Below are 57,671 nucleotides of genomic sequence, written 5' to 3'. Positions count from 1 at the left end.
CTTGTCCGGTTGTGGGGGGGCAAGTTTGACCGTTAAATACAGACTTCGATCGGAAGGAGTACCGTTGAGTATCTGCACGCAAGCGATGCGGATTACCCCTGGCGGGATGTCGGCCGGGATAGAGACAGACGCGCTCCAGCTAGAGCCTTGGGCCCGACTGGTGCCAAGCACCCTGTCATTGAGATCAAGCATGACCTTGATATCGGATCCCGCTACCCCCCCGGTCCCGCTGACATTAAATGTACGGTTCACAATTGTATTGGCGGGAGGATTGGCAATGAGCAGGGTGCCGGGTTTGACACGGACATCGACAGGCACCGGGTTGGACCACTTTCTATTCCCCAATGAGGTGATCTGCTCGGCAAGAAGAATGAATTCGCCGTGCGGCAAGGGTTTGGTCAGGGTAATGCGCCACCCAATGCCCTGAACGGTGCCCGTCCCATAGATCCCGCCAGTACCATCTTGCCTCCAGATATTAATTCTTGCGCCAGTCTGGCCTCTACCATTGATCGTTGGATTGGCCACGGTGATGACTTGATTCGGTTTCGGATCATCGATTAAAGGATCCGCGACCGGTAACGTTATTGTGAAGGAGACAGGACTCGACTCTAGGTGTCCTTGCCAGCCGGTGTATTCCTCTCGAACCGAGACTGTAAGACTCCCCTCGGACGAAATGTAAGTCGTCAATGACCAGGTTCCCACACCACTTGTGCCAGATACATAACCCACGCTGCTATGAGGCTTACCATTGCGCCACAACTGGACCTTTGCACCGGCCTGCCCGGTGCCCGTTATCGTAGGGGTGGTTGTAGGGAAAATGGTTCCGGGTGGTGTCGTGATTGTCGGCGGATTTGCGGCAAAGAAAGGAGTGGAGTTGTACCATTCCTTCCACTGATTATCGGCATGCTTCCGGTAATGGATTTCGTGTAGCCCCGCTCCCAAGTCAAATTCAGTGGTGTATCGGAATGCATCCCTTACAGTCTTCGTATGGAACTCATTGTTCGGGCCGTGAAAATCCATTTGAATCGAATTGAATACCCCCATGTTTATTCCGATTACCTGATACCCCCTTGTCCTGGAAATGAAGGCTCTGGGACCGGGAGCGGTAATCGGGGAGTCGATAAGGAAGGGCACTGCTGGATCTGAACTATCAGCTCGTGAATCTGGAGCTTCGGATGAGCTCTCGGTATTTCCAGAAAGAGGTGCTCCAAACGATTCGGCAAGTGGTTCGTCATTGACATCATCGTCTGTTGTGTCCATACCCTAGACCTCACTGTTCAATTGCTCGAAGACTGCGCTGGGTCATTAATAGCCATCCCACCTCTCAGCCACACCTGACACTTCTGACAGTCCCGACAAGCGGTAACTCTTCCCACACCCCAGTCCGGCAGCGTCCTGCAAGTCGTAACAGCGGGCTACGATCGCTTGTGCCATTGCCTACAAATCCCTCAGAATCCGCCGGCTTGTGCGCCTTGGCGTTGCCCCGTAACTTGATCCCCGTCGCTGCAATCAGCGGCCGGGTTTAGTCGCCCGGGGTCTTAGTACGTTGCGCATAAGCGTCATCCAGTCGGGTACTCCCTATCCCCGCACTTGATGGTGGCTGTTCGCAGGGCGCCCTCGGGCGCACCGGTACGTACTCCCGGTCGACTAACCTGCTTACAGCCGCCACCCTTTCTCGTTTAGTCGCGAGCCAGAAAGTGGCAACAACGATGAGTACGACTACATGAAAAAACCGACGCCAAATCCACCATTGAACGCCGACCCAACGGACCCGACCGACCAACCCGATCCGGTCTCCCCCTACGCCTCCATCGATTCAAGAAAACTCCACGATGCGGCCCACAAGGCCCTCGACTTCTATCTCAATCCCAGGCCGGAAAAACCACGCAACTCGGTGGATCGCGGTATGCAGATGTTCAAGGTCGACCCCGACATCAACCCGGAAGCGATTGCCATCCAGACCTACGAAACCTTCTCCTCGGTCAGCATCCTGCTGCTGGATCTGGCCGACAGCCTGGAGGACAAGCCGCGGCATCTGGCGATGGCGATCTATCAGTTGAGTGAATTGGGGTTGTTGCTGGCGGAAAAGACGCTGGATAACGAGCGGGCAATTGCGATAGACGCATAAACGAGAAAAGGGTCGTCACCCTGGGCAGGTGACGACCCTTTTGTGTGCCTCACGCCGAGGCAGGCAATGGCTGAAAACTGAAGTACTGTTTCAACGCCTCGACCAGTTGCCCGTATTCCGGTGGTGTCCGGTACAAGCTGAAGCCGGCGTCGTAATGCTGAGGGGTCGCGTCTTCGTGGCACCACAGACAGCACGCCGTCAGGTCGATGACCTGCTGACAGCCCTCGCCCAGGGGGATTTTCAGACGCAGCTTGAATTCGGCACCGATCATCATCGGCAACTGGCTGATAAGCATCAAACCGTCTTCGGAGACGTTGCCCAGAAACCCGATGGGTTTATCGGTGATGCTGTTGAACACTCGCAGAAAATACGGCAACTGGTGTCGTTCGATTCGACGGTCGGTAAACATGAACGTATCGCCATGCATGGCCCGATGACCGGGCCGCACTGTGCTTCGGAACGAACCTGCCCGGCAGGTCCGCTCTCCCCGCTCCCGGTGTGGCGCTCGCCACGTACTTCACATGCCGGTCGCAGGTGTTGCGCCGCTTTAGAATCCAGACTCTAAACCGGTGTCATTGGACTATAGCTCAGCTTGTACAGCCGGCCAGATTTTGTATGACAACCTCCATCAGAAGCGGGTTGGACGTACCACGGCGGCGGCGCTTCGAGTCGGGTAGTGGCCCAGGCTCTGCAGGGTTTCCAGACGCGCGCGGGCGCGGTAGGCGTATTCGCTGTTGGGGTATGAGGCAATGATGAACTGATAGGTCTGCGCCGCATCGACGAACATCTTCTGCCGTTCCAGACACTGTCCGCGCATCATCGACACTTCCGGCCACACATAAGGGCGGGCGCGGCTGGCGCGTTCGACCTTGGACAGCTCGAGCATCACCTGCTCGCAATTGCCCCGGTCATAGGCGCTGTAGGCGTTGTTCAGATGATGGTTCATCGACCAACGGGTGCAGCCCGAAGCGGCAAGGACGCTGAGGGCAAGGGCGGCAATGGGCACGAATCGCATGGGGGTTCTCCTGTCTTGTGCTCTGTATCGACCCCTGATCGGAAATCTTCAGGTGCGTTTGTCCCAAAGTTGTCGCGTTCAATAAAGAAAATAGAAAGTAGTGCAAACGAACAATGACTACACCCTTCGAGCATAGTAGCCTTCGCTGGCGCTTGAACCTGAGGAGTCTTTGCATGTCCGTCCGTCGTACCAAAATCGTCGCTACCCTTGGCCCGGCCAGTAACTCGCCGGAAGTTCTCGAACAGCTGATTCTGGCTGGCCTGGACGTCGCCCGTCTGAACTTCTCCCACGGCACCCCCGACGAGCACAAGGCTCGCGCGAAGCTGGTGCGTGACCTGGCTGCCAAGCACGGCCGTTTCGTCGCCCTGCTGGGTGACCTGCAAGGCCCGAAAATCCGTATCGCCAAATTCGCCAACAAGCGCATCGAGCTGAAGATCGGTGACAAGTTCACGTTCTCCACCAGCCATCCGCTGACCGAAGGCAACCAGCAAGTGGTCGGCATCGACTACCCGGACCTGGTGAAAGACTGCGGCGTGGGCGACGAGCTGCTGCTCGACGACGGCCGCGTGGTGATGCGCGTTGAAACCGCCACCGCCACCGAGCTGAACTGCGTCGTGACCATCGGCGGCCCGCTGTCCGACCACAAAGGCATCAACCGTCGCGGTGGCGGCCTGACCGCGCCGGCCCTGACTGAAAAAGACAAGGCCGACATCAAGCTCGCTGCGGAAATGGAAGTCGACTACCTCGCCGTGTCCTTCCCGCGCGACGCCGCCGACATGAACTACGCCCGTCAACTGCGCGACGAAGCCGGCGGCACCGCCTGGCTGGTGGCGAAGATCGAACGCGCCGAAGCCGTGGCCGACGACGAAACCCTCGACGGTCTGATCAAGGCGTCCGACGCGGTAATGGTTGCCCGTGGTGACCTGGGCGTGGAAATCGGCGACGCCGAGCTGGTGGGCATCCAGAAGAAAATCATCCTGCACGCACGCCGCCACAACAAGGCGGTGATCGTGGCGACCCAGATGATGGAGTCGATGATCCAGAACCCGATGCCGACCCGCGCTGAAGTGTCCGACGTGGCCAACGCCGTGCTCGACTACACCGACGCCGTGATGCTGTCTGCCGAATCCGCTGCCGGCGCCTATCCGCTGGAAGCCGTGCAGGCCATGGCGCGCATCTGCGTCGGCGCTGAAAAGCACCCGACCAGCAAGACGTCCAGCCACCGCATCGGCAAGGAATTCGAGCGTTGCGACGAAAGCATCGCGTTGGCGACCATGTACACCGCCAACCACTTCCCGGGCGTCAAGGCGATCATCGCGCTGACCGAAAGCGGCTACACCCCGCTGATCATGTCGCGTATCCGTTCCTCGGTGCCGATCTACTGCTTCACCCCGCACCGCGAAGCCCAGGCCCGCGCGGCGATGTTCCGTGGCGTGTACACCGTGCCGTTCGACCCGGCTTCACTGGCACCGAACGAAGTCAGCCAGAAAGCCATCGACGAGCTGGTCAAGCGCGGCGTGGTGGAGAAAGGCGACTGGGTCATCCTGACCAAGGGCGACAGCTACCACACCACCGGTGGCACCAACGGCATGAAGATCCTGCACGTGGGCGACCCGCAGGTCTGAGTGACCGGTTGCTGAAAACGAAAAGCCCCGCCATGTGAATGGCGGGGCTTTTTTGCTTCAGACTTCCTTGTAAGCCCTGGAAAGTACCGCTCGTCGAAACTGTTATTTCTAACAGTAGCGAAAGATATCTCGCGGAGTGAACGCTAAGCGCTCTTTTACAAAAGGAGCAAAAGAGATGTCGACCTCTTCAAATTCAATTCCCGTATTCAATGGTGAACTCGATTTATCCTTCGCAGACCAAGGCAAATTTACCCTGCCTGTGATTCCGAATACTGTAAGCACGACCATTCTCGGATTACGCAAAGATGAAAAACATCTTTACCTGGCTGGTTACATTTTTTACCAGCCTTTAAAAAATGACTATGTGTGTTGCCGTCTGAGCCTTGATGGAAAATTTGACACGAGCTTCGGCGACCAAGGATATGCCAGAGGAAACTTCCCTGAAGAGGACGGCCAAACCAACGGTGTGGCTGAACACGTTATTGTTCAAGACATCGATGGGGAGAAAAAAATCCTGCTGATTGGGCAACACAATAACCAGTACCAGCGACCCGCTCTGATTCGCCTGAATTCGGATGGCAGCCCGGATAAAAGTTATGGGAAAGACGGAACGGTCATTATAAAACTTCCTTCTACCCCCCTGCCCGCTCCAGATACTCCCGGTAGCACAGCCAATATTCCTCAGGCTATCGCCTTGGAGGATGGCAAGGTTATCGTTCTAAAAATAGCGACTGAAGGTACATATATTATTAGAGTTGACAAAGATGGATCGCTCGACAAAACATTCAATGGCTCAGGCTATCGATTATTCAACGCCCCGAATGGGGGGAACACTTTTTTACGTACCGTTTTAAATACCACGGACGGCAAGTATTTGTTAGGCGGATACCAATTCGAACCTGGAAAACCGGCTTCAGGGTTGATTATCCGATTACTGACGGACGGAACAGAGGATCCTGACTACGGGGTAAACGGAGTTGTAGAGATTGTAGATGATAGTGCCCAAGAGAGAGGCTTTGTATTTGATACGCTTGCGCCTCAAAACAATAACCGTACGGCCGCGATTGGTCTGGCCTCACGCAGTGTACGGTCAGGCTTGATTACCAGCCGTGAACCCGACGGCAGCCCGAACATTCAATTCAACAAGGCAAGCCCACTCGTCACACAGTTGGAGTTTTATCCAACAGCTTGGTCTGCTGGACGAGTGTTGCCCAATGGCAAGCTGCAAGTCGCCGGGCAGGCCGATGAACCACTAGGTTCCAATAAAAATCTTGTGGTTGTTCAGCTCCAACCCAACGGCGAATTCGATAACACCTTTGGCATAAACGGTGTCGTGCGTTTCGCTGGCGATGCGGGTGCAATGATGATGCTCAATGAGAACAGGGTGTTTTTCAGCACGCATGAATCTCAGCAGGTCATTCAGTGTGGTCTTGTTCCTTGACCAGGCGAAAGACTGGCTCTCTTGGGCCATCAAACATCCGGGTGAGGTTTCACACCGGACGTTGTCTGAACGTCTTGAACCTGTAGCACTCTTGCTCGGCAGGTGAAGAGGAAAGGGAGTCGAGCGGAGGCCTTTCAAAACAGGCATTCAACAATTCGGTGATGACTTGTTGAATGCCCAAGCCCCCAGGTCGGCTCACTCCCTCTCCTGCGCAGAAGCTGGAACGGGTTGGCTTTCAATGCCGCTTGATGAACCCTGTCAACGCCACCAACGCCTCCGGCGAGCGCAGCCGCTGGGTGAACAATTCGCCCTCCTCCTCGATCACCTTGCGAATCAACTCGCGATCCGGCGCCCGCATCAATTGCTTGCTGATGCGTACCGCCTCGGCCGGCAGCTCATCAAACCGCAACGCCATCTCCCGGGCCTTGGCCAGTGCCGCTTCGCCGCTGCCCAATGCCTCGGTGGCAATCCCCCATTGCGCGGCTTGCTCACCGGTAAAGCCGTCACCGAGCAACAACAACTCCGACGCCTTGGCCTGCCCGAGCAAGCGCGGCAGGATCAGGCTGGAACCGAACTCCGGGCACAAACCGAGATTGACGAACGGCATCCGCAACCGCGCATCCCGCGCCACGTAAACCAGATCGCAATGCAGCAACAACGTCGTGCCAATCCCCACCGCCGCCCCGGCCACGGCAGCGATCACCGGTTTGCGACACTCCAGCAGATTGAGCATGAACTGAAACACCGGGCTGTCGAGGTCGCTCGGCGGTTGCTGGATGAAATCGGCAATGTCGTTGCCGGCGGTGAAGCACTCGGCGCTGCCGGTGATCAGCACGGCGTTGATTTCGGGGTCGCGGTCGGCCTGATTCAGCGCCTCGGCCAACTGGCTGTACATGGCGCGGGTCAGGGCGTTTTTCTTGTCCGGGCGGTTGAGGCGCAGGGTCAGCAAACCGCGTTCGCGGTGCAGCAGAATGGCTTCGGGCATGGCGTGTCTCGCGTCTGAAAGATCAGCGCTCAACCACGGCTCAGAAAGACATCGGCCAGCAGTTGATTGCGCGGCAGTCCGGCCAGGAACAGACGCTTGGCAAAGGCGTCGACGCTAGCCGTCGAGCCGCAGACTAAGGCCAGGGTTTGCCGGGAAACAAGGCGCAGTTGCGCCAAAGCGCCCGGCAACTCGGCCGCGGTCCATAGTTCGACGCTGAGATTTTCCCGCTGCGCAGCCAGTGCTTGAAGGGGTTTGGCCAGATAATGCCCGGCGGCATCATGGGCCAGGTGAATGATGCGGATGGTGCCCCGCTGATCCTGGCGCAAGGCCTCGCGTAACACACCGAACAACGGCCCCAGCCCCGTACCCGCCGCAAGAAACAAAAGCGGTCGGTCGTGCCAGTCCGGGTCGTAATGCAGCGCGCCGCCGCGCAGTTCGCCGAGACGGATCGGGTCACCGATCTGCAAGCGGCGCGCGGCATCGCTGAATTCACCCGGCTCGCGGCAATCGAGGTGGAATTCGAGAAAGCGGTCCTCTTCGGGAAGGCTCGCCAGCGAATACGGCCGCGCAATGTGGCCGGCCCACAGCACCAGATGCTGGCCGGCGCTGTAGCGAAACGGTCGCTGGGGTGTCAGGCGCAATCGCAGCACGCTGTCGCCGAGCCAGTCCAGCGCTTCGACCACTGCCGGACGACCATCGGTGACGGGATCGAAGGTGTGCACCTGCAAGTCTTCAACCACCTGACACTGACAGGCCAGCCGCCAGCCCTGCTCACGCTGTTCGGCGCTCAGCGCATCCGGTCGACTGTCGGCAGGCAAGCCTTGGACGCATTGCACCAGACACGCATGGCAGCTGCCGGCGCGGCAGCTGTAAGGCACCGCCACGCCGTTCTGATTGAGGGCATCGAGCAGGTTGCTGCCCGCCGCCACCGCCCACTGTCGTTCACCGACCCGCAGTTCAGGCATCGACGTTCTCCCACGCCGCCGCGCAGCGATTGCGACCGTCGCGCTTGGCCCGGTACAGCGCCTGATCGGCACGTTGCAAGGCCTCGTCCAGATCGTCGCCCAGCTCCAGCAGGGTCATGCCGGCGGACAGGCTCAGGTTTTTCACATTCAGACCCACCAGTTCAACGTCGGTGAAGGCGATGCGCAGGCGTTCGCAACAGGCGGTCAGGCGCTCGGCGTTGCAATCGGGCAGCAGCACCACGAATTCTTCACCACCATAACGCGCGAGTACATCGCCGTCGCGCAGGCAGGCGCCAGCGACCCCGGCGAAGGCTTGCAACACCTGATCGCCGGCGGCGTGGCCGTGGATATCGTTGATGCGCTTGAAATGGTCGAGGTCGATCAGCGCCAGCCCATGCACCACGTCGGCTTCCATCGCATTCAACTCGCGGGTGGCCAGGCGCAGGAAATGTCGGCGATTGAACAGCCCGGTCAGTTCGTCGGTGGCCACCAGGTCTTCGAGTTGGCGCATCATCCCGCGCAGGGTGTCCTGATGCGCCTGCAGGGCGAACCGGCGCTGGCGCATGCGTTGCCGTGAGGTCTGGACGAAGCGTGCGTAAATCACCAGCCAGGCCAGCACGATCAACAGGATGCAGGCCTGCAACGCGGAAAGCGCCGGATCGTGCAGACGCAAGTGGTAACCGTCCCAGAGCGTGATGGCGCAAAAACTGAAAAACACCAGCATCGCGCAGCGCACGAACGCCCGCTGTGACAGATGGAACAGGCCGAACAGCAGGATCAGTACATAAAAGACCAGAAACTCGCCCCGAGCCTCCTGCAGATGGGCGATCAGCCACGTCTGCCAGCCAAGGCCCAGCAGCACCTGTGCCTCGGTCAGGCTCGGGTCGGAAAAGCGCAGGTTGCAGCCCGAGTAAAACACCGCGAACAGGGTTGCCTGGCTAATGACCACCAAGGCACTGCCGACGGCGACGCCAGCCAGCGAATCTTCGTAATGTCCGGTGAAATACGCCAGCCACAGCAGCAGCAAAGCCAATCCGTAGGTGGCTGCAGCGAGGGCAAAGCGTTTAAGCAAAAGACGTTGAATGGCGTTATGGGTCAATCGTTGACTCACCGTGCGATAAGAGGCTGACCGAGTGTCCTACTCTACAGACCGGCTGCCACTTTAGTGGCCCAGTCGATAAATGACCATTGATTTTCGGGCCGGGTATTTGGCGTCAAAAACCCGCAGCCATGCGACCAACGAATGACTCCCGGCAGATGTGCCCGCCAGCGAGGCGCGGTATACTGCCGCGCCTTTTTAGCGTCGCGCCAGCAGCCCCGGCGTGCCTTGAAAGGTGTCTGCGACCGACCGATGCACCCAAGCCGCAGGCACCTTATTGAATGTTCCCGTCTTTTAGAGGAGCGCGACTCATGACCGTGATCAAGCAAGACGACCTGATTCAGAGCGTTGCCGACGCCCTGCAGTTCATTTCCTACTACCACCCCGTGGACTTCATCCAGGCGATGCACGAAGCCTACCTGCGCGAAGAATCGCCAGCGGCCCGTGACTCGATGGCGCAGATCCTGATCAACTCGCGCATGTGCGCCACCGGCCACCGGCCGATCTGCCAGGACACCGGCATCGTGACCGTGTTCGTGCGGGTGGGCATGGACGTGCGCTGGGATGGCGCGACCATGAGCCTGGACGACATGATCAACGAAGGCGTGCGCCGCGCCTACAACCTGCCGGAAAACGTCCTGCGCGCCTCGATCCTCGCCGACCCGGCGGGCGCTCGTAAAAACACCAAGGACAATACCCCGGCGGTCATCCACTACTCCATCGTTCCGGGTAACACCGTGGAAGTGGACGTGGCGGCCAAGGGCGGCGGTTCCGAGAACAAGTCGAAAATGGCCATGCTCAACCCGTCCGACTCGATCGTCGACTGGGTACTCAAGACCGTTCCGACCATGGGCGCCGGCTGGTGCCCGCCGGGCATGCTGGGCATCGGCATCGGCGGCACCGCCGAAAAAGCCGCCGTCATGGCGAAAGAAGTGTTGATGGAATCCATCGACATTCACGAGCTCAAGGCCCGTGGCCCACAGAACCGCATTGAAGAAATGCGTCTGGAGCTGTTCGAGAAGGTTAACCAGCTGGGCATCGGCGCCCAGGGCCTCGGCGGCCTGACCACCGTGCTCGACGTGAAGATCATGGACTACCCGACCCACGCCGCCTCGCTGCCGGTGTGCATGATCCCGAACTGCGCCGCCACCCGTCACGCGCACTTTGTGCTCGACGGTTCCGGCCCGGCCTCGCTGGAAGCGCCACCGCTGGACGCCTACCCGGAAATCGTCTGGGAAGCCGGCCCGTCGGCCCGTCGCGTCAACCTCGACACCCTGACCCCGGAAGACGTGCAGAGCTGGAAGCCGGGCGAAACCGTCCTGCTCAACGGCAAGATGCTCACCGGTCGCGACGCCGCGCACAAGCGCATGGTCGAGATGCTGAACAAGGGCGAAACCCTGCCGGTAGACCTCAAGGGGCGCTTCATCTACTACGTCGGCCCGGTTGATCCGGTCGGTGACGAGGTGGTTGGCCCGGCGGGCCCGACGACCGCCACGCGGATGGACAAGTTCACCCGTCAGATCCTTGAGCAGACCGGTCTGCTGGGCATGATCGGCAAGTCCGAGCGCGGCCCGACCGCCATCGACGCGATCAAGGACAACAAGGCTGTGTACCTGATGGCCGTCGGCGGTGCCGCCTACCTGGTGGCGCAGGCGATCAAGAAATCCAAGGTCCTGGCGTTCGCCGAGCTGGGCATGGAAGCGATCTACGAGTTCGAGGTCAAGGACATGCCGGTCACCGTCGCGGTGGACAGCAAAGGTGAATCGGTACACATCACCGGTCCTGCGATCTGGCAACAGAAGATCAGCGAAAGCCTGGCGGTGGAAGTGCAGTAAGCGCTTCTATCGGCTTCGCAAAAAACGGGCGGTCAGCGATGACCGCCCGTTTTTTTTACCCGCCGTCAGTCGGCACCTGTCAGATCTGACAGGTGTCGCGGCGAAAACCCTCTGTTAGCGTGGAAACTCGACGTTCACAGGTTGTGTTGCCATGGCCCTTGATGCAGATGCGCTTGTCACTCCGCCTTCCCTTGCCAAGACAGCGTCCATTGCAACGAACGGGCGCAGTTTCGGGCAGGTTGGCGTGTCCGGGCAGCCGTCTTACGCCTTGCAGGTGCCATTACTGTCAACCGCCGGGCGCACACTGATTCCCGAGTTACAACTGGTCTATTCCGGCAACGCGGGCAACGGCAAGTGTGGCCTCGGCTGGGATCTGCGGTATGCAGCCATTTCGCGAAAAACCAGCAAGGGCGCGCCGACCTATACAGCCGACGATGTCATGGAGGTCGACGGCACCGACCTGCACCCCGAACGGACGACGCGCGGCAAGATCAAGTCGACCCGTCGTACCCTCGGAAAAGGCCGGCGAGCCCGAACGTTTTCGGTGGTGCGCTTCATTCCGCGGCTGGAAAGCACTTTTGCCCGCTACGAATTCTGGACCCCCGAGACAGGCAACCCCTTCTGGGTGGTGTTCAGCCCCGACGGCTCGCAGCATTGCTACGGCAACACGCTCGACGCGTGCATTCACGACAGCGAGGACGAGAGCCACATTGCGGTGTGGCTATTGGTGGAAACCGTGAATGTGGCAGGTGAGCACATCTACTACGAATACAAGCGCGACGACAACGACCCTGATCCGCGATTCGACTATCAGACCCAGCGCTACCTGCGCCAGGTCTGTTACGGCAACAAGACAGCCAGCGCCGGCCTGTTGTGCCTTGAACATGAGCGGCCGCAGGACCTTGGATGGTTTTTCCTGCTGATCGTGGACTACGGCGAACGCGACACCAGACTGGACGTCGTTCCACCTTATCTGGCCGAGGATGAAAAAAAATGGCTGCCGCGCAGTGATCCGATTCGCCTGCACAGCTTCGGCTTCGAAGTCGGCACCCGGCGCCTGTGCAAGCAGTTTCTGATGTTCAACCACACCGGCCGCGATCCGATGCTGGTCAATCGCCTGTTGCTGGAACACGAAACCACGCCTCTGCGATACAACCACCTGAAAGCGGCGCATTACATGAGTTACGACGCGGCGGGCCGCGTCAAACACTCTCCCCCGCTTGAATACTTCTACAACGCGTTTGAACTCGACACGGTCCCCCAGCCCTTCCTGACACTCGACGCCATGCCCGGACTCAACGACGGTCAGCCTTACCACTGCGTTGATCTTTACGGCGAAGGCCTGCCCGGATTTCTCTGCCAGTACGACAACGCCTGGTATTACCGGGAACCCTTGCGCGGCACGCCTGGCACAGATGAAATCGTCTACGGCCCCTGGGCCTTGCTGCCGCTGATCCCGAATGCCGACAGGCTCCAGCCGGCGGTGCAGATCCTGACCGACCTCACCGGTGACGGTCGCCTGGACTGGGTCGTCGCCCAGCCTGGCGGCAGCGGTTATTACACCCTGAACCCGGACAGCAACTGGTCGCCGTTCAAACCGTTCAAGCAGTTTCCCGTGGAGTTTTTCCATCAGTTGACACAACTGGGCGACTTGAGCGGTGACGGCCTGGATTCTGCCGCCCTGGTCGGCCCGAACTGTGTACGGGTGTATGCCAACCTGCGCGAAGAAGGATTTGCACCTGGCAAGGACGTACCGCATACCCCGGATCGCTTGCCACTCTTCAGCGCCGCCCGCAGCGAGCTTGTCATGTTTGCCAATCTGCACGCCAGCGACCGCTCCGGCCTGTGCAGGGTCCGCCACGACAAGATCGAGGCCTGGGCCAGTCGCGGCCATGGCAAGTTCGCCAAAGGTATCGAAATCAGCCCTCTGCCCTTCGAATACGGATCTTTCAATGTCGATCAGGTTCGTTTCGCCGATCTCGACGGCTCCGGTGCGCCCGCGTTGATCCGCCTCTGCTCCGATCACTTCGAGATCTACTGGAATTACGGGGGCAATGCCTTTGAGCAAGTACCGGTAAACGTCGACTGGCCCGAAGGCATCCGCTACGACAACCTCTGCCAGGTGACCTTTGCCGACCTGCAGGGCCTGGGTTGCGCCAGCCTGCTGCTGACCGTGCCGCACATGAAGCCGCAGCACTGGGTTTATCACTTTTGCAGTGAACGGCCGTACCTGCTCAGCGGATCCAATAACAACATGGGCTACAGCGCCACGCTGCAATATCGCAGCAGTGCGCAATTCTGGCTGGACGAGAAACGCCTGGAGTTGATGGCCCGCAGACGTCCGGTCTGTCGGTTGCCGTTTCCTCAGATGGTGCTCCATTGGCTACGCCAGGATGATGAAATCACCGGCAATTACCTGATGCAGTTCCATACGTATTTCGAGGCTTACTACGACGGTAACGAACGTGAATTTCGCGGTTTCGGCCGCATATGTCAGACCGACAGCGAACTGGAACCGGGCAAGGCCGAGAGCGGCCATACGGCGCCGATGCGAATGACAAGCTGGTTTCATACGGGTCAGGCCATCGATCAGGTGTTGAAAGGTACTTGCGAACTCGACGGGGAGATAAAGCCACTGCCGCCCACGGTTATTTCGCAGTTCGATGCAAAACGCCGCACAGAGCGAGTTCGCACGCGGCGCAACGCCAACGACACCGAAATCGCCTATGCCCTGGCCGGTCAGCTGCTGCGCACAGAAGTGTGTCAGGCAGACGACCCCGCCCCGGCCCCGGTGTTTTCGCTGTCCGAGGTTCGCTACCTGGTTCGGGTGGTCAACGACAGTCCGTCGAGCCTGCTGGTGCGCGAACTGGAGAGCCGCAACCACCAATACGAACGTTTCATGGACGACTCGATCTGTCAGCACGTTATCAATCTGGAGTGGAACGAGTACGGCCAGCCGACTCACAGTGTCACGGTGGCCTGCGCACGCCGCCGCACGGAAAACGACCCTCCGCCCTTCGAGCAGGAGGATCAACAGCGTGCCTGGAAAGACAGCTTCGATGAGCAACAGGAAAATTTTTATCTGACGGAAACCCTCGCCGAGTACCTTCACCTGGTTACTGACGGGCACTGGCTGCTCGGTCTGCCCTGGCGCCAGCGCAGTAATGCACTGATGCTGCCCAAAGGCGCGTTGCCGGGCGGGCTGCGCGCGGAGGACATCCGTTTTGAAAACTTCGAGCAACATAAAGACAGCGCCGAGTGGAAAGCCGCCCGTGAACTGACGTCCCTCTCGCAGCAAACATATCTGGAGGGGGCTGATGGCCAGATCCTTTACCCCCCGCTGGCGGGGCCGACGGAACAGGCCGTATTCGACAAAAAGGCATTGTCGGCATACGACACAGTTCCCATTGTCATTCGGGACGAACTGGTAAAAATCGGCTATAAGCCCATGAGCCTGTTTTTGCCACCGGATCCGGATGAAGATGATCTGAAAAACCTGTGGTCAGCCGAGAGCGGCTTTTTCACCTACACCGATGCGAACGGTTTTTACCACGTCACCGATGTGCGGCAGACCGCCAGTCATGGGGTGACACACATCACCTGGGATGCAGACCACCTGCTGATCATGGCCACCACCCTTGCGGATGGCTGCACGACGACAGTCACCCATGACCCCCACACGCTCCAGCCTTTGGGCATCACGGACGCCAACGACAACATCCAGGAAGTGCTCTATGAGCCGGGCGGCCAGCCCATGGTGCACAGTTTTCATGGCACCGAAGAAGGCAAACCGGCTGGCTTCATGCCACTGGCCGAGTACCCCGAACAGACGGACCTGAGCGTCGAGTACGCCCTCGCCCATCCAAAAGAAGTGCTGGCATCCGCCGCCAGTGTGGTGCGTACGGAACTGTTCAGCTGGATGCCATTGCTGCCGCCCGCAACGCTGCCGGGCAAAAGAAAGGCATGGATCGCCAAAGGGCTGATTCTGCCCGACGGACGCATCCGCGCCTCGGCCCGGCGCTGGCTGAACCAGCAAAAAAAACGCACGACCAGCGAACAGACACTGCTCGGAATCATCCATACCGCCAAGCGGCAACCGGTGCACATTCTCAATCTGGTTGCCGACCGCTACCACACCGACCCGCTGCAATTGATTCAGAGAAACATCGTTTACATCGACGGCTTCGGCCGCGAATTGCAAAGCAAACAACTCGTGCCGCCGGGCGATGCCTTCGTGGCCACGCACGAGGACAACCTCGAAACGGGGGCCGATGGCAAGCCGATCGAGATGCCGGCCGTTCAACGCTGGCGCGTACAAGGTCGTGTGGAATACAACCACAAAGGCGAAACCATCCGCGTCTACCGCCCCTATTTCCTCAACACCCATCGCTACATCAATGACAGCGCGATGCGTGAGCACGGCTACCACGACCGGATGTTCTACGACGCCCTGGGGCGGCCCGTCCAGACCATCAATGCCCTCGGCCATCGGGCGTTCGACATCCTGCACCCATGGTTCAAGCTCAGCTATGACTTCAACGACACCGACGACACCGACGACGCGCCAGCCACCCGGCCCGCCAGGCGCCCCGGACTGCCCGCCAGACCGGCGAAGAAGGTCAAGTCATGAACGCCAGTGTGCATTGGCACACGCCGTCGCTGGCCGTCACCGGCCCACGCGGAGAGGCCATCAGAACGGTCGAATATTTACGCAAGGTCGCAAGCGGTCCCGTACAGGCGCTTGTCACTCGCCAACAGCATGACTTGGCCGGCCGGCCAGTGGCGCAATACGACCCGCGTCTGGTCATACCCAATACCCAGACTGTGTTTGCGCTGAACGGCCAGCCGCTGAGGACGGCCAACGTCGACTCCGGCACGAACGCCACACTGCGGGGACTTGCTGGAGAATCCCTGCAAACCTGGGACGCAAACGGCAATCATCGCCGCATGTTTCATGATCCACAGCTACGCATGGTCAGTCTTGAAGAGAACGGTGCGGCGGATATCGAAACATTCACCTATGCCTCGGCGACAGCCAATGCCGGAAACAATCTGCGCGGGAATTTGATCGAGCTGAAGGATCCGTCAGGCTCCGTCGAATTCAAAAGCTACGCACTGACCGGCCAACCACTGAGTGAAACCCGCACCTTTACAGACGCCCAGACGTACACCAGCCAGCAAGCCTTCAGCCCGCTCGGAGCGATGCTCGAGAGCACCGATGCAGGCGGGCACCAGCAACGATCGTTTTACAACGTTGCCGGACAGCTCGTTCGGGCACAGCTCAAGGTTGACGCTGAGCCCGACTGGATAACGGTCTTGCAGGAGGCGCATTACAACGCGGCCGACCAGATCGTCGAACAGTTGACGGGCAATGACGTGAGCAGTCGATGGCACTACAACCCGGCCGACGAACGTCTACATCGACAGGTCACGCAAAAGGCCTCGGCGCCGGCACTTCAGGATTTCGAGTACCAATACGACCGGGTCGGCAATATCACCCGGATTATCGACCACACCTATGTCCCTACGTATTTCAAGAATCAGCAGGTCGATGGCCACCGCGAGTTCAGCTACGACTCGCTATCCCGGTTGACCCGTGCAACCGGTTACAGCGATGCGCCACCGAAGGACAACCCCGGCCGGCCACAGCCGACCGATCCCAAAGACCGGCGCAACTACGTTGAAACCTACGAACACGACTCCGGTGGGAACCTCATCAAAACCATCCACGTACGCGATGGCATCCACCACACCTTAAGGATGTGCATTGATCCCGCCAGCAACCGGGGCGTACGTTGCGAGTCCGACGAACCACCACCCGACTTTACCCAAGCATTCGATCCGGCCGGTAACCTGCTGACACTGCAGCCTGGCCGGCCGATGCGCTGGAACAATCGCAATGAGCTGGAAAAGGTGACACTGGTCGATCGCGGCGGGACCAACGATGACCAGGAGACCTTCCGCTATAGCCAGGGCGAACGGGTCTACAAGCGCCTTGAGACACACGCCTCCAAAGTCAGTCACTTTCATGAAGTGCGCTACCTGAGTCGTCTGGAGATTCGCACGAAGGACAACGGTGAACGTCTCCACGTCATCGTCATTCCCATCGGGGCCGGTGAGGTGCGATGTCTGCACTGGAAAGCCGGCAAGCCACCGCTGATCGACAAGGATCAACTGCGCTACACCCACACGGATCACCTACGGTCGGCACTGCTGGAAGTGGATCATCAAACCCGGATCATCAGTCACGAACGCTACTTTCCATTCGGTGGAACGGCGACCCTTACCGCTCGCGATGAGATAGAAGTCGATTACAAAACCGTGCGTTTTTCGGGCAAGGAAAAGGACTTCTGCGGGGTGCAATATTTTGGTGACCGTTACTATGCCGATTGGCTGCAACGCTGGATCAGTGCAGACCCGGCGGGAAATGCAGATGGACTGAATCGGTATGCCTATGTGGCAAACAATCCAGTGCGATATATCGATCTTCAAGGCAGGGAAAAGGCAGAGAACGTTATTCACAACTATTCGAGATTCATAAACGTTGTCGCCGGGCACGCCGAACAAACAATTGGACAACTCCACAACATTTTCCAAAAGAAAGTCGGGTTGGAACTTTTGAAAAATCTGGGAGGTGAATCCGTAAATGCGGTAGTCGGCTTTGTCGGCGGCTACTACGGCGGCCAATTGATTAGCCCGCTCATTCCTGATTCGCAGCACTATGCGCACCTTGCTACGCTTGCAAATACAAGCAATGCCAGTGTGCAAGGCAAGCCTCCATTCAGCGAAGGTCTGAGCGGCGGCAACGTTGGCGCAGACTTGCTCGGAGCGATGGGTGCCATTGCGACAAACAGTCTGACCAGTCCACTTATACCGCAGACCTCGAAAATGTCCGTTGCCGCGATTGATAAAGACCTGGGGCTGGTTGCCGACAAGGCGATTGACTGGAAAGAGCTTCCAGGCAAGGTGCTCAATCCCGATTTTTTAATGACTAGAGTGATCGGTTCGGTGGTGCCGGGAATCAATGCGTTTATGAATATGGGATCCCGGGTCCAGGAAGCTGAAGACATCATCAACCAGCTCGATCCTGTGAAAATCAACAAAATCGAAACAATGCTCGCTGACTGGAAAGCTGCCGTCATTGAGCGCTGGACCAATGCCGAAAAAGCCTTCGACGCGCTTGGCACAAACGTGATCTACCCAGCCGACCTGCTGCCGAATGTGAACAACATGACATCATCCGAGGCCATCGCACCTGTTCGCCGGTCGGCACTGAAACAGGCAACCGAGAACACACTGAATTACATTGATCGCGCACAAAAAGGTATGGCCTGGTACAAGAAAATGGGCACCACGGACAATCAGTTCTTGCAACGGCAAGCCCATCCAGACGTAAATTTTTCCCGAGCACGCCACTTGTGGTCCAAGGTCCGAGGGTTGGTAGCTTGATTCACAGGCACACCCCCTCGCTCATCGTAAACGACGGGCGAGGCCTGCCGATTCGCCAGGTCGCGTATCTGCGCGCTATCGCCGGCGCCCCGGTGGAAACGCTCATCACCCGCCTGCGCCACGACAACGCCGGGCGCCTGGTCGAACAGCAGGACCCGCGGTTGTCGGTACCCAACTTCGTGAATGTATTCGGCTTGAGTGAGCAGCCTCTCAAGGTCGACAGCGTCGATGCCGGCCCGAGCCTGACCCTGTCAGGGCTTGCCGGTGAAGAGTTGCAACGCTGGGATGCGCGAGGCAATCACTGGCGCACAACATACGACGATCAATTGCGGGCGGTGAGGCTCGATGCAAACGCGACGGCCGACGTAGAAAAGATGACTTACGCCGATGCCACGCAGGATCCCGGTCACAACCTGCGTGGACAGATGATCGAGCTGGAAGACGCATCCGGCTCAGTGAAGTTTCACAGCTACGCGCTGACCGGCCCGGCAGTGCGCGAAACCCGCACCTTTCAGGATGCCAAGGCTTTTACCGGCAGCCGCACCTTCAGCCCTCTCGGAACATCACTCACTCGAACCGATGCCGGAGGCCACCAGCAACAGTCGACACACGATGTGGCCGGCCAGCTCACACAGGTGCAGTTGAAAGTCAGCGGACAAACCAACTGGCAGACCGTATTGCGCGATGCACGCTACAACCCCGCCGGGCAGATCATCGAGCAACAGGCCGGCAACGGCGTCATCAGCCGCTGGCACTATCGGGCCGCCGATGGCCGCCTGCATCGCCATTACGCGCAAAAGTCGTCAGGGGAAACGCTTCAGGATTTCGAGTATGAATACGACGCGCAGGGCAACATCACCCGGATTCTCGATCACGCCTGCGTCCCGACGTTTTTCCGCAACCAGCGGGTCGATGGCCATCGTGAATTCAGGTATGACTCACTGTACCGGCTGATCCGCGCCACCGGTTACAGCGATGCACCGCCGACGGACAATCCCGGCCGGCCACAACCGACCGATCCAAAAGACCGGCGCAATTACATCGAAACCTACGAATACGACGCCGGCGACAACCTCGTCAAAACCTCCCACCAGCGCGACGGCGCCAACCACACCTTCGAAATGTTCATTGATCCCGCCAGCAACCGAGGCGTGCGCTGGAAACCCGGTGACCCGCCACCTGACTTCACAAGGCTATTCGATCCGGCCGGCAATCTGTTGACCCTCCAGCCCGGCCAGCCCATGCAGTGGAACAGTCGAGGTGAACTGGAAAAAGTCACCCTAGTCGACCGCAACGGCAGCAGCGCCAATGACGAAGAGTTTTACCGCTACAGCCAGGGCAAACGGGTCTGCAAACGCCACGACACCCACACCCCAACAGTCAGCCACTTCCATGAAGTACGCTATCTGCCGGGGCTGGAGATCCGAACCAAAGACAATGGCGAAGAATTGCACGTCATCACACTCGACTTCGGCCTCGGCGGTGCACGCTGCCTGCACTGGGAGAAAGATCCGGCGAACATCGGCGCTGATCAGCTGCGATTCACCTTGGCCGATCATTTGGGATCGGCGGTCAAGGAGCTGGATGCCCGGGCGCAACTGATCAGCGATGAAGGCTATTTACCCTTCGGAGTTACCGCCTTTTATACAAAACACTCCGCCCTGGAGGTCGCTTACAAAACCGTGCGTTACTCAGCCAAGGAGATGGATGTCACCAGCCTGTACGACTACGGGGCCCGCTACTACGCGCCATGGTTGGGACGCTGGATCAGCGCGGATCCGGCATATGATGTGGATGGTTTGAATCTGTACGCCTTCGTGCAGAACGACCCGATCGGTCACGTCGATGTCAACGGCGAAGCGAAAGTGAAATGGCCCACCGTGGCAGATATCAACGCGGGCGTAGATCGGATCATTACCTCGGAAAACGCCAGCTATGCCAAAAACAGGCAAGCCATCGCGACACGTCACATGAAAGATCAGTTGAGTAAACAGGTGACACGCCACATCGAAATCCTCGGCATCACCAAGGGACGTGTGCGCGATGCCGCCAATCAACTCGACAGAATGGGCTCAGGCGGTGATGTAGCCCTGGCAGCGACCCGCAGAGCCATGGTGCTGGTGATAGGCAAATTCATCAGTTATGGCGTCGGCATCGGCGTCGGATTGGGCGGTCAGGCTTTGGGGATTATAGCTCCCGGTGTGGGTAACGTGGTGGGAGCAGGCTTGGGTATCGGGGCGAAAGTGGCGGTCAGCGCCTTAATCGATTACATCGCCGAAAGAACAGGCATGAGTGCATCGGTCAACTTGAAGACCAGTAAATTGTCGGCAAACAAAATCATCCGGAAAGCCGAATACAAGCAGATGGAACCGCTTGAATACCTCAAAGCCAAATATCAGGACATGGCGCCGACCAGCAAGAAATCAGTGCTGAGGCTTTCCAAGGAGACCGCCACCCAGGCTTCCGGTTATGTCTTGAAGTCAACGCTGACCTCCATGCCCTCCGAAGTGGTAAGCGCCATAAGCACGGGGGGTGCGGTTTTGCTGGGGTTACCGGAAATCGTGAATGAAACATTGGGAGCGCTGTCCGACAAGTCGGGCAAAAAAATGCTCGAGTTCGAACGCCAGATACTTGGACTTGCTGGAGAGATCGAATCCAGCAACGCCACGATCCATGAGTTTGCAAATGCACTCTCCACGAACACGATCGGAGGGATCGACCTTGACGATCTAGATGAGCAAACGGGCAAAATCACGGGGCTTCTCCACGGTCTGGCCAACGCTGTTCGAAACCACCGGTGCAGCCAGAAGGCTGCCGCGTGAACACACGTTTTTTGTGCCGCGATAGCACTGGCACTACCCGGCGACATGCTATCGTGCCCGCCCGACCTGCCACCCGTTAACCCAGCATGCTGCCGACTTCCCGTACCTTGCGTCTGTCGTTGTACTCCCTGCTGATCATCGCCGGCGCCGCGCTTGCCGCGACGCTCGCGATCCGCCACGCCGAGCGCCAGGCGCTGGAAGAAGACGCGGCCCGGGCCAATCAGCAACTGGCGCTGTACGCCAACTCGCTGCACACCCTGATCGACCGCTATCGCGCCCTGCCCGCCGTGCTCGCACTGGACCCGCAATTGCGTGCGGCGCTGGCCGGTCCCGTGAGCGCCGAACAGCAAACGGCGCTCAATCTGAAGCTGGAAAAGATCAACGGCGCCGCACAGTCCTCGACCCTGGAACTGCTCGACCGCACCGGGCTCGCGGTGGCCGCCAGCAACTGGCGTCTGCCCAGCAGTTATGTCGGCCACAACTATGGATTCCGTCCCTATTTCAGCCAGACCCGAACTCAGGGCACCGGGCGTTTCTACGCGGTCGGCGTAACCAGCGGAATCCCCGGTTACTTCCTGTCCAGCGCGGTGCTCGGCGACAACGGCGAGTTCCTCGGGGCGATGGTGGTCAAGCTCGAATTTCCCGAACTTGAACGCGAATGGAGCCAGGGCAGTGACACCCTGCTGGTCAGCGATGCGCGCGGGATCATCTTCATCGCCAACCAGCCCGGCTGGCGCTATCGCCTGCTACACCCGTTGAGTCCGGCCGATTACCGCGAGATCAAGGCCACCCGCCAATACGATAAACAGTCGCTGGTGCCGTTGACGCATCTGGCGCTGCGCAGCTTCGACGACAACAGTGATCTGCGCCGCGTCGAAGGCCCGCAAGGCACGGCGGATTACCTGTGGGAATCGCTGCCGCTGACCGCCGAAGGCTGGACGCTGCATCTGCTGCGCCGCCCGCAAGTGTCCTTCGAAGACCAGCGCAATGCCGGCCTCGCCGCTGCCGGGGTATGGCTGGCGCTGGTGTTCCTGTTGCTGTTTCTCAATCAGCGCTGGCGTCTGGCGAAGATGCGCCAGCGCAGCCGCGAAGAGCTCGAGCAACTGGTCGAGGAGCGTACCCGCGATTTGCGCACGGCGCAGGACGGTCTGGTGCAGTCGGCCAAGCTTGCGGCACTCGGGCAGATGTCCGCGGCGCTGGCCCACGAAATCAATCAGCCGCTGACCGCCCAGCGCATGCAGCTTGCAACTCTGAGGCTGCTGCTCGATCACGGTCGGGTCGATGACGCCTACAAGGCGCTCAAACCGGTGGATGAAATGCTCACGCGCATGGCCGCCCTCACCGGCCACCTGAAAACCTTTGCCCGCAAGAGCCCCAGCGGCCTGCGCGAACGGCTGGATCTGGCGACGGTGGTCGATCAGGCCCTGCAATTGCTCGATGCGCGCCTGCGCGATGAACAGGTCAGCCTGGTGCTGCACCTGACCCGTCCGGCGTGGGTCCGCGGCGATGCCATTCGCCTGGAGCAGGTGTTGATCAACCTGCTGCGCAACGCCCTCGATGCGATGCAGGGCAAGCCTTGCAAGCGTCTGGAAATCCGCCTGGAAGTCGACGAGCAACTGTGGCGCCTTAGCGTTATCGACAACGGCGGCGGCATCGCCGAAGCTCATCTGGGTCAGGTGTTCGATCCGTTCTTCACCACTAAACCGGTGGGTGACGGGCTGGGTCTGGGGCTGGCGGTTTCCTTCGCCATCGTCCATGAGTCCGGCGGGCGCCTGTGCGCCGAGAATGGTGACAACGGTGCGGTGTTCAGCCTGACCTTGCCGATCGATCTGGAGGCACACATCTGATGCTCAATTCGGTGATGGTGGTCGATGACGAAAGCAGCATTCGCAGTGCCGTCGAACAATGGCTGAGCCTGTCCGGGTTCCAGGTGCAGCTGTTCAGCCGCGCCGAGGAATGTCTGGCAGCGCTGCCCAAGCACTTTGCCGGGGTGATCCTCAGCGATGTGCGCATGCCGGGCCTCAGCGGTCTTGAGCTGCTGGCCGAAGTGCAGCGCCGCGATGCCGACCTGCCGGTGATTCTGCTGACCGGCCACGGCGATGTGCCGATGGCGGTCGAAGCGATGCGCGACGGCGCCTACGACTTTCTGGAAAAACCCTTCAGCCCCGAAACCCTGCTCGGCAGCCTGCGCCGGGCGCTGGACAAGCGTCGGCTGGTGCTGGAAAACCGCGCCCTGCACGAACAGGCCGATAACCGCGCCAGACTCGATGCCACGCTGCTGGGTGTGTCCCGTGGCTTGCAGACCTTGCGCCGGCAGGTGCTGGATCTGGCGACGCTGCCGGTCAACGTGTTGATCCGTGGCGAAACCGGCAGCGGCAAGGAACTGGTCGCCCGCTGCCTGCACGACTTCGGCCCGCGCGCCGACAAGCCGTTCGTGGCGCTGAACTGCGCGGCGATCCCCGAGCAACTGTTCGAAGCCGAATTGTTCGGACATGAGAGCGGCGCATTCACCGGGGCCTCGGGCAAGCGCATCGGCAAGCTGGAATACGCCGATGGCGGCACGCTGTTTCTTGATGAAATCGAAAGCATGCCGCTGGCCCAGCAAGTGAAACTGCTGCGGGTGTTGCAGGAGCAGAAGCTGGAACGGCTGGGGTCGAACCAGAGCATTCGGGTGGACTTGCGCATCGTCGCCGCGACCAAACCCGATTTGCTGGATGAAGCGCGGGCCGGGCGTTTTCGCGAGGATTTGGCGTATCGCCTGAACGTCGCCGAATTGCGCCTGCCGCCATTGCGTGATCGTCGCGAGGACATTCCGCTGTTGTTCGAGTCCTTCGCCCAGAGTGCCGCCGAGCGACTGGGCCGGACCTTTGCGCCGCTCAGTGGCGCGCAATTGAGCCACCTGCTGAGTCATGACTGGCCGGGCAATGTTCGCGAGTTGGCGAACGTCGCCGAGCGGCAGGTGCTGGGGCTGGATGAACCGGTGCACGGCATCGATCCGGGGCAGTCGCTGGCGGCGCAGCAAGAGGCGTTTGAAGCGCAGTGCCTGCGTGCCGCTTTGACCCGGCACAAGGGGGATGTGAAAGCCGTCCTTGAGGAACTGCAACTGCCGCGTCGCACCTTCAATGAAAAGATGCAGCGCCATGGTCTGACCCGGGAAATGTTCGTACCCGAATGAATCGTTCCCACGCTCCGCGTGGGAATACCTCAATGGACGCTCTGCGTCCGCTTTGGGACGCAGAGCGTCCCGGGCTGCATTCCCACGCAGAGTGGAACGATCAGATAGGCGAAAATCCGCTTACTCATTCCGGACCATCGGCAAAAAACCGCTCAACCCATCTGCCCAGCCCCTCTAAACCGGCCTTCCCCCCGTTGGCACAGCTCCTGCTATAGCCCTCGCAGGCTGCGTTTCAACGCGCTCCACAAAAACAATTAAACGAAGGATCCTTCAATGGATAACTCCAACGCCCTGCCCCTTGGGTCGGCTGCCGTGCCGGCCAAAGAACGAACCACCGCCAGTCGCATCAAGTCGATCTTCAGCGGCTCCGTCGGCAACATGGTCGAGTGGTACGACTGGTACGTCTATGCCGCCTTCTCGCTGTACTTCGCCAAAGCCTTCTTCCCCAAAGGCGACACCACCGCCCAACTGCTCAACACCGCCGCGATCTTCGCCGTGGGCTTCCTGATGCGCCCGATCGGTGGCTGGCTGATGGGCCTGTACGCCGACAAGGTCGGACGCAAAAAAGCCCTGATGGCCTCGGTTTACCTGATGTGCTTCGGCTCGCTGATCATCGCCCTGAGCCCGGGTTATGAAACCATCGGTGTCGGCGCGCCGATCCTGCTGGTGTTCGCCCGCCTGCTGCAAGGCCTGTCGGTCGGTGGCGAATACGGCACCTCGGCGACTTATCTGTCGGAGATGGCGACCAAGGATCGTCGCGGCTTCTTCTCCAGCTTCCAGTACGTGACTTTGATTTCCGGCCAGCTCATCGCGCTGGGCGTGCTGATCGTGCTGCAACAGTTCCTGACCACCGAAGAGCTGTACGCCTGGGGCTGGCGTATTCCGTTCGCCATCGGCGCGCTGTGCGCCATCGTGGCGCTGTACCTGCGTCGCGGCATGGAAGAAACCGAGTCGTTCACCAAGAAGGAAAAGTCCAAGGAAAGCGCCATGCGCACCTTGCTCCGTCATCCGAAGGAACTGCTCACCGTGGTCGGCCTGACCATGGGCGGTACGCTGGCGTTCTACACCTACACCACCTACATGCAGAAATACCTGGTGAACACCGTCGGCATGAGCATCTCCGACTCCACCACCATTTCCGCCGCCACACTGTTCCTGTTCATGTGCCTGCAACCGATCATCGGCGGTCTGTCCGATAAGATCGGTCGTCGCCCGATCCTGATCGCTTTCGGCGTGCTCGGAACGATCTTCACCGTGCCGATCCTGATGACCCTGCACACCATCCAGACCTGGTGGGGCGCGTTCTTCCTGATCATGGCGGCGCTGATCATCGTCAGCGGCTACACCTCGATCAACGCCGTGGTGAAAGCCGAGCTGTTCCCGACCGAAATCCGCGCCCTGGGCGTCGGCCTGCCGTACGCGCTCACCGTGTCGATCTTCGGCGGCACCGCCGAATACATCGCGCTGTGGTTCAAGAGCATCGGCATGGAAACCGGCTACTACTGGTACGTGACCGCCTGCATCGCGGTGTCCCTGCTGGTGTACATCACCATGAAAGACACCCGGAAACACTCGCGCATCGTCACTGACTGATCGGGTTTATGCAGCCACTGCAACAGTGGCTGTGAAGGCCCTATCGCCGGCAAGCCAGCTCCCACAGGGTCAGGTGGAGTACACAAAGTTTGTGAACATCACCGATCATGTGGGAGCTGGCTTGCCAGCGATTGGGGCAGCCCGGTATCAGGTCAACTCGGCAGCCTGCGGCTTGCCATAGCGCTTCTGCGCATAAGACGCGCCCACGATCATCACCAGCAGAATCCCCGCCAGCACCGCCGACGAACCGATGGTGCCGAAGTCCAGACCGCCCTTCTCATGGGACTTGGTCATCAAGTCGCCCAGGGTCGCGCCAAACGGCCGGGTCAGCACGAACGCCACCCAGAACAGCGCAACCGACGAAATCTTCGTGAAGTACTTGAGCAATACGACCACAGCAATCGCCGAGCCGATCAGCAGCGCGCCACCGGCAAAGCCCAGGCCCGAGTCGTCCGCCAGGTAATCGCCGAGCGCGGTGCCGAGGGTGTTGGAGAACAGAATCGCCATCCAGTAGAACATCTCGCCGCGAAAGCTCTGCACTTTGGTGACGTTGAGCGAATCGCCGCTCAGGCGCCACGCCGCGAAGATCGCCAGCAGGATCGCGATCAGGATCATGGAACCTGTGGCGTAACCCAGCTCCAGCGTGCGGTCCATGAAGTCGGACATGGTGGTGCCGGCGGTGCTGGTCGACAGGATCACGATCCAGTACAGCAGCGGCTTGTAAGTCTTGGACATCAGCTGCGTGATCAGCGTCAGGACGAACACGCTGATCAGGATCAGCGAGCTCATGGCGTAGCCGACGTTCAGGGTCATCGACAGCAAATCCCCCGCGGTTTCCCCCAGGGTCGTCGCGCAGATTTTCATGACCCAGAAGGCCAGGGTGATTTGGGGCAGTTTGTTCATTGCAGGTAAAGCTCCAGTGTGTGACGGCCGGTTCTTGGTTTTCTGGCCGCCGGCAGACTGGCGTTACGAGGGTGAAAAACCGGTCGGGAATGTATGAAAAATCTGTCACACACCCCAAAAGCGGCGATTAATCACCGGTTAATGCCTCTGCCGCATCCTGCACCTACCTGATCGATGACCTGCGCGACGCTCGCTCCGACGACGAAAGCGATTTGAATGCGCCGCCCTTAATATCGAGTTAATCGATTGTTTTTAGCATTATTTTGCGCTTTTTAATCAATTTAGTTGGCGTAGCATAAACCCCATGCGAAACACATCGCCAACCAATTTCGAATCTGGAGAACGACCATGAAAACCAAACTGATCCTCGCCCTGACCCTGTCCGTACTGGCCGCCAACACCTTCGCCGCCGATGGCTCGGACAAGACCAAATCCGCCGATTTCATATCCGGCGCCAGCGCTGCCATCGAAACCAGCCACTCGGGTGCCTACGCTGCTGATGGTTTTGACAAAACCAACGTCGGCAAAGCGGTTGCTGCCGATGGCTTCGACAAGACTGGCACTGCCAATGCCATCGCTGCCGACGGCTTCGACAAAACTGGCACCGCCAATGCCATTGCTGCTGACGGTTTCGATAAAACCGGTACTGCTGCAGCCATTAGCTGATCGGCAGAATGCAGACACCAAAGCCCGGCCATTGCCGGGCTTGTTCATTTCTAAAGGTCGGCATTTGATCTTCGCGGACCGGACTTGCACTATTGGCCGCTTATAAAAGCCTTCAGGAACACCCCGCCATGCCCGATGACATCCATTTCTACGAACCGGCCAACGGCCACGGTCTGCCCCACGATCCGTTCAACGCCATCGTCGGCCCGCGTCCCATCGGCTGGATTTCTTCGCAGGATGCCGAGGGCCGGCTGAACCTGGCGCCCTACAGTTTCTTCAACGCGTTCAACTACATTCCGCCGATCATCGGGTTCTCCAGCGTCGGTCGCAAAGACAGCCTGAACAACATCGAGCAGACCGGTGAATTCGTCTGGAACCTCGCCACCCGCCCGCTGGCCGAGCAGATGAACCAGAGTTGCGCGATGGTCGGGCCCGAGGTCAATGAGTTTGAACTGGCGGGGCTGACGCCGGTGGCGTCGAAGGTGATTGCTGTGCCGCGCGTGGCCGAAAGCCCGGTGTCCTTCGAGTGCAAGGTCACCCAGATCATTCAGTTGCAGCGCGCCGACGGCGAGACCGTGCCGAGCTGGCTGGTGCTCGGCGAAGTGGTGGCCGTGCACATTGCCAAATGGCTGTTGAAGGACGGGATCTACGACACCGCCGCCGCCGAACCGATTCTGCGGGGCGGCGGGCCGGCGGACTATTTCCAGCTGGGGCCGGAGGCGTTGTTCAAGATGTGGCGCCCGGGCGCGACGAAGTAAGCGGTTACCAGATCAGCTCGGCGTCGTCGGTGACGCCCTTGAGCTTGTCCAGCTCATTGATCGCGGCGTCATCGGCCGCGATGGCGCCGGGAAAAACCCGATCGTTCAGCAGTTTGTGAAAGCGCGGGGCGCCGCCGTCGACCAGGGCCTTGACGGCGATTGCCGCGTGATAACCCTTGTTGCCGCCCAACTCGACGGGGACTACAGCGGAAACCGCTTCGAAGTGTTCGAACTCTTTACGTGCCATATCGCAGGTCCTGGCTCAGTCAGATAAGCCGGACATTAAACATTCAACCGGCGAGTTTGTGTATCGGCGCAGTGCATTGCCCTACGGCCTGTGCAGCCGAGACTTCCTTGAACGTGTGGAAATCCAGGCTGTTGACCACCAGGTCCTGCACCAGCTCGGCAAAGATTTCCATCGCCGGACTGCTGAAGTACGCGGTCATCGATTGCTGGTTGGTCCAGAAACCGGAGACCAGCCACAAATCCGGATCGCACTGCGAATGCTGCAAGGAGAAGCTCAGGCAACCGGGGGCGGCGCGGGACGGTTCGATCAGGGCGCTCAGGCGCATGCCGAGTTCCGCCGAGCGTCCGGCACGCGCTCGAACGAAGGCCATATGACTGACGGGAATCTGCTTGGACATGTTCAACCCTCCCAGGGAGTCGCGTGGCAGCCGGGAACGGGCTGCGACAGGATTGAAGGTTAAGGGCGGCCCCCTGTTCGCCGTTAGTCGATTCCTGCCGTCGCGTTGCACAATCCTGCGAGACTGTCTTACAGACCTGTAACAAGTCGTGAATTCCTGTCACCGTCCTGTCACACCGGTTTCGGGCAACGCTGACGACCTGCGTCCTGCTATGGCTGGACGGGCCAACAACCCAATGCAGGATCAGGCAAGCATTTCGCAGGATGTGTCTACCGCCCTGGCTTGCACAAACTTATGCTCTGCCCCATTCCACCGACTTTGCCGAGGATGCCGCACGTGACGTCATTCGATCGTTTTCAAGCGCCAGCCGATGCCGACATGGAAAAGCAGCGCGCGGAACTGGCGGCCATCATTCGCCGCAACACATCCGAAGATGGCAGTTATGCCACCGCCGTCGACTCACTGTTCATGTCGCGCCACACAAAATCCCACGATTTCGCCCCGGTGCTCGCGCAACCGGCGCTGTGCATCATGGCCCAGGGGCGCAAAGAGGTACGGCTGGCGGACGAACTCTTCAATTACGACCCGCTCAATTACCTGGTGGTGTCGGTCTCGATGCCGTTGAGCGGGCGGGTGGTGAATGTCTCGCCCGAAGAGCCGATCCTCGCCGTGCGCCTGGACATTGATCCTGCGCAAATCACCGCGCTGATCGCCGACGCCGGCCCGATGGGCGTACCGACCCGACCGACCGGGCGTGGTTTGTATGTGGAAAAAATCGACAGCGCGATGCTCGATGCGGTGCTGCGTCTGGCGCGTCTGCTCGACGCGCCGAAAGACATCGCCATGCTCGCGCCGCTGATCCGCCGGGAAATTCTCTATCGCCTGCTGCGCAGCCCGCAGGGCCATCGCCTGTACGAAATCGCCATCGCCAACAGCCAGAGTCACCGCATCAGCCAGGCGATCAAATGGCTCAACGGCAACTTCGAACAGCCGCTGCGCATTGATGATCTGGCGAAGGAAGTGAACCTCAGCGTCTCGACCCTGCATCACCGTTTCAAGGCGATGACGGCGATGAGCCCGTTGCAGTATCAGAAGCAGCTGCGCCTGCAAGAGGCGCGGCGCCTGATGCTGACCGAAGGGCTGGAGGCGTCGGCGGCCGGGTATCGCGTGGGCTATGAAAGCCCGTCGCAGTTCAGCCGCGAGTACAGCCGGTTGTTTGGCGCGCCGCCATTGCGGGATCTGGCGCGCCTGAGATTGAGTGTCTGATCAGGCGCCCAACACCCGACACGCCTCACTCGGCAACGTCACCGAAACCGGATGCCCGATCCCCAGCCCGATGCCCTGACACGGCGTGCTCAGCGCCGTGAAGGTCACGCCGGAACATTCCACCGTGGTCTCGATGGTCGCGCCGATATCCCGCACGAACGTCACCTTGCCCAGCAAGCGATTGCCCGCCGTGGCCTGCGGCGCTGAGAGTTGCAGGTCTTCGGGGCGGATCAGCATTTTCACTTTTTGCCCGACCACGATGCTGCTGCAGATCGGCACTTGCAGCGCATCGCCGCCCGGCAGCACGACCTTGCCATCGCCCAGTGCGGTGGCCGAAAAAATATTCCCCGAGCCGATAAAGTCCGCGACGAATTCGTTGGCCGGATGCCGATAGATTTCAATCGGCGTGCCCACCTGCTGCACACGATGCTCGCCCAGCACCACCACGATATCGGCCATGGTCATGGCTTCGCGCTGATCGTGGGTGACCATGATCGTGGTGATGTTCAGGCGTTGTTGCAGTTGCCGGATTTCCACCTGCATGGACTCGCGCAACTTGGCATCCAGCGCCGACAGCGGTTCGTCGAGCAACAGGATTTTCGGGTGCGAGGCAATTGCCCGGGCAATCGCCACCCGCTGGCGCTGACCGCCGGACAGTTTTGCCACCGGGCGATCGATCATCGGTTGCAGCTGGATCAGCTCCAGCAACTCCACCACCCGCGCCTGTTGATCGGCTTTGCTCACGCCGCGCAGTTTCAGCGGATAGGCGATGTTCTCGCCCACGGTCATGTGCGGGAACAGCGCCAGCGACTGGAACACCATGCCAAAGTTGCGCAGGTGCGCCGGGGTGCGGCCGATGTCCTCGCCGTCCAGGCGGATCTCGCCGCCGGTGAGGGTTTCCAGCCCGGCGATCATTCGCAGCAGCGTAGTCTTGCCGCAGCCCGACGGGCCGAGAAAGCACACCAGTTTGCCTTCGGGCAAATGCAGGTTGACCTCCTTTACCGCGCAGGCCGAGCCGTAGTGTTTCTCGACGTTTTCCAGAATCAGACCAGACATAACTCACCTCAAGAAATCAGAACGAAACGCCGCCTTCACCGACCAGCTTCTCCAGCGCCCAGATCAGGACGAAGTCGATCAGCACGATCAGCACGGCAAACGAGAACACGGTAGGGTCAAGCGATGACACGGTGCGGCTGTACATCCAGATCGGCACGGTCATGACGTCGATGGTGTAGAGGAAATAGGTCACGGTGAATTCGTTGAACGAGACGATGAACGCCAGCAGCATCCCCGCCAGAATCCCCGACTTCATCAACGGCACCACCACATCGACGATGGCGCGCAGCGGCGAGGCGCCGAGCATTTGCGCCGCCTCTTCGACTTCGCTGCCGATCGAAAGCATGGCCGCGGTGCAGTTCTTCACCACGAACGGCAGCGCCAGAATCACGTGGGCAATCACCAGCCGTGAGGTGGTCATGTGGAACGGCAGGCTGTCGAACACCAGCAGCAAAGCCAGCCCCAGCACCACCATCGGAAACACCAGCGGCAGCGACATCAATTGCAGCGCCACGCCCTTGCCACGGAACTCGCAACGGGTCAGCGCGTACGCCGCCGGCACCGCAATCAGCGTGGCGAAAATCATCGTCAGGCACGCCACCAGCAAACTGGTGCCCATGGCCTGGCCGAGGCTCAGCACATCGCTGGCATCGGGCGAGACGAAGGTGTGCCACGCCGCCTTGTACCACTGCAGGCTGTAGCTGCTCGGCGGGAAGTCGAGGTTCGACGCGCCGCTGAACGACATCACGATCATGGTCAGGATCGGCAACACCGCCAGCAGCAGAATGAACCCGGAAAGGATGCCGGCCAATTTGCCGGTATCGCCCGGCAACAGCGACTGACGCTTCTTGGACAGGGCACTCATTGCGAAGCCTCCAGCAGACGGCGACGGCGGCCGGTGATGTATTCGGACAAGGTCATGATGGCGAGCGTGGTGACGATCAGCACCACCCCGGCAGCGGACGCGGCGGGCCAGTTCATCAGCGGGGCGATCTGGTCATGCACCATCACCGCCAGCATCGGCACGCGCCGCCCGCCGAGCAGCAGCGGCACCACGAAGCTGCTGGCGTTGTAGGCGAATACCAGCGTTGCGCCAGTGATGATCCCCGGCAGGCTCATTGGCAACACCACCTGACGGAACACTTGAAAACGACTGGCGCCGAGGGTGGCGGCAGCTTCTTCGTAGCTGCGGGCGACACCGCGCATGGCGCTGGCAATCGGCAGCACGGCCAGCGGAAACGCGGTCTGCACCAGGCCCATCAACACACCGTTCTGGTTGTACAGCAACATGATCGGGCGCTTGATCAGACCCAGACCCATCAGGGTCTGGTTGAGCATGCCGCCGGGGCCGAGGATCACCAGCCAGCCGTAGCTTTGCAGCAGCAGGTTGACCAGCAGCGGCAACAGCACCGCCGCCAGAAAGATCCGCCGCACGAACGGCGAGGTCAGGCGCGACATGGTGTAGGCCACCGGGATCGCCAGCACCACCGCGATCACCGCGCTGATCAACGCCAGACGCAAGGTCAGCAGCAACGATTTGAGGTAGTAGGGTTCGAGCAACTGGGCGTAGCTGGCCAGGCTGAAACCGCTCCACTCCGAGCCTTTGGTGCCGACGCTCATGCGCAGCACCAGCAGGCTGGCGGCAATCAGCACGCCGAGAAACAGCATCGACGGCGTGAGAAAAAACCACGCCCGCGCAGTCGGCGAAACACCTCGCGCCGGGCGCACGTCACCCGCGCCAACCGGTTGGGTCAGGGATTGATGTTCCATAGCAATGATCTCGTCAATGGAGAACGAATCTCCCGGGCACCCCGATCATGCGGTGCCCCGGGAGGTCGGCGTCAGGAAGAAAAGATTTCCGTATAGCGACGAATCCACTGGTCATGCACGGTCGCCAGGAAGGCGTTGTCGTGCATGATCGCCTTCTCCGCGATCTGCTCCGGGGTGAGGATGAACGGGCTCTTGCGCGCTTCGGCGGAGATGATCGCCTTGGCGTTGACCGGGCCGTTGAAGATGTCTTCGGCCATCTTGCCCTGCACCAGCGGGTCGAGGGAGTGGTCGATGAAGGCGTAGGCCAGGTCGGTGTCGCCCGGACGGTTCTTCGGCATCACCGAGAGCATCAGGTCGGTGTAGAAACCTTCCTTCATGCCGAACGTGGCGCCCAGGCCATAGTTCGGGTCGCGGATCTGCTTGGGGAAAAACGCGGGAGCGTAGAGACCGCCCATGTCCAGGGAACCGGTGCGGAACAACTCGGCAATCTGGTTGGGGTTTTCACCCAGGGTCACCACGCGGTCTTTCAGCTCCGCGAGTTTCTTGAAGCCTGGCTCGATGTTGTGCTCGTCACCACCCGCCAGTTTGGCGGCGATGATGATCAGGTCCATGGCTTCGGTCCAGTTCGGCGGCGGCAGGAAAATGTTCGGCGCCAGATCAGCGTCCCACAGCGCGGCGTAACTATCCGGTGCGCTGCTCTGGGTGCGAGTGCTGTAGACCAGACTGTTGCACCACAGCAGGTAGCCGATGCCGTGACCGTTGGCGCCGGTGCGGTATTTTTCCGGGACGTCGACCAGGTTGGGAATGCGGTTGAGATCAGGTTTTTCCAGCAGCCCGGCAGCGGCCAGACCTTCGGCGCCAACGCCCGCCAGGGTGATGATGTCGTACTGCGGACGGTCACCACCGGCCTTGAGCTTGGCGACCATTTCCGAGGTGCTGCCGGTGCGGTCGGCAATCACTTTGGCACCGGTCTTGGCTTCGAACGTTGCGGCGATATTGCGCAGTGCGGCCAGGCCGGTGTCATCGGACCAGGTCAGCAGGCGCAGGGTCTTGCCGGCAAAGCGGGTGTCGCTGGCACTGGCCCGGATGAAGGGCATGCTCATGGCCGCCGCAGCCACCGAGGCCACGCCGACGGTTTTGATGAATTGACGCCTGTTCAGATCGTGCTCGCCCATTTGGGACTCCCATTATTCTTGTAAGTACGAGACTGGTCGCAACCCTTGCATCTGCTTGACCGATATGGCTCAAGCGCCCGGTTTCAAAGGGCTTGAGCGTGGTCTGCGGGTTCATCCTGAGGTCGTGCAAAACACCTGACTATCGATAAAAACTCATTGAAGCCATGACGCCGGCGCATGCCTCGTTGCGAGGCATGCGCTGACCTTTTTCGGGCATTCAGAGCGCGCGGATCACGTGCTTGATTTCCTGAAATGCCGCCAGGCCCCACGGCCCCAACTCGCGGCCGATGCTGCTCTGTTTGTAGCCGCCCCACGCGGTCTGCGGGAAGATCACCTGCGGCGCGTTGAGCCACACCAGCCCCGCCTGCAAGGCGTTCGCGACCCGGTCCGCCGTCTCTGCGTTACGTGTCACCACACTCGCCACCAGACCAAACTGAGTGTCGTTGGCCAGGGCAACCGCCTCTTGTTCCGAAGCGAAACTGCGCACGCAGATCACCGGGCCGAAAATTTCTTCACACCACAGCGCACTGTCCAGGGGCACTTCGGTGAAGATCGTCGGCTGCAAGAAATATCCACGCGCAAGATGCGCCGGGCGATTGCCGCCGCAGATCAGCTTGGCTCCGACGCTGAGGCCACGGTCGATGTGACCGAGCACACGTTGGTACTGCGTCTGATTGACCAGCGCGCCCATCTCGACTTCAGGATCGAACGGATCGGCCACCCGGATTTTTTCCGCGCGGGCCTTCAGACGAATCAGGAATTCATCGGCGATTTCATCGGCGACCAGCACCCTGCTGGTGGCCGAGCACATCTGCCCGGCGTTGAAGAAACCGCCACCGCAGGCCAGCTCCACCGCCAGATCCAGGTCGGCGTCTTCGAGGATCAGCAACGAGGATTTGCCGCCCAATTCCAGGCTCACGCCCTTCACGGTTTCCGCGGCGCGTTGCATCACTTGCACGCCGACGGCGTTGCTGCCGGTGAAGGAAACCTTGGCGATGCGCGGGTCCGCCGACAGCGGCGCACCGACCGCCAGACCGGTGCCGCACACCAGGTTGAACACGCCTTTGGGCAGACCGGATTCGGCGATGATGGTCGCCAGTTCCAGCTCCGGCAGCGGCGTGACTTCCGACGGCTTGAGCACCACGCAGCAACCGGCGGCCAGGGCCGGGGCAAGTTTCCACGCGGTGGTGACCATCGGGAAATTCCACGGCACGATCAGCCCGACCACACCACACGGTTCGCGGCGCAGACGTGCGCTGAAGTCGTCGCTGGGCAGCGGCACGTTGCTGTCCTGTTTCGCATCGAGACCTTCGGCGAGTTCGGCGTAGTACTCGAAGGTGGCGATCACGTCGTCGACATCGATGCCTGCTTCGAACTGCGGTTTGCCGTTGTTGCTCGACTGCAACTTCATCAGATGTTCGCGGCCGTTGCGCACGCCATTGGCGATGTTGCGCAGGATCGCGCCGCGCTCGAAGCCGGTGGTTTTCGACCAGCCCTTGAAGGCTTCAGTCGCTGCCGTTACCGCTTGATTGACGGCGCTTTCGTCACCGCCATTGACCGTGGTCAGCAACGCTTCGGTGGCCGGGTTGATCACGCGCAGATGCTCGCGCCCGGCAGACCATTGACCGTTGATGTACAGGCCGTCGAGTGTGGTCGGGAAGTTCATCATTGGGCCACCGCCTTCATCCATTGGGTCTGGTCGATTTCGATCAGGGTCGGGCCCTGACGATCGGTGGCGGCGCGCAGGGCACTGCGCAGGTGTTCGGCGCTGCTGATCGCCTCGGCCGCGCAGCCCAGAGCCTTGGCCACAGCGATGAAGTCCGGGGTGTAGATGTCGACGCCCACCGGCTCGATGGCGCGGTTGACCATGTATTTCTTGATCTCTTCGTAACCCTGGTTATTCCACAGCAGGATGATTACCGGTGTGCGAGCTTCGACGGCGCTGGCCAGTTCCGGCAGGGTGAATTGCAGACCGCCGTCGCCGATCAGGCACACCACCGGCGGACGCGCGCCGTGTTCGAGGGTGCCGCCGAGCCACGCGCCAATCGCCGCCGGCAAGGCGTAACCGAGGGTGCCGTAACCGGTGGACGAGTTGAACCAGCGGCGCGGGCGCTCCGGGTTGAAGGTGAGGTTGCCGGTGTACACCGGTTGCGTGGAGTCACCGACGAACACCGCGTTCGGCAACTCGTGCAGCACGGTTTCGAGGAAACGGGTCTGGGCCAGGGTCGGTGCGTCCCAGGTCGCGGCCAGGTCTTCACGCAGACGGGCGGCGCGTACCTGACCCCAATCGTTGCGGCGCTCGGCCAGCGATTTGTGCGACAGCGCACTGAGCAGCGCCTGTGCAGCGTTGCGCGAGTCGGCGACCAGCGCGACATGTGGCGGATAGTTGCGCACGGTCTGGTCGGGATCGATATCGACGCGCAGCAGCTTGCCGGGGATTTCGAAACCGCCGGCGAAGGTCACGTCGTAGTCGGTTTCCGCCAGCTCAGTGCCAATCGCGAGCACCACGTCGGCATCGGCTACCAGGGCACGGGTCGCCACCAGGCTCTGAGTCGAACCGATCAGCAGCGGATGGCTGGCCGGCAGCATGCCCTTGGCGTTGATGGTCAGGGCCACGGGTGCGTCGAGCAGTTCAGCCAGTTCGGTTAGCTCGGCAGCCGCGTCAATGGCGCCGCCACCGGCGAGGATCAGCGGACGCTGGGCGCCGGCCAGCAGATCCGTCATGCGGCTCACGGCGGCCGGCGCAGCACCGGCGCGGTCGATATTGACCGGCACGCTGGCCAACAATTCATCGGCTTCTTCGACCAACACGTCCAGCGGAATTTCGATGTGCACCGGACGTGGCCGTCCGGCCTGGAACAGCGCAAACGCTCGGGCCAGCACGCCCGGCAATTCGGACGCCGACATCAGGGTGTGGGAGAACACCGCCACGCCGCCGACCAGTGCGCTCTGGTTCGGCAGTTCATGCAGCTTGCCGCGACCGCCACCCAGTTGGCTGCGCGACTGCACGCTGGAGATCACCAGCATCGGAATCGAATCGGCGTAAGCCTGGCCCATGGCGGTGGTGATGTTGGTCATGCCGGGGCCTGTGATGATGAAGCACACGCCCGGTTTACCGCTGGTGCGGGCGTAGCCGTCGGCCATGAAGCCAGCGCCCTGCTCGTGGCGCGGGGTGACGTGGTTGATGCTCGAACGGGCCAGCCCGCGATACAGCTCCACGGTATGCACCCCGGGAATGCCGAACACCTGCTCGACCCCATAACCTTCGAGTAACTTGACCAGTACTTCGCCACACGTCGCCATGTCTTTGCCCTTCTTGTTCGTTGAGGCACCGGGCTTTAAAGGAACCGGTGATTGGCCTCATTGAAACGGGCGACCCGTAGCCGCAACAATCGATAAAAGCTCATACTAGCCATGTCCTCACGTCATACCTTGGATCCACATGAAACGACTGCCTCCCCTGCCCGCCCTGCACACGTTTCTGATCACCGCGCAGTGCTGCAACTTCACCCGGGCCGCCGAGCAGTTGCACATCACTCAGGGTGCAGTGAGCCGGCAGATCGCCGGGCTGGAGGAACATCTGGGCTATGAGCTGTTCATTCGTCTGGCCCGGGGCCTGGAACTGACCGCCGAAGGTCGCGAATGGCTGCCACGGGTGCAGCAGGTGTTCAGCCTGATCGGCGATTCGGTGGAGCAGATCGGTGCCAGGCGCGAAACCCTGCAACTCAAGGCCCCAAGCTGTGTGATGCGCTGGTTGCTGCCGCGACTGTTGCAATGGCAGCGCGAGCGCCCGGACGTGCCGGTGAAACTCACGGCGTCGTTGCAACACGGGGTGGATTTTCATCGCGAGCAGTTCGACGCGGCGGTGATCTACGGCTCCGCGCCCCACGACTCCCCCGCCACCCTGCATCTGTTCGATGAGCAACTGACGCCGGTTTGCTCGCCAACGCTGCTCAACGGTGGACCCGCCCTGCACACACCAGCGGATCTGCAACAACACTTGCTGCTGCATCCGACCCACACCGATGACGACTGGGCACTCTGGCTCAAGGCCGCCGAACTGCAATTGAGCAACATCGGCAGCGGTCAGCATTTCGAAACCCTGGATCAGGCGATGTCGATGGCGTCCCACGGGACGGGCGTGGCGATTGGCGACTGGTCGTTGATCGGCGACGACTTGAATGCCGGGCGACTGGTCATGCCGTTCGATCTGAAGGTGAAGACGGGACTGGGCTATTACATCGTCGCGCCGGCGTCGGAGCCGTCGGCGAAATTGCAGGAGTTGATGGGGTGGCTGGTGGAGCAGGCTCATACCCGCTGAAGCCTTTGATGATCGTTCCCACGCAGAACCGGTGATCGTTCCCACGCTCCGCGTGGAAATGCTCAGCGGTCTGCGTGGGAACGATCCAGGACTTAATATCCGACGGTAAACCGCTGACGCGAATGCTTCGGCGTTTCCACTTCGTCGATCAGCGCAATCGCGTAGTCGGCGAAGGTGATCCAGCTCTGACCTTCGGCATTCACCAGCAAGTCATCCTTGCCGACGCGGAACTTGCCGGTACGCTCACCTTCGACAAACAGCGCCGACGGCGACAGGAACGTCCAATCCAGTTCCTGCTCCTGACGCAAGGCCTCGAGGAACGCCGCACCGGCACTGGCCTCAGCCTTGTACTCGGCCGGGAAACCGGCGCTGTCGATCACGCGCGTGCCGTCCGGCAGCAACAGCGAACCGGCACCGCCGACCACCAGCAGACGTTTCACCCCGGCCTGTTTCACCGGACCGATCAGCGCATGGGCCGGCACCGTGGCGAAATGTGCGGCGCTGATGACTGCATCGTGACCGGCGACGGCGTCCTGCAATGCGGCGGCGTCCAGCACGTCGACATTCTTGCTGACCACACCGGCGCGGGCGCCGATCTTCGAGGTATCCCGCGCAATGGCGGTGACGCTGTGGCCGCGACGCAGGGCTTCTTCCAGCAGTTGGCTGCCGGCACGGCCGGTGGCACCAATAATTGCGATCTTGCTCATGACATTCTCCAGTTGGCGTGAGAGTGCTGCGTTTTCAGAATCGGGTTACCACTGCATTTCGCCCTTGGCGACTTTGGCGCTCAGCTCCAGCGAGCTTTCTTCGCCCAGTGTCGGGTAGCGTTTTTTCATCGCGGCGATCAGCGCGGCAGAATCCTTGGCCTTGGCGGTTTCTTCATCGAACGCCTTGATGTAGTCGGCGGTGAATTTCACCGCGGCCAGCGAACGGGCGCTGTCACCCAGGTAGTGCCCCGGCACCACGGTTTTCGGTTTCAGGGTTTCGATCGAGTGCAGGGTTTGCAGCCAGTCGGCATGGGATTGCGCAGTCTGGGTGTCGGCCATCCAGACGTGGATGTTCTCGGCGACGACCACACCGCCGACCACGGCTTTGAGCGAAGGAATCCACACGAAGCTGCGATCCGGCTGTTTGCCGTCCAGGCCGATCACCTGCAATTTCTGCCCTTCGAGCATCAGGCTGTCGCCCTTGAGCACGCCCGGCACGATGGTTTTGGCCGGCACGTCGGCGCCCATTTTCGGGCCCCAGTACGCGAGCTTGCCGTCGACGGTTTGCTTGATGTGATCAACGGTCGGTTGCGAGGCCAGCACCTTGGCATCCGGGAAGGCCTTGGTCAGGGTGTCGAGACCGAAGTAGTAATCCGGGTCACCGTGGCTGATGTAGATGGTGGTCAGTTGCTTGCCGCTGGCGCGGATCTTTTCCACCACTTGCTCGGCCTGGGACTTGCCGAACTGGGCGTCCACCAGGATCGCGTCCTTCTCGCCGCTGACCAGCACCGACGTCACCGGGAAGATCGCGTGGGTGCCCGGGTTGTAGACATCGAGGCTCAGGTTCGCGGCGGCTGCGTGGGCAGCAAAGCCGAGGGTGGCGGTGGCCAGTAAAACGCGCTTGAGGGTGGTGAAGCCGATCATGGGTTGCTCCGCTGTTCGAATGCCGTGCTTGGCGATGGGGACAGAGCTTAGTTGCCAGACTCGTTACAAAAAATGCGATGCTTGGACATAGTTTGTTTCTGAAAGCGGGCAAATCATGGATCGTCTCCAAGCAATGCGGGTGTTTGTCACGGTGGTGGATCTGGGCAGTCAGTCGGCAGCGGCTGATCACCTGGACCTTTCGCGACCGGTGGTATCACGGTATCTGGCGGAACTGGAAGACTGGGTCGGCGCACGCCTGATGCACCGCACGACCCGCAAGTTGAGCCTGACCGCCGCCGGCAACGAAATCCTGCCGCGCTGTCGGCAGATGCTGGAGCTGTCCAGTGACATGCAGGCCGCCGTCAGCGAACCCGCCGATGCGCCTCGGGGGTTGCTGCGAATCAGCGTCAGCACTTCATTCGGCCAGGCGCAACTGGCCGATGCCATGGCGGCGTTCGTCAAAGCCTATCCGGGGGTGAACATTGACCTGCAAATGCTCGATCGCACCGTGAACCTGGTGGACGAGCGCATCGACCTGGCGATCCGCACCAGCAATGATCTCGACCCGAATCTGATTGCCCGGCGCCTGACGGTCTGTCGTTCAGTGGTCTGCGCAGCGCCCGCCTATCTGCAAGAGCATCCGCAGCCGCAGCGAGTCGAGGAACTGAGCCGGCACAATTGCCTGACCCATTCCTATTTCGGAAAAAGCCTGTGGCATTTCGAGGAGGATGGCGAACCGGTCTCGGTGCCGGTGCAGGGCAACATCAGCGCCAACGAGGCCAGTACCCTGCTGCGCGCGACCCTGGCCGGCGCCGGCGTGGCGATGCTGCCGACCTACCAGGCCGGGGTGCATGTACACCGCGGCGAACTGGTTCGCCTCCTGCCCCACGCCGAGCCGCGACAGATGAACATCTACGCCGTGTACGCCTCGCGCAAGCACATGCCGGCGGCGTTGCGCTGCATGCTGGACTTTCTGGTGCAGCGCTTTCCCGAAAACCCGCAATGGGATATCGGGTTGTAATCCCGTTCACAGAGCCGCTGGCAACTCCACGGCGCTGACCTATGCTGAAAGTAGTACCCAAGGGTATTCGTTCAGAGGTCAACGCCATGAACACCAGAACAAGAAGATACCTCGCGATTTTCATCACCTGCGCGGCCACGCTGGCGCTGTACGGCACCGCGGCATGGCGCGTGGAGCAGCTGCGGCAACTGCCCCGCGAATACGCGAGCTGCAATTTCGAGCGCTGCATCCCTCACAACGCCACCCTCAACGCCCTGCGCTGACACAGGACGTCAGGCGTCGTCGTTCTGTTCGGCCTTCAAACGGTCGCGGAACGCCTTTGGCGAGATCCCCACCCGGCGCCGGAACAGGCGCGTGAAGTTGGTCGGATCGGAAAACCCCAACACCTCGGACATCTCGTAAATGGTCATGCTGGTGTAAGTCAGCAGGCGCTTGGCTTCCAGCAATTGACGCTCGTGCATGATCTGCAACGCCGGTTGCCCCGCCAGTTCGCGGCAAGTGCCATTAAGGTGCGAGACGGAAATCCCCAGGCGATGGGCCAGGTCTTCGACCTTGACGTGCTGTCTGTACGTCTCCTCAACCAGTTGAATAAAGCCATTGAGGTATTCGCGCTGACGCTGCGGGCGTTGCGTGGCGTTGTGACGGCGGATCGCCTGACGGCTGACCCAGACCATGATCACGCTGACCAGCGAATGCATGAGCATTTCACGTGCCGGTTGATGGCCGTTGTACTCGGCCTGCAACGCGGCAAACAGACTGTTGAGGTAATCCGCGTCCTTGCCCGCCGGATAGCTTTCGGCCTGAGCCAGGGCCTGTACCGCGCTGCCCAGTTGCGCCTGCAGATGGTTGATCAACGGGGTGGCGAGGGTGACAACAAACCCTTCGACGTCCTCGGAAAAGCGGAATCCGTGCACCGATAACGGCGGCAGGATCTGGATCGCGGTTTCGTTCAGTTGCGTGCGTTGGCCTTCGATTTCAAGCTCTGCCTGACCTTTGAATACGAAGAGCAACTGGCACAAATCGGCGTGGCGGTGGGGTTTGATTTCCCATTGGTGTTCGCGGCTGCGTTTGGAAATGGTTTCACAGTGCAGCAAGTCAGGGGTCGGCCAGTCCAGGCTTTCACCGTAGAGCTTGAACACCGGAATCGAAGGCAGGTCAGGCTTGTTCATCACTTCAATCCAGGCCTCGAGGTTTGCGGGCGATAATCGCACCGATTGGCAGAATGTACAGGTATCGGCTCAGTTTTCACCTTCAATTGACAGACCCGCAAGGGAAAAATGCAAGCACTCGAATCCTGAAAATCATTCACCGGCCATTGTCGCGTGAAGCTTGCGAGTCATAAAAACAATGAAAACGCTGAAAACCCAAGTCGCCATCATCGGCGCCGGTCCGTCCGGATTATTGCTCGGCCAACTGCTGCACAACGCCGGCATCGAGACCCTGATTCTGGAGCGCCAGACACCTGACTATGTGCTCGGCCGAATCCGCGCCGGCGTGCTTGAACAAGGCATGGTAGAGCTGTTGCGCGAGGCCGGTGTGGGTCAGCGGATGGACGCCGAAGGGCTGGTGCACGGTGGTTTCGAACTGGCCCTCGACGGGCGTCGTGTGCACATCGATCTGCAAGCCCTGACCGGTGGAAAAACCGTGATGGTCTACGGCCAGACCGAGGTCACCCGCGACCTGATGGCCGCTCGTCGGGAGACCGGCGGCCAGACCCTCTACGAAGCCCGCCATGTCGTCCCCTGTGACATGAAAAGCGACGAAGCCTATGTCACGTTTGAAAAGGACGGCGAAACCTGGCGCGTCGATTGTGACTACATCGCCGGTTGCGACGGTTTCCACGGCGTGGCCCGGCAGTCGATTCCCGAGGACTGCCTGAAGGTCTTCGAACGGGTTTATCCGTTCGGCTGGCTGGGCATTCTCGCCGACACGCCACCGATCCACGATGAACTGGTCTACGCCCGCCATGAGCGCGGCTTTGCCCTGTGCAGCATGCGGTCGGCGACCCGCACCCGTTATTACCTGCAAGTGCCGGCCGAAGAAAACGTCGACGACTGGCCGGACCAGCGTTTCTGGGATGAGCTGCGCAATCGTCTGCCGGAGGATCTGGCGCAGAAGCTGGTGACCGGCCCGTCGATTGAAAAGAGCATCGCGCCGCTGCGCAGTTTTGTGGTCGAGCCGATGCAGTACGGGCGGATGTTTCTGGTCGGGGATGCGGCGCACATTGTTCCGCCGACCGGCGCCAAGGGTTTGAATCTGGCGGCCAGCGACGTCAGCACGCTGTTCAGGATTCTGCTGAAGGTCTACCGCGAAGGGCGCACTGACTTGCTGGAGAAGTATTCGGAAATCTGCCTGCGTCGTGTCTGGAAAGCCGAGCGTTTCTCCTGGTGGATGACTTCGATGCTGCACCGCTTCGACGAGCATGATGATTTCAGCCAGCGCATCTGTGCTTCGGAACTGGACTACTTTGTCAGCTCGGAGGCCGGTCAAAAAACCATTGCAGAAAATTACGTCGGGCTTCCTTATGAGGCTATCGAATAGCTTCCTACCGACTTACACTGGCGAGCATCCCCGCTCGCCTGGCGATCTGCGGGACCCTCACTGCCCGCAGGTTTTGCCCGTGACCCACCTCAACCATCCCGAAACGCCCAAACCGGCCATTCGCAGCGTGCTGGTCGCGCTGATGATGGCGATCTTTCTCGGTGCGCTGGATCAGACCATCGTCGCCGTTTCGATGCCGGCCATTTCCGCACAGTTCAAGGACGTCAGCCTGCTGGCCTGGGTGATTTCCGGCTACATGGTGGCGATGACCGTGGCGGTGCCGATCTACGGCAAGCTCGGTGACCTGTACGGGCGGCGCAAACTGATGCTGTTCGGCATGGGCCTGTTCACCCTCGCCTCGCTGTTCTGCGGCATGGCCCAGAGCATGGAGCAACTGGTGCTGGCGCGGATTTTCCAGGGCATCGGCGCCGGTGGGATGATTTCGGTGAGCCAGGCGATCATCGGCGACATCGTCCCGCCTCGCGAACGCGGGCGCTATCAGGGTTATTTCTCAAGCATGTACGCGGTGGCCAGCGTTGCCGGCCCGGTGCTCGGCGGCTACATGACCGAATACCTGTCGTGGCGCTGGGTGTTTCTGATCAACCTGCCGCTGGGCATGGGCGCGTTCTGGGTAGCGCGGCGCAATCTGATCGGCCTGCCGATTCCCCAGCGCAAACCAATCATCGATTATCTCGGCACGCTGTTGATGATCATCGGCCTGACGGCACTGTTGCTGGCGATCACTCAGGTCGGCCAGGGCCATGCATGGCGCAGCAGCGAAGTGCTCGGCCTGTTCGCTTGCGCGGTGGCGGTGCTGGCGGTGTTCGTCTGGCACGAGCGACGCGCCCGGGAGCCGTTGCTGCCGATGCACCTGTTCACCAACCGCAGCGCCCTGCTGTGCTGGTGCACGATTTTCTTTTGCAGCTTCCAGGCGATTTCCCTGATCGTGCTGATGCCGCTGCGCTTTCAGAGCGTGACCGGCGCGGGGGCGGACAGCGCTGCATTGCACTTGCTGCCGCTGGCGATGGGGTTGCCAATCGGCGCCTATTTCGCCGGGCGCCGCACCTCGATCACCGGACGCTATAAACCGCAGATTCTGTCCGGCGCGCTGCTGATGCCGATCTCGATCCTCGGCATGGCCTTCAGCCCGCCCGATGCGACGTTGCTCAGCAGCCTGTTCATGTTGCTCAGCGGGATTGCCGGCGGCATGCAGTTTCCGACCTCGCTGGTCGGCACACAGAATTCGGTGGAGCAAAAGGATATCGGCGTCGCCACCAGCACCACCAACCTGTTCCGCTCCCTGGGTGGCGCGGTGGGGGTAGCGTTGATGTCGGCGCTGTTGCTGGCGTTGTTGCAGGATTCCAGCTTCGCCCACCTGGCCGGCAGCTCGCTGATGAGCGAAGGGCATTCCGGCAACGTGCTGCTCGACGGCCTGAACGCCGCGCCCGGCGATGCGCAGGATGCCTTGCGCGCCGAATTGCTGGTGACGTTCCGGCATTTGCTGATGGTCAGCGCGGCGGTGTCACTGCTGGGGCTGGCGGCGGCGATCGCGATGCCGAACCGCTTGTTACGGGGCCGTGAGCACGGCGCCCGCTGATTGATGCCGATGGCTCCCACGGGCTGCGTGGGAGCGTTGAGGAATCAAGCACTGTAATAACCGACCGCCACCAGCAGATTCCCGACTTTCTTCAGGTAGGCATGCTTGTCCTCGACCTTGCCGGTCACCGGGTTTTTCCAGCGGTATTCGTACTCGCCCTCATCCTGCTTGCCGATCAGCGCCAGAATCGGTTCGCCCACCGGCTTGCCTTCCGGGTCCTCGACCTTGGCGAAATCGGTGTTGATCAGCCGCAGGTTGGTGCCGTGGGCGACGTAGCGGTGGTTGTCGAGATTGACCACGAACACATACAAGTCGTCTTGCAAATAACCGCCCTTGAGCGAATTGATCGCTGACAGCGTGCCCTTCTCGTCCTTGGTCAAATCGGCAGCAGCCTTGTCGAGCAACGCTTTGGCCTGCTCCGCCGACGCGCGCGGCAAGTAATAACCCACCGCCAGAATCCGCTGACCGATGCGCTGATAGTAAACGTGCTTGCGCTCGACCTTGCCGTCGGACCAGTTCTGCCAGCGGTATTCGGCCTGCTGGATGCCGTTGCCTTCCGGCACTTTCAAGGCGTCCTTGAAGGACTTCTGCAAGTCCGGCCCGAGCACTTCGCTCACGTCGCGCCCGATCAATGCCGACGACGGCCCACCGCTGGCGAGCATCACGCCCTTGGTGTCGACCACGAACACGTAGCGGTCCTTGTCGACGAATTCGCCCTGACGGCTGAACGCCGCAAACGCCTTGTCGCCGTTGTCGTGGTAATAGGCCAGAGCCTTTTCCAGCAAGGCGATGGCGGCCTTGCTGTCGTCTTTTTCGGTGGTGGCCGCGTTGGCCTGACCGAAACTCAACAGCAGTACCGCGCCGAGCCAGGCCAGTTTTTGCACAAACCCCATGACGCATCCCTCGTTCTTGTTGGTGTTTCAAGAGCGTAGACGGCTTGAGGCCATGTACGGCTATTCAGAAAGCTTCTGAATGTTGCTGCGGCGAGGGCGTTCGCGCCCTCGCCGCACAGGAGGCTTACGGACGGGCGTTGAGTTGCCGTTGCAGGTTCTGGATCTGCGCTTGCAGGGTGTTGATGTTGCGGGTCATCTGCGCTCGGAACGCGTCGAACTCGGCAGTGCTGGTGCCCCCCTGCGCAGCGGCCGGACGATTGTCCTGCTCGCTCTTGAGAATGACGATTTCCTGCTCCAGACGGTCGATGGCGGCGCTCGGATTGCCTTGTTTTTTCAGGGCCGTGATGTCGGCACCGAGGCTCTTGAACTGCGCATCGAAGCCTTTGACCTGAGCATCGAGACTCTTGAGCTGGGCGTCGACCTTGCTGGTGTCGGCCGGCGTGCTTTTGAGGGTCGCCAGTTCGGTGCTCAGGGCTTTGACCTGGGCCTGCAACTGGGTGTTGGCGGTCTGCTGTTCGGTGGTCTGGGCGGTCATCTGCGCCAGGCGCTTGTCCAGATCGCTTGCCTGCCCGGCCACGCCCTGCTGCTGTTTGCTCTGATCCTGAAGAGCGCTTTGCAGCTGTTTGATCTGCTGCTTCAGGGCTTCGCTGTCGGTGGTGACGTTGGTCTGGCTGGCCACGACCTTGCCGGAAATGTCCTGCAGGCGCCCCGCGGCTTCCTCACTGATGCGCGCGAAACTTTCCTGGGTCGCCACCAGTTGCTGCTCCATCAGCGAAATCTGCTGGAAGCTCCACCAGGCCAGACCGATGAATGCGAAGAACAATGCGCCAACCAGTGCCCACAATGGCCCGGTGCTGGCGGCCTTGACCCTGACCACCGGCGGCGTGCGCGAATGCACGGAGGTGCGGGCGGTGACCGGAAAATCGTCGTCATCGAGGGTATCGGCGCGCAGGCTCGGTACATCGTCGAAATCGTCGTGGGCATCGTTACGCATGGACATTGAGGCAACCTTTGTGGAACGCGGTGATGGCAGATTGGCGCGAAGTATAAACCCCGCGGCCGCTGGGGTTGACCCTCAAGCCGTGGCGCGGTTCAGTGCCGGCCGGCAGATTCGTATCAACGAATGTCCTGAGCCTTCCACCAGCCACAGAACTCATCAAGGGCCGTCCACAGACTGACTTTCGGATCGTAGTCCAGATAATGCCGGGCGCGACTGATGTCGAGGGTGAAATTTTTGTTCATCACCTGCATGCCCAGGCGCGACAGGGTCGGCTCGGGACGCCCGGGCCAGAGCTTGCACACACCTTCGTTGAGCGCCGCCACGCTGTAGGCCAGCCCGTAGGAACGGTACTGGGTGACCTGTGGGACTTCCATCTTGCGCATCACGTAATTGACCACATCCCACAGCGGCACCGGGGCGCCGTTGCTGATGTTGTAGGCCTTGCCCAGCGCGGAAGCATCGGCCAGCAGGCTGCTGAGCAATGCTTCATTGAGGTTGTGCACGCTGGTGAAATCGACCTTGTTCAGCCCGTTGCCGATGATCGCCAGACGGCCTTTGCGCTGCATGTTCAGCAGGCGCGGAAAGATGCTCATGTCGCCGGCGCCGGTGACGAAGCGCGGGCGCAGGGCGAGGGTTTCGAGGCCGAATTCCTGGGCGCCGAAGACCTTTTGCTCGGCCAGGTATTTGGTCGCCGCATAGTGATGCTTGAAGCGTTTTGGCACTTGCTCCTCGGTCAGGCCGAGATGGTCGCGACCGTCAAAGTAGATCGATGGCGACGACAGATGCACCAGCCGCCGAACCCGTTGTTTCAGGCAGGCCTCGACCACGTTTTCGGTGACCTGCACGTTGCCCTGATGGAAGTCCTGATAACGGCCCCACAAACCGACCGCGCCGGCGCAATGCACCACGGCTTCGACATCGCTGCATAGCGCACGCACCAGATCCGGATCGCTCAAATCGCCTTGAACGAACTCGGCCCCGCGACGCACCAGATGCTCGACACCCTCGGCCCGGCGACCGTTGACCCGCACGTCCAGGCCCTGCTCCAGGGCGAAACGCGCAAAGCGTCCGCCAATGAAGCCGCTTGCGCCGGTGACCAGAATTTTCATGTAGAGCTCCAACAAAACCAGCTGCAAGCTTCAAGCTTCGAGCTGCAAGGTAAAAACAGTACGCAAGCGCTTTACTTGGCGCTTGCAGCTTGACGCTCGCAGCTGCTTTCAGGCCACCAGCCATTGCGCCGACGAGCGCACCAATTGCTCGGTCAACAGCCCGAGCAATTGACCGCCATTGCGCCAATGATGCCAGTACAAGGGCACGTCGATCGGTTTATCTGGCAACAGTTCGCGCAGTACGCCGCGCTCCAGTTGCTCGCGCACCTGTAATTCCGGCACCAGTCCCCAGCCGAGTCCCGCTTCGGTCAGGCGGATGAACCCCTCGGACGACGGGCACAGGTGATGTTCGAAACCGCCATCGACGCCGAGGGACGCGAGGTAACGATGCTGGAGAAAATCGTCCGGGCCGAACACCAGCGCCGGGGTGCGCGGTAGCTGTTCGGCCCGCACACCCTCGGGAAAGTGCCGTTCAATGAACGCCGGGCTGGCCAGCGCTCGATAGCGCATCGCCCCGAGCAATACGCTGCGTGCACCCGCCACCGGCCGTTCGCTGGCGCACAGGCAAGCGGCCACTTCACCGGCGCGCATGCGTTTGAGGCCGACGGTCTGGTCTTCGACGATCAGGTCCAGCAACAGATGTTGTTCGGCGCAGAAATCGCCCACCGCCTCGGCCCACCAGGTGGCGAGGCTGTCGGCATTCAGAGCGATGCGCAGGCGCTCCGGCAGGCCCTCTTCGTCCAGCGCCGGTACCAGCGTCTGCAAATCCCGTTCGAGCAGGCGTACCTGCTGCACATGGTTGAGCAGGCGCCGGCCGATCTCGGTCGGCGACGGCGGCGTGCCGCGCACCAGAACCGGCTGGCCGACCCGCGCTTCCAGCAGTTTGATCCGCTGGGAAATCGCCGATTGCGAAAGGCCCAGCACCTGCGCCGCCCGTTCGAATCCGGCCTGCTCGACCACGGCGGCCAGAGCGGAGAGCAATTTGTAGTCGAACATCAGTTTTCCTAATGAGCGATCAGCACTATTGGTTTTTCTTATACAGCCTCAACCGGGAGAATAGCCAGCAAGCACTCTTTATCAAGGACCACCCCCATGGCTGGCGAAACCGCGTTGACCACCCTGCTGCGCAGCATGAACCCTCAGCTCAATGCCGGCGAATACGTGTTCTGCACCCTGCGCGACGGCCAGTTGCCGAGCGGTCTGGAGATCGTCGGCAGTTTCCGTGAACAGGAAGGTCTGACGGTCATTCTCGAACGCTCTCACGCCGAGCGCGCCGGTTTCAGCTTCGACTACGTTGCGGCGTGGATCACCCTGAACGTGCATTCGGCGCTGGAAGCGGTCGGCCTGACTGCCGCCTTCGCCACCGCACTGGGCAAGGCCGGGATCAGCTGTAACGTGATCGCCGGCTTTTACCACGATCATCTGTTCGTCGGTCAGGCCGACGCCGAACGTGCCATGCAAGTGCTGCGCGACCTCGCAGCCCACGCGGAGTAATCGTCATGTGGCAAAGCTATACCAATGGTTTGCTGGTGGCGTTCGGGCTGATCATGGCGATCGGCACGCAAAATGCCTTTGTCCTGGCCCAGAGCCTGCGGCGTGAACATCACTTGCCGGTCGCCGCGCTGTGCGTCACCTGCGATGCGCTGCTGGTGGCGGCCGGCGTGTTCGGTCTGGCCACGGTGCTGGCGCAGAACCCGACATTGCTGGCAGTTGCCCGCTGGGGCGGCGCGGTGTTCCTGATCTGGTACGGCAGCCAGGCGCTGCGCCGGGCCTGCTCGAAACAGAGCCTGCAACAGGGTGAAAACCAGACTGTGCGTTCGCTGCGGGCGGTAATGCTCAGTGCACTGGCGGTGACGCTGCTCAATCCGCACGTCTATCTCGACACCGTTTTGCTGATCGGTTCTCTCGGTGCGCAACAGTCGGTGCCCGGCGCTTATGTCGTGGGCGCGGCGAGTGCTTCGCTGCTGTGGTTCTTTACCCTGGCGTTCGGCGCGGCATGGCTCGCACCATGGCTGGCACGGCCGAGTACCTGGCGGATTCTCGATCTGTTGGTGGCGGTGATGATGTTCACCGTGGCGGGTCAGCTCATTCTGGCTTCGTGATTATTCCAAACAGCTCTGGAACCTCTATCCCACACAGTTGTTGCGTGGTTAAGCCGCACCCCCGGTGCTATGATCCGAACCCTGCGCCGCAAAGAGTAAAAACTCGCCGGTGCATTTCTGGCCGCCCGTGATCGGCCTTGCGCTCACCGCAACAGACCTGATTAGGAGAATCATCATGGCTTTCGAATTGCCGCCGCTGCCTTACGCACACGATGCCCTGCAGCCGCACATTTCCAAGGAAACCCTGGAATTCCACCACGACAAGCACCACAACACCTACGTCGTGAACCTGAACAACCTGGTGCCAGGCACCGAGTTCGAAGGCAAGACCCTGGAAGAGATCGTCAAGACTTCCTCGGGCGGCATCTTCAACAACGCCGCTCAGGTCTGGAACCACACCTTCTACTGGAACTGCCTGGCGCCAAATGCCGGCGGTCAACCAACCGGCGCACTGGCTGAAGCCATCAACGCGGCGTTCGGTTCGTTCGACAAGTTCAAGGAAGAGTTCAGCAAAACCTCGATCGGCACCTTCGGTTCCGGCTGGGGCTGGCTGGTGAAAAAGGCTGACGGTTCCCTGGCGCTGGCCAGCACCATCGGCGCCGGCAACCCGCTGACCAGCGGCGACACCCCGCTGCTGACCTGCGACGTCTGGGAACACGCTTACTACATCGACTATCGCAACCTGCGTCCGAAGTACGTCGAGGCGTTCTGGAACCTGGTCAACTGGAAGTTCGTGGCCGAGCAGTTCGAAGGCAAGACCTTCACCGCTTAAGCTGCACGCCAGACAAAAACCCGGCTTTGCCGGGTTTTTTTATACCTGCGAAAATCATCGTGGGTGCGTTGCATCGCAAACAGGGCCTTTTCCCACATCTGATGCAGCCCTTCTCCCCTTGCTCCCAGGCCACGGCGGACTAACATCAAAAAAAGGAAAAATTGTCCGACGCCCCTCAAGTTGGAGACCGAAACTACCGACACAGTACAACCAGGGCAAAGACTCCAGACAGCAGCATTTCGGCCAAGGCCACGGACAAATATTCTGCGGCTCGATTGTCCCTTTGACTGCCAACACGGGATTGCCAATACTCATGGCAACTTGACGCTACCCGCACGGAACAAGGAATAACCCTTTGAAGCTGGAACTCAAGAACAGCTTGTCGGTGAAGTTGCTCCGGGTCGTGCTCCTGTCGGCATTGATCGTCGGCGTGGTCTTGAGCTGCGCACAGATCGTGTTCGATGCCTATAAAACACGCCAGGCCGTTGCCGGCGATGCCGAACGCATCCTCGACATGTTCCGCGATCCCTCCACCCAGGCCGTCTACAGCCTGGACCGGGAGATGGGCATGCAGGTGATCGAAGGCCTGTTCCAGGATGACGCCGTGCGCCAGGCCTCCATCGGTCATCCCAACGAAGCCATGCTCGCGCAAAAGTCGCGTGAGCTGCAGCAGTCCAACAGCCGCTGGCTGACCGACCTGATCCTCGGCCAGGAGCGCACGTTCACCACCCAACTGGTGGGGCGCGGGCCCTACAGCGAGTATTACGGCGACCTGAGCATCACCCTCGACACAGCCATCTACGGTCAGGGTTTCATCGTCAGTTCGGTGATCATCTTCATTTCCGGCGTGTTGCGCGCCCTGGCCATGGGCCTGGTGCTGTATCTGGTCTATCACTGGCTGCTGACCAAACCGCTGTCGCGGATCATCGAACACCTCACCGAGATCAACCCTGACCGCCCCAGCGAACACAAGATTCCGCAGCTCAAGGGCCACGAAAAAAACGAACTGGGGATCTGGATCAACACCGCCAACCAGTTGCTCGAATCCATCGAACGCAACACCCACCTGCGCCACGAAGCGGAAAACAGCTTGCTGCGCATGGCCCAGTACGACTTCCTGACCGGCCTGCCGAACCGCCAGCAATTGCAGCAGCAACTGGACAAGATTCTGGTGGATGCCGGCAAGCTGCAACGCCGGGTCGCCGTGCTTTGCGTAGGTCTGGACGATTTCAAAGGTATCAACGAACAATTCAGCTACCAGACCGGCGACCAGTTATTGCTCGCCCTGGCTGACCGGCTACGCGCCCACAGCGGTCGCCTCGGCGCCCTCGCCCGTCTCGGCGGCGACCAGTTCGCCCTGGTGCAGGCCGATATCGAGCAACCCTACGAAGCGGCGGAACTGGCGCAAAGTATCCTTGATGACCTGGAAGCCCCGTTCGCCCTCGATCATCAAGAGATTCGCCTGCGCGCCACCATCGGTATCACCCTGTTCCCGGAGGACGGCGACAGCACCGAAAAGCTGTTGCAGAAAGCCGAACAGACCATGACCTTGGCCAAGACCCGCTCGCGCAACCGCTATCAGTTCTACATCGCGAGTGTCGACAGCGAGATGCGCCGACGCCGCGAACTGGAAAAAGACCTGCGCGATGCGCTGTTGCGCGACCAGTTCTACCTCGTCTATCAGCCGCAGATCAGCTACCGCGATCACCGCGTGGTAGGGGTCGAGGCATTGATCCGCTGGCAGCATCCGGAACACGGTCTGGTGCCGCCGGACCTGTTCATCCCGCTGGCGGAACAGAACGGCACCATCATTGCCATCGGCGAATGGGTTCTGGATCAGGCCTGCAAGCAGCTGCGCGACTGGCACGATCAGGGCTTCGTCGACCTGCGCATGGCGGTCAACCTGTCCACCGTGCAACTGCACCACGCCGAACTGCCGCGGGTGGTCAACAACCTGTTGCAGATGTACCGCCTGCCGCCGCGCAGCCTGGAGCTGGAAGTCACCGAAACCGGCCTGATGGAAGACATCAGCACCGCCGCCCAGCACCTGCTGAGCCTGCGCCGCTCCGGCGCCTTGATCGCTATCGACGACTTCGGCACTGGCTATTCCTCGCTGAGTTATCTCAAGAGCCTGCCGCTGGACAAGATCAAGATCGACAAGAGCTTCGTCCAGGATCTGCTGGATGACGACGATGACGCGACCATCGTTCGCGCCATCATTCAACTGGGCAAAAGCCTGGGCATGCAGGTGATCGCCGAGGGCGTGGAAACCGCCGAACAGGAAACCTACATCATTTCCGAAGGCTGCCACGAAGGTCAGGGCTACCACTACAGCAAACCGCTGCCGGCGCGCGAGTTGAGCATTTATCTCAAGCAGGCCCAGCGCAGCAACGCGGCCATCCTCTGAAATCTTCTTGCCAAGCCCGGCGAACCCCTTGATCCGCCGGGTGCGGTCTGCGCTGTTGATCCAGCGCAAACCCCGTGCAAATAAGAAATATTTCCAGCTACAACCCTTTACACATAATGCGAAAGATTTGCATTATGTCGCAGCTTTGCGCGCCCCCGCGCCTGTCCACTCACAATTACCGAAGCAGGATGTTCGCCATGATTCGTATGCCTCTGGCTACCGCCAGTCTGCTGGCCATCGCTATTTCCCTCGCCGGTTGCGGCGAAGGTAAAGACAAAGAAAAGGCCGCCGCTCCTGCGCCGACTCCGGCTGCGAGCACCGCTGCACCGGCTGCGCCTGCTGCTGCCAGTAAAGTCGACGAAGCCGCCGGCAAAGCCGTTGTCTCGCACTACGCCGATATGGTCTTCGCCGTTTACAGCGATGCCGAATCCACCGCAAAAACCCTGCAAACCGCCATCGACGCGTTCCTCGCCAAGCCGAACGACGACACCCTGAAAGCCGCCAAGGCTGCCTGGGTCGCCGCCCGCGTTCCTTACCTGCAGAGCGAAGTCTTCCGCTTCGGCAACACCATCATCGACGACTGGGAAGGTCAGGTGAACGCCTGGCCCCTGGACGAAGGCCTGATCGACTACGTCGACAAATCCTACGAGCACGCACTGGGCAACCCGGGCGCCACCGCCAACATCATCGCCAACACCGAAGTGCAGGTCGGCGAAGACAAGGTCGACGTCAAGGACATCACCCCGGAAAAACTCGCCAGCCTGAACGAGCTGGGCGGTTCCGAAGCCAACGTCGCCACCGGCTACCACGCCATCGAATTCCTGCTCTGGGGCCAGGACCTGAACGGCACCGGCCCTGGCGCCGGCAACCGTCCGGCTTCGGACTACCTGGAAGGCAAAGGCGCCACTGGCGGTCACAACGACCGTCGTCGTGCCTACCTGAAAGCCGTGACTCAACTGCTGGTCAGCGACCTGGAAGAAATGGTCGCCAACTGGAAGCCGAACGTGGCCGACAACTACCGCGCCACCCTGGAAGCCGAACCGGCTGAAAGCGGCCTGCGCAAAATGCTGTTCGGCATGGGCAGCCTGTCCCTGGGCGAGCTGGCTGGCGAGCGCATGAAGGTGTCCCTGGAAGCGAATTCCCCGGAAGACGAACAGGATTGCTTCAGCGACAACACCCACAACTCGCACTTCTACGATGCCAAAGGCATTCGTAACGTTTACCTGGGCGAGTACACCCGTGTCGACGGCACCAAACTGACCGGCGCCAGCCTGTCGTCGCTGGTGGCCAAGGTCGACCCGGCTGCCGACACCGCGCTGAAAGCCGATCTGGCTGCCACCGAAGCCAAGATCCAGGTCATGGTCGATCACGCCAACAAGGGTGAGCACTACGACCAGCTGATCGCTGCCGGCAACACCGCCGGCAACCAGATCGTCCGCGACGCGATCGCTTCGCTGGTCAAGCAGACCGGTTCGATCGAAGCCGCTGCCGGCAAGCTGGGCATCAGCGACCTGAACCCGGACAACGCCGATCACGAGTTCTGATCACAGCGTCCGCGTTAAAAAAGGCGACCTTCGGGTCGCCTTTTTGCTGGTCGTTCCCACGTCGAACTGTCCGCGTGGGGATGCTCAGTACCCCTGGCGCAAATCAAGCAAACGATAATTCCTCTTATTCAAACCCCCGCGCCCTGTTAGACTTTGCGCCTTTGATTTTGCCCTTCTTGCAGGAAGTCTGATGCCCTCGCTGCCTCTTCGCTTGACCGCACTGTTTCTGGCCCTGGGCCTGAGTGCCTGCGATGACGCCCCGCGTTTCACCAAGGCCGGGCCGGGTGAGGCCCGTTCCGGTGGCGCGGCGACCGTGCGCAAGAGCGATCAGAACGCGTTCTCCCTGCCGTCCGCCAACCTGCCGCCCTCGCGCCGGGTGGACTTCAGCGTCGGCAACAGTTTCTTTCGCAACCCTTGGGTGATTGCGCCATCGACCACCACGGCCCGTGACGGCCTTGGCCCGCTGTTCAACACCAACGCCTGCCAGAACTGCCACATCAAGGACGGCCGCGGTCATCCACCGACGCCGGATGCGGCCAACGCGGTGTCGATGCTGGTGCGCCTGTCGATCCCCGATGCGCCGCAGTACGCCAAATTGATCGAGCAGGTCGGTGTGGTGCCCGAGCCGGTCTACGGCGGGCAGTTTCAGGACATGGCCGTGCCAGGCGTCACGCCGGAAGGCAAGGTGCGGGTCGACTACACGCCGGTGCCGGTCCGCTTCAAGGACGGCACTGAAGTCGAATTGCGCAAACCGGTCCTGCAGATCACCCAGCTCGGCTACGGCCCGATGCACCCGGACACGCGTTTCTCGGCCCGTGTTGCGCCACCGATGATCGGCCTGGGCCTGCTCGAAGCCATCCCTGAGGAAGCGATCCTCGCCAACGCCGCCGCGCAGGCCAAAGAGAACAACGGCATCAACGGCCGGCCAAACCGGGTCTGGGATGACGCGCAGCAAAAGACCGTCATGGGGCGATTTGGCTGGAAAGCCGGCCAACCCAACCTCAATCAACAAAATGTTCACGCGTTTTCGGGTGATATGGGCCTGACCACCAGCCTGAGGCCGTTTGATGACTGCACCGACGCGCAAACCGCCTGCAAACGGGCGCCGAACGGCAACGGCCCGGACGGCGAACCGGAAGTCAGCGACAACATCCTGCGCCTGGTGCTGTTCTACAGCCGCAACCTCGCGGTTCCCGCCCGTCGTGGAGTCAACGATGCGCAGGTGCTGGCCGGCAAGAATCTGTTTTTCCAGGCGGGCTGCCAGTCCTGTCACACACCGAAATACACAACCGCCGCCAACGCGGCCGAACCTGAACTGGCCCATCAAGTGATTCGCCCGTACAGCGATCTGCTGCTGCACGACATGGGCGAAGGCCTGGCGGACAACCGCACTGAATTCCAGGCTTCCGGCCGCGACTGGCGCACCCCGCCGCTGTGGGGTATCGGCCTGACGCAGACGGTCAGTGGCCACACCCAGTTTCTGCATGACGGCCGCGCCCGCAACCTGCTCGAAGCGGTGCTCTGGCATGGCGGCGAAGCGAAGGCGGCGCAGCAACAGGTTTTGTCTTTCAATGCCGAGCAGCGTGCCGCGCTGCTGGCGTTCTTGAACTCACTTTAAACACTTAAAAGAATCGGGAGCCCGACATGTTCCGTCCCAAGCTGTTGTTCACCAGCCTTGCCGCACTGGCCCTCGGCGCGTGCTCGCCGCAGGATCCGCAAGCCGTCACCTCGGCGGCCATCGCCAAATCGGTGATCCTGCCGACCTACACCCGCTGGGTCGAAGCCGACAAGCAACTGGCCGTCAGCGCCCTCGCCTACTGCCAGGGCAAAGAGACGCTGGACACCGCCCGTGCCGACTTCCTGCATGCACAGAAAGCCTGGGCCGAGCTGCAACCGCTGCTGATCGGCCCGCTGGCCGAAGGCAATCGCTCGTGGCAGGTGCAGTTCTGGCCGGACAAGAAGAACCTGGTCGGCCGTCAGGTCGAGCAGCTGGTCACCGCGCAACCGCAGATCGACGCCGCCGCCCTGGCCAAGTCCAGCGTCGTGGTTCAAGGCCTGTCCGCCTACGAGTACATCCTGTTCGACGCCAAGCCTGACGTGGCCAACGACGCGCAGAAAGCCAAATACTGCCCGCTGCTGGTAGCCATCGGCGAGCGTCAGAAACAACTGGCCGAAGAGATCCTCAACAGCTGGAACAACACCGACGGCATGCTCGCGCAGATGAGCAAATTCCCGAACCAGCGCTACGCCGACTCCCACGAAGCGATCGCCGATCTGCTGCGGGTACAGGTCACCGCCCTCGACACCCTGAAGAAAAAACTCGGCACGCCGATGGGCCGCCAGAGCAAGGGCGTGCCCCAGCC

The 57,671-nt window shown here is 60.8% G+C and carries 47 protein-coding genes (2 of these 47 running past the window's edge); 25 read left to right on the top strand and 22 right to left on the bottom strand.

From position 1 onward, the window contains the following. Positions 1-1,260 carry the start of a hypothetical protein gene (locus tag ACKJSM_RS01280; RefSeq protein WP_410236455.1) on the bottom strand. The gene continues 1,905 nt to the left of window position 1, outside the view, so only the first 1,260 of its 3,165 coding nucleotides appear in the window; the start codon lies at positions 1,258-1,260; its stop codon lies off the left edge, out of view. 463 nt (positions 1,261-1,723) lie between these two features. On the opposite strand from ACKJSM_RS01280, the gene ACKJSM_RS01275 reads away from it, so the two are divergent. Beyond that, complete coding sequence (locus ACKJSM_RS01275) at positions 1,724-2,128, top strand: DUF6124 family protein (RefSeq protein ID WP_410236454.1); 405 nt, start codon at positions 1,724-1,726, stop codon at positions 2,126-2,128. A gap of 49 nt (positions 2,129-2,177) precedes the next feature. Here ACKJSM_RS01275 and ACKJSM_RS01270 read toward each other — a convergent pair whose 3' ends face one another. Together ACKJSM_RS01270 and ACKJSM_RS01265 are read right to left on the bottom strand one after the other, a co-directional pair. Then, positions 2,178-2,537 (bottom strand): PilZ domain-containing protein, encoded by a 360-nt coding sequence (locus tag ACKJSM_RS01270; protein ID WP_236182988.1) that lies wholly within the window; start codon positions 2,535-2,537, stop codon positions 2,178-2,180. Between the two features lie 219 nt (positions 2,538-2,756). After that, complete coding sequence (locus tag ACKJSM_RS01265; RefSeq protein ID WP_011335675.1) at positions 2,757-3,143, bottom strand: tetratricopeptide repeat protein; 387 nt, start codon at positions 3,141-3,143, stop codon at positions 2,757-2,759. Between the two features lie 173 nt (positions 3,144-3,316). Here ACKJSM_RS01265 and pyk point away from each other — a divergent pair, with 173 nt between their 5' ends. Together pyk and ACKJSM_RS01255 are read left to right on the top strand one after the other, a co-directional pair. Next, positions 3,317-4,768, top strand: coding sequence for a pyruvate kinase (gene pyk, locus ACKJSM_RS01260; RefSeq protein WP_085697206.1), 1,452 nt, complete (start codon positions 3,317-3,319; stop codon positions 4,766-4,768). A 175-nt stretch (positions 4,769-4,943) separates the two neighbouring features. After that, positions 4,944-6,209, top strand: a complete 1,266-nt coding sequence (locus tag ACKJSM_RS01255) for a hypothetical protein (protein WP_410236453.1) — start codon at positions 4,944-4,946, stop codon at positions 6,207-6,209. 235 nt (positions 6,210-6,444) lie between these two features. Here the strand turns inward: ACKJSM_RS01255 and ACKJSM_RS01250 are convergent, their stop codons facing one another. From ACKJSM_RS01250 to ACKJSM_RS01240, 3 genes are read right to left on the bottom strand one after another with little or no spacing between them, the layout of a single operon-like run. Next, the gene (locus ACKJSM_RS01250; protein ID WP_410236452.1) at positions 6,445-7,194 is read right to left on the bottom strand and encodes an enoyl-CoA hydratase-related protein; all 750 of its coding nucleotides are present in this window, start codon (positions 7,192-7,194) and stop codon (positions 6,445-6,447) included. A 29-nt stretch (positions 7,195-7,223) separates the two neighbouring features. Next, entirely contained in the window at positions 7,224-8,159 is a 936-nt protein-coding gene (locus ACKJSM_RS01245) for an iron-sulfur-binding ferredoxin reductase (protein WP_410236451.1), read from the bottom strand. Continuing rightward, positions 8,152-9,258, bottom strand: a complete 1,107-nt coding sequence (locus tag ACKJSM_RS01240; RefSeq protein WP_236182446.1) for a sensor domain-containing diguanylate cyclase — start codon at positions 9,256-9,258, stop codon at positions 8,152-8,154. The genes ACKJSM_RS01245 and ACKJSM_RS01240 overlap by 8 nt, the downstream gene beginning before the upstream one ends. Before the next feature lie 311 nt (positions 9,259-9,569). Here ACKJSM_RS01240 and ACKJSM_RS01235 point away from each other — a divergent pair, with 311 nt between their 5' ends. The 7 genes from ACKJSM_RS01235 (at position 9,570) to ACKJSM_RS01205 (ending at position 26,132) form a co-directional block, all read left to right on the top strand. Continuing rightward, on the top strand, positions 9,570-11,093 hold the full coding sequence (locus ACKJSM_RS01235; RefSeq protein WP_007960181.1) for a fumarate hydratase: 1,524 nt from the start codon (positions 9,570-9,572) through the stop codon (positions 11,091-11,093). 244 nt (positions 11,094-11,337) lie between these two features. Then, positions 11,338-15,723, top strand: coding sequence for a SpvB/TcaC N-terminal domain-containing protein (locus ACKJSM_RS01230; RefSeq protein ID WP_410236450.1), 4,386 nt, complete (start codon positions 11,338-11,340; stop codon positions 15,721-15,723). Further along, positions 15,720-18,542, top strand: a complete 2,823-nt coding sequence (locus ACKJSM_RS01225) for an RHS repeat domain-containing protein (RefSeq protein WP_410236449.1) — start codon at positions 15,720-15,722, stop codon at positions 18,540-18,542. The genes ACKJSM_RS01230 and ACKJSM_RS01225 overlap by 4 nt, the downstream gene beginning before the upstream one ends. Then, a complete protein-coding gene (locus ACKJSM_RS01220) occupies positions 18,539-21,364 on the top strand; it encodes an RHS repeat-associated core domain-containing protein (protein ID WP_410236448.1) in 2,826 nt (941 codons plus the stop codon). The genes ACKJSM_RS01225 and ACKJSM_RS01220 overlap by 4 nt, the downstream gene beginning before the upstream one ends. An 86-nt stretch (positions 21,365-21,450) precedes the next feature. Beyond that, complete coding sequence (locus ACKJSM_RS01215) at positions 21,451-23,211, top strand: ATP-binding protein (RefSeq protein ID WP_410236447.1); 1,761 nt, start codon at positions 21,451-21,453, stop codon at positions 23,209-23,211. Next, positions 23,211-24,539 (top strand): sigma-54-dependent transcriptional regulator, encoded by a 1,329-nt coding sequence (locus ACKJSM_RS01210; protein ID WP_236182441.1) that lies wholly within the window; start codon positions 23,211-23,213, stop codon positions 24,537-24,539. Before ACKJSM_RS01215 ends, ACKJSM_RS01210 begins: the two co-directional genes overlap by 1 nt. Before the next feature lie 273 nt (positions 24,540-24,812). After that, on the top strand, positions 24,813-26,132 hold the full coding sequence (locus tag ACKJSM_RS01205) for an MFS transporter (RefSeq protein WP_236182440.1): 1,320 nt from the start codon (positions 24,813-24,815) through the stop codon (positions 26,130-26,132). A 147-nt stretch (positions 26,133-26,279) separates the two neighbouring features. Here the strand turns inward: ACKJSM_RS01205 and ACKJSM_RS01200 are convergent, their stop codons facing one another. Continuing rightward, on the bottom strand, positions 26,280-27,035 hold the full coding sequence (locus ACKJSM_RS01200) for a hypothetical protein (protein ID WP_410236446.1): 756 nt from the start codon (positions 27,033-27,035) through the stop codon (positions 26,280-26,282). Between the two features lie 348 nt (positions 27,036-27,383). Between ACKJSM_RS01200 and ACKJSM_RS01195 the strand changes: the two genes are divergently transcribed. Next, the gene (locus ACKJSM_RS01195; protein ID WP_207983791.1) at positions 27,384-27,701 is read left to right on the top strand and encodes a hypothetical protein; all 318 of its coding nucleotides are present in this window, start codon (positions 27,384-27,386) and stop codon (positions 27,699-27,701) included. A 128-nt stretch (positions 27,702-27,829) separates the two neighbouring features. Beyond that, the gene (locus ACKJSM_RS01190; protein ID WP_011335689.1) at positions 27,830-28,459 is read left to right on the top strand and encodes a flavin reductase family protein; all 630 of its coding nucleotides are present in this window, start codon (positions 27,830-27,832) and stop codon (positions 28,457-28,459) included. Positions 28,460-28,463: 4 nt separating this feature from the next. Here the strand turns inward: ACKJSM_RS01190 and ACKJSM_RS01185 are convergent, their stop codons facing one another. Next, a complete protein-coding gene (locus ACKJSM_RS01185; protein ID WP_339490482.1) occupies positions 28,464-28,706 on the bottom strand; it encodes a hypothetical protein in 243 nt (80 codons plus the stop codon). A 43-nt stretch (positions 28,707-28,749) separates the two neighbouring features. Next, positions 28,750-29,103, bottom strand: a complete 354-nt coding sequence (locus tag ACKJSM_RS01180; RefSeq protein WP_410236445.1) for a putative quinol monooxygenase — start codon at positions 29,101-29,103, stop codon at positions 28,750-28,752. Positions 29,104-29,439: 336 nt separating this feature from the next. Here ACKJSM_RS01180 and ACKJSM_RS01175 point away from each other — a divergent pair, with 336 nt between their 5' ends. Next, positions 29,440-30,369: an AraC family transcriptional regulator gene (locus ACKJSM_RS01175; protein WP_339490480.1), complete on the top strand. Its 930-nt coding sequence runs from the start codon at positions 29,440-29,442 to the stop codon at positions 30,367-30,369. On the opposite strand, the gene ACKJSM_RS01170 is transcribed toward ACKJSM_RS01175, so the two are convergent. From ACKJSM_RS01170 to ACKJSM_RS01145, 6 genes are all read right to left on the bottom strand, one after another. After that, positions 30,370-31,425 carry an ABC transporter ATP-binding protein gene (locus ACKJSM_RS01170; protein ID WP_410236444.1) on the bottom strand — a complete coding sequence of 352 codons (1,056 nt, stop codon included), beginning with the start codon at positions 31,423-31,425 and terminating at the stop codon, positions 30,370-30,372. Between the two features lie 16 nt (positions 31,426-31,441). Then, on the bottom strand, positions 31,442-32,290 hold the full coding sequence (locus ACKJSM_RS01165) for an ABC transporter permease (RefSeq protein WP_410236443.1): 849 nt from the start codon (positions 32,288-32,290) through the stop codon (positions 31,442-31,444). Further along, entirely contained in the window at positions 32,287-33,195 is a 909-nt protein-coding gene (locus ACKJSM_RS01160) for an ABC transporter permease (RefSeq protein WP_236182434.1), read from the bottom strand. Before ACKJSM_RS01160 ends, ACKJSM_RS01165 begins: the two co-directional genes overlap by 4 nt. Before the next feature lie 71 nt (positions 33,196-33,266). Then, a complete protein-coding gene (locus tag ACKJSM_RS01155; RefSeq protein WP_410236442.1) occupies positions 33,267-34,370 on the bottom strand; it encodes an extracellular solute-binding protein in 1,104 nt (367 codons plus the stop codon). 217 nt (positions 34,371-34,587) lie between these two features. After that, positions 34,588-36,036, bottom strand: coding sequence for an aldehyde dehydrogenase family protein (locus tag ACKJSM_RS01150; protein ID WP_410236549.1), 1,449 nt, complete (start codon positions 36,034-36,036; stop codon positions 34,588-34,590). Then, complete coding sequence (locus tag ACKJSM_RS01145) at positions 36,036-37,673, bottom strand: 5-guanidino-2-oxopentanoate decarboxylase (RefSeq protein WP_410236441.1); 1,638 nt, start codon at positions 37,671-37,673, stop codon at positions 36,036-36,038. The genes ACKJSM_RS01150 and ACKJSM_RS01145 overlap by 1 nt, the downstream gene beginning before the upstream one ends. Positions 37,674-37,812: 139 nt before the next feature. On the opposite strand from ACKJSM_RS01145, the gene ACKJSM_RS01140 reads away from it, so the two are divergent. Further along, positions 37,813-38,691: a LysR substrate-binding domain-containing protein gene (locus ACKJSM_RS01140; protein WP_410236440.1), complete on the top strand. Its 879-nt coding sequence runs from the start codon at positions 37,813-37,815 to the stop codon at positions 38,689-38,691. Positions 38,692-38,783: 92 nt separating this feature from the next. On the opposite strand, the gene ACKJSM_RS01135 is transcribed toward ACKJSM_RS01140, so the two are convergent. Both ACKJSM_RS01135 and ACKJSM_RS01130 read right to left on the bottom strand, forming a co-directional pair. Next, a complete protein-coding gene (locus ACKJSM_RS01135; RefSeq protein WP_236182429.1) occupies positions 38,784-39,398 on the bottom strand; it encodes an NAD(P)-dependent oxidoreductase in 615 nt (204 codons plus the stop codon). Between the two features lie 45 nt (positions 39,399-39,443). Beyond that, positions 39,444-40,322, bottom strand: coding sequence for an MBL fold metallo-hydrolase (locus tag ACKJSM_RS01130; protein WP_410236439.1), 879 nt, complete (start codon positions 40,320-40,322; stop codon positions 39,444-39,446). A 115-nt stretch (positions 40,323-40,437) separates the two neighbouring features. Between ACKJSM_RS01130 and ACKJSM_RS01125 the strand changes: the two genes are divergently transcribed. Together ACKJSM_RS01125 and ACKJSM_RS01120 are read left to right on the top strand one after the other, a co-directional pair. Beyond that, a complete protein-coding gene (locus ACKJSM_RS01125; protein WP_410236438.1) occupies positions 40,438-41,343 on the top strand; it encodes a LysR family transcriptional regulator in 906 nt (301 codons plus the stop codon). Between the two features lie 86 nt (positions 41,344-41,429). After that, a complete protein-coding gene (locus ACKJSM_RS01120; protein WP_007953274.1) occupies positions 41,430-41,606 on the top strand; it encodes a hypothetical protein in 177 nt (58 codons plus the stop codon). Positions 41,607-41,615: 9 nt separating this feature from the next. Here the strand turns inward: ACKJSM_RS01120 and ACKJSM_RS01115 are convergent, their stop codons facing one another. After that, positions 41,616-42,512: a helix-turn-helix domain-containing protein gene (locus ACKJSM_RS01115; protein ID WP_085610843.1), complete on the bottom strand. Its 897-nt coding sequence runs from the start codon at positions 42,510-42,512 to the stop codon at positions 41,616-41,618. A gap of 178 nt (positions 42,513-42,690) precedes the next feature. On the opposite strand from ACKJSM_RS01115, the gene pobA reads away from it, so the two are divergent. Both pobA and ACKJSM_RS01105 read left to right on the top strand, forming a co-directional pair. Then, entirely contained in the window at positions 42,691-43,884 is a 1,194-nt protein-coding gene (gene pobA, locus ACKJSM_RS01110) for a 4-hydroxybenzoate 3-monooxygenase (protein WP_410236437.1), read from the top strand. 79 nt (positions 43,885-43,963) lie between these two features. Continuing rightward, positions 43,964-45,481 carry an MDR family MFS transporter gene (locus ACKJSM_RS01105; RefSeq protein ID WP_410236436.1) on the top strand — a complete coding sequence of 506 codons (1,518 nt, stop codon included), beginning with the start codon at positions 43,964-43,966 and terminating at the stop codon, positions 45,479-45,481. Positions 45,482-45,525: 44 nt separating this feature from the next. Here the strand turns inward: ACKJSM_RS01105 and ACKJSM_RS01100 are convergent, their stop codons facing one another. The 4 genes from ACKJSM_RS01100 to ACKJSM_RS01085 form a co-directional block, all read right to left on the bottom strand. Then, positions 45,526-46,374, bottom strand: coding sequence for a cache domain-containing protein (locus ACKJSM_RS01100; protein WP_236182423.1), 849 nt, complete (start codon positions 46,372-46,374; stop codon positions 45,526-45,528). A 124-nt stretch (positions 46,375-46,498) separates the two neighbouring features. After that, positions 46,499-47,374: an ATPase gene (locus ACKJSM_RS01095; protein WP_236182422.1), complete on the bottom strand. Its 876-nt coding sequence runs from the start codon at positions 47,372-47,374 to the stop codon at positions 46,499-46,501. A 116-nt stretch (positions 47,375-47,490) separates the two neighbouring features. Further along, positions 47,491-48,483 carry an NAD-dependent epimerase/dehydratase family protein gene (locus ACKJSM_RS01090; RefSeq protein WP_410236435.1) on the bottom strand — a complete coding sequence of 331 codons (993 nt, stop codon included), beginning with the start codon at positions 48,481-48,483 and terminating at the stop codon, positions 47,491-47,493. Positions 48,484-48,591: 108 nt separating this feature from the next. Further along, positions 48,592-49,479 (bottom strand): LysR family transcriptional regulator ArgP, encoded by an 888-nt coding sequence (locus tag ACKJSM_RS01085; RefSeq protein WP_236182420.1) that lies wholly within the window; start codon positions 49,477-49,479, stop codon positions 48,592-48,594. Positions 49,480-49,575: 96 nt separating this feature from the next. Here ACKJSM_RS01085 and ACKJSM_RS01080 point away from each other — a divergent pair, with 96 nt between their 5' ends. From ACKJSM_RS01080 to ACKJSM_RS01050, 7 genes are all read left to right on the top strand, one after another. Next, positions 49,576-49,977, top strand: a complete 402-nt coding sequence (locus tag ACKJSM_RS01080) for an ACT domain-containing protein (RefSeq protein WP_236182419.1) — start codon at positions 49,576-49,578, stop codon at positions 49,975-49,977. A 5-nt stretch (positions 49,978-49,982) separates the two neighbouring features. Continuing rightward, positions 49,983-50,585, top strand: a complete 603-nt coding sequence (locus ACKJSM_RS01075) for a LysE/ArgO family amino acid transporter (protein ID WP_236182418.1) — start codon at positions 49,983-49,985, stop codon at positions 50,583-50,585. Between the two features lie 175 nt (positions 50,586-50,760). After that, positions 50,761-51,357 (top strand): superoxide dismutase, encoded by a 597-nt coding sequence (locus tag ACKJSM_RS01070; protein WP_003227660.1) that lies wholly within the window; start codon positions 50,761-50,763, stop codon positions 51,355-51,357. A gap of 355 nt (positions 51,358-51,712) precedes the next feature. Beyond that, complete coding sequence (locus ACKJSM_RS01065; protein WP_410236434.1) at positions 51,713-53,764, top strand: putative bifunctional diguanylate cyclase/phosphodiesterase; 2,052 nt, start codon at positions 51,713-51,715, stop codon at positions 53,762-53,764. Between the two features lie 197 nt (positions 53,765-53,961). Further along, positions 53,962-55,308 (top strand): imelysin family protein, encoded by a 1,347-nt coding sequence (locus ACKJSM_RS01060; RefSeq protein ID WP_236182417.1) that lies wholly within the window; start codon positions 53,962-53,964, stop codon positions 55,306-55,308. 190 nt (positions 55,309-55,498) lie between these two features. Beyond that, positions 55,499-56,926, top strand: a complete 1,428-nt coding sequence (locus ACKJSM_RS01055; protein WP_410236433.1) for a di-heme oxidoredictase family protein — start codon at positions 55,499-55,501, stop codon at positions 56,924-56,926. A gap of 26 nt (positions 56,927-56,952) precedes the next feature. Further along, a protein-coding gene (locus ACKJSM_RS01050; RefSeq protein ID WP_236182415.1) for an imelysin family protein crosses the window boundary here: on the top strand, positions 56,953-57,671 show its 5' portion. It continues 346 nt past the right edge of the window; the window shows 719 of its 1,065 coding nt (coding positions 1-719); the start codon lies at positions 56,953-56,955; its stop codon lies off the right edge, out of view.

Origin of the sequence: Pseudomonas sp. PHC1, from assembly GCF_046487845.1 — a bacterium.
GTDB lineage: Bacteria > Pseudomonadota > Gammaproteobacteria > Pseudomonadales > Pseudomonadaceae > Aquipseudomonas > Aquipseudomonas sputi.
Note: the sequence above shows the minus strand (reverse complement) of the source record. Positions and strands in the feature narration are given on the sequence as shown.

What these genes read in the sequence shown, in the direction of transcription:
- ACKJSM_RS01275 (WP_410236454.1), top strand. Translation starts at nt 1,724, where the DNA reads ATGAAAAAACCGACGCCAAATCCACCATTGAACGCCGACCCAACGGAC.
- ACKJSM_RS01270 (WP_236182988.1), bottom strand. Translation starts at nt 2,537, where the DNA reads ATGTTTACCGACCGTCGAATCGAACGACACCAGTTGCCGTATTTTCTG.
- ACKJSM_RS01265 (WP_011335675.1), bottom strand. Translation starts at nt 3,143, where the DNA reads ATGCGATTCGTGCCCATTGCCGCCCTTGCCCTCAGCGTCCTTGCCGCT.
- pyk (WP_085697206.1), top strand. Translation starts at nt 3,317, where the DNA reads ATGTCCGTCCGTCGTACCAAAATCGTCGCTACCCTTGGCCCGGCCAGT.
- ACKJSM_RS01255 (WP_410236453.1), top strand. Translation starts at nt 4,944, where the DNA reads ATGTCGACCTCTTCAAATTCAATTCCCGTATTCAATGGTGAACTCGAT.
- ACKJSM_RS01250 (WP_410236452.1), bottom strand. Translation starts at nt 7,194, where the DNA reads ATGCCCGAAGCCATTCTGCTGCACCGCGAACGCGGTTTGCTGACCCTG.
- ACKJSM_RS01245 (WP_410236451.1), bottom strand. Translation starts at nt 8,159, where the DNA reads ATGCCTGAACTGCGGGTCGGTGAACGACAGTGGGCGGTGGCGGCGGGC.
- ACKJSM_RS01235 (WP_007960181.1), top strand. Translation starts at nt 9,570, where the DNA reads ATGACCGTGATCAAGCAAGACGACCTGATTCAGAGCGTTGCCGACGCC.
- ACKJSM_RS01225 (WP_410236449.1), top strand. Translation starts at nt 15,720, where the DNA reads ATGAACGCCAGTGTGCATTGGCACACGCCGTCGCTGGCCGTCACCGGC.
- ACKJSM_RS01215 (WP_410236447.1), top strand. Translation starts at nt 21,451, where the DNA reads ATGCTGCCGACTTCCCGTACCTTGCGTCTGTCGTTGTACTCCCTGCTG.
- ACKJSM_RS01210 (WP_236182441.1), top strand. Translation starts at nt 23,211, where the DNA reads ATGCTCAATTCGGTGATGGTGGTCGATGACGAAAGCAGCATTCGCAGT.
- ACKJSM_RS01205 (WP_236182440.1), top strand. Translation starts at nt 24,813, where the DNA reads ATGGATAACTCCAACGCCCTGCCCCTTGGGTCGGCTGCCGTGCCGGCC.
- ACKJSM_RS01200 (WP_410236446.1), bottom strand. Translation starts at nt 27,035, where the DNA reads ATGAACAAACTGCCCCAAATCACCCTGGCCTTCTGGGTCATGAAAATC.
- ACKJSM_RS01195 (WP_207983791.1), top strand. Translation starts at nt 27,384, where the DNA reads ATGAAAACCAAACTGATCCTCGCCCTGACCCTGTCCGTACTGGCCGCC.
- ACKJSM_RS01190 (WP_011335689.1), top strand. Translation starts at nt 27,830, where the DNA reads ATGCCCGATGACATCCATTTCTACGAACCGGCCAACGGCCACGGTCTG.
- ACKJSM_RS01185 (WP_339490482.1), bottom strand. Translation starts at nt 28,706, where the DNA reads ATGGCACGTAAAGAGTTCGAACACTTCGAAGCGGTTTCCGCTGTAGTC.
- ACKJSM_RS01180 (WP_410236445.1), bottom strand. Translation starts at nt 29,103, where the DNA reads ATGTCCAAGCAGATTCCCGTCAGTCATATGGCCTTCGTTCGAGCGCGT.
- ACKJSM_RS01170 (WP_410236444.1), bottom strand. Translation starts at nt 31,425, where the DNA reads ATGTCTGGTCTGATTCTGGAAAACGTCGAGAAACACTACGGCTCGGCC.
- ACKJSM_RS01165 (WP_410236443.1), bottom strand. Translation starts at nt 32,290, where the DNA reads ATGAGTGCCCTGTCCAAGAAGCGTCAGTCGCTGTTGCCGGGCGATACC.
- ACKJSM_RS01160 (WP_236182434.1), bottom strand. Translation starts at nt 33,195, where the DNA reads ATGGAACATCAATCCCTGACCCAACCGGTTGGCGCGGGTGACGTGCGC.
- ACKJSM_RS01155 (WP_410236442.1), bottom strand. Translation starts at nt 34,370, where the DNA reads ATGGGCGAGCACGATCTGAACAGGCGTCAATTCATCAAAACCGTCGGC.
- ACKJSM_RS01150 (WP_410236549.1), bottom strand. Translation starts at nt 36,036, where the DNA reads ATGAACTTCCCGACCACACTCGACGGCCTGTACATCAACGGTCAATGG.
- ACKJSM_RS01145 (WP_410236441.1), bottom strand. Translation starts at nt 37,673, where the DNA reads ATGGCGACGTGTGGCGAAGTACTGGTCAAGTTACTCGAAGGTTATGGG.
- ACKJSM_RS01140 (WP_410236440.1), top strand. Translation starts at nt 37,813, where the DNA reads ATGAAACGACTGCCTCCCCTGCCCGCCCTGCACACGTTTCTGATCACC.
- ACKJSM_RS01135 (WP_236182429.1), bottom strand. Translation starts at nt 39,398, where the DNA reads ATGAGCAAGATCGCAATTATTGGTGCCACCGGCCGTGCCGGCAGCCAA.
- ACKJSM_RS01130 (WP_410236439.1), bottom strand. Translation starts at nt 40,322, where the DNA reads ATGATCGGCTTCACCACCCTCAAGCGCGTTTTACTGGCCACCGCCACC.
- ACKJSM_RS01125 (WP_410236438.1), top strand. Translation starts at nt 40,438, where the DNA reads ATGGATCGTCTCCAAGCAATGCGGGTGTTTGTCACGGTGGTGGATCTG.
- ACKJSM_RS01120 (WP_007953274.1), top strand. Translation starts at nt 41,430, where the DNA reads ATGAACACCAGAACAAGAAGATACCTCGCGATTTTCATCACCTGCGCG.
- ACKJSM_RS01115 (WP_085610843.1), bottom strand. Translation starts at nt 42,512, where the DNA reads ATGAACAAGCCTGACCTGCCTTCGATTCCGGTGTTCAAGCTCTACGGT.
- pobA (WP_410236437.1), top strand. Translation starts at nt 42,691, where the DNA reads ATGAAAACGCTGAAAACCCAAGTCGCCATCATCGGCGCCGGTCCGTCC.
- ACKJSM_RS01100 (WP_236182423.1), bottom strand. Translation starts at nt 46,374, where the DNA reads ATGGGGTTTGTGCAAAAACTGGCCTGGCTCGGCGCGGTACTGCTGTTG.
- ACKJSM_RS01095 (WP_236182422.1), bottom strand. Translation starts at nt 47,374, where the DNA reads ATGTCCATGCGTAACGATGCCCACGACGATTTCGACGATGTACCGAGC.
- ACKJSM_RS01090 (WP_410236435.1), bottom strand. Translation starts at nt 48,483, where the DNA reads ATGAAAATTCTGGTCACCGGCGCAAGCGGCTTCATTGGCGGACGCTTT.
- ACKJSM_RS01085 (WP_236182420.1), bottom strand. Translation starts at nt 49,479, where the DNA reads ATGTTCGACTACAAATTGCTCTCCGCTCTGGCCGCCGTGGTCGAGCAG.
- ACKJSM_RS01080 (WP_236182419.1), top strand. Translation starts at nt 49,576, where the DNA reads ATGGCTGGCGAAACCGCGTTGACCACCCTGCTGCGCAGCATGAACCCT.
- ACKJSM_RS01075 (WP_236182418.1), top strand. Translation starts at nt 49,983, where the DNA reads ATGTGGCAAAGCTATACCAATGGTTTGCTGGTGGCGTTCGGGCTGATC.
- ACKJSM_RS01070 (WP_003227660.1), top strand. Translation starts at nt 50,761, where the DNA reads ATGGCTTTCGAATTGCCGCCGCTGCCTTACGCACACGATGCCCTGCAG.
- ACKJSM_RS01060 (WP_236182417.1), top strand. Translation starts at nt 53,962, where the DNA reads ATGATTCGTATGCCTCTGGCTACCGCCAGTCTGCTGGCCATCGCTATT.
- ACKJSM_RS01055 (WP_410236433.1), top strand. Translation starts at nt 55,499, where the DNA reads ATGCCCTCGCTGCCTCTTCGCTTGACCGCACTGTTTCTGGCCCTGGGC.